At 61.4% G+C, this 57,443-nt stretch carries 53 protein-coding genes and 1 tRNA gene (2 of these 54 only partly in view); 27 read left to right on the top strand and 27 right to left on the bottom strand.

Going from position 1 to position 57,443, the window contains the following annotated elements:
• Positions 1-223 carry the 5' end (the start) of an HAD hydrolase-like protein gene (locus AADW23_RS09510; RefSeq protein ID WP_341860705.1) on the bottom strand. Its footprint begins 443 nt before the window's first position, so the window shows 223 of its 666 coding nt (coding positions 1-223); its start codon is at positions 221-223; its stop codon lies beyond the left edge, outside the window.
• Positions 224-355: 132 nt separating this feature from the next.
• On the opposite strand from AADW23_RS09510, the gene glmU reads away from it, so the two are divergent.
• The 5 genes from glmU (at position 356) to AADW23_RS09485 (ending at position 6,313) form a co-directional block, all read left to right on the top strand.
• A complete protein-coding gene (gene glmU / locus AADW23_RS09505; RefSeq protein ID WP_341860704.1) occupies positions 356-1,720 on the top strand; it encodes a bifunctional UDP-N-acetylglucosamine diphosphorylase/glucosamine-1-phosphate N-acetyltransferase GlmU in 1,365 nt (454 codons plus the stop codon).
• Positions 1,721-1,723: 3 nt separating this feature from the next.
• Entirely contained in the window at positions 1,724-3,532 is a 1,809-nt protein-coding gene (glmS, locus tag AADW23_RS09500; RefSeq protein WP_341860703.1) for a glutamine--fructose-6-phosphate transaminase (isomerizing), read from the top strand.
• On the top strand, positions 3,529-4,134 hold the full coding sequence (locus tag AADW23_RS09495) for a GNAT family protein (RefSeq protein ID WP_341860702.1): 606 nt from the start codon (positions 3,529-3,531) through the stop codon (positions 4,132-4,134). The genes glmS and AADW23_RS09495 overlap by 4 nt, the downstream gene beginning before the upstream one ends.
• Positions 4,131-4,814: a DNA alkylation repair protein gene (locus tag AADW23_RS09490; RefSeq protein ID WP_341860701.1), complete on the top strand. Its 684-nt coding sequence runs from the start codon at positions 4,131-4,133 to the stop codon at positions 4,812-4,814. Before AADW23_RS09495 ends, AADW23_RS09490 begins: the two co-directional genes overlap by 4 nt.
• Before the next feature lie 260 nt (positions 4,815-5,074).
• Entirely contained in the window at positions 5,075-6,313 is a 1,239-nt protein-coding gene (locus AADW23_RS09485; RefSeq protein ID WP_341860700.1) for an aspartate kinase, read from the top strand.
• On the opposite strand, the gene AADW23_RS09480 is transcribed toward AADW23_RS09485, so the two are convergent.
• The gene (locus AADW23_RS09480; protein ID WP_341860699.1) at positions 6,314-6,502 is read right to left on the bottom strand and encodes a hypothetical protein; all 189 of its coding nucleotides are present in this window, start codon (positions 6,500-6,502) and stop codon (positions 6,314-6,316) included.
• A gap of 163 nt (positions 6,503-6,665) precedes the next feature.
• On the opposite strand from AADW23_RS09480, the gene AADW23_RS09475 reads away from it, so the two are divergent.
• From AADW23_RS09475 to AADW23_RS09460, 4 genes are read left to right on the top strand one after another with little or no spacing between them, the layout of a single operon-like run.
• Positions 6,666-7,109: a hypothetical protein gene (locus tag AADW23_RS09475; RefSeq protein WP_341864257.1), complete on the top strand. Its 444-nt coding sequence runs from the start codon at positions 6,666-6,668 to the stop codon at positions 7,107-7,109.
• Between the two features lie 11 nt (positions 7,110-7,120).
• The gene (locus AADW23_RS09470) at positions 7,121-7,696 is read left to right on the top strand and encodes a hypothetical protein (protein WP_341864256.1); all 576 of its coding nucleotides are present in this window, start codon (positions 7,121-7,123) and stop codon (positions 7,694-7,696) included.
• Positions 7,693-8,247 carry an SCO family protein gene (locus tag AADW23_RS09465; protein WP_341864255.1) on the top strand — a complete coding sequence of 185 codons (555 nt, stop codon included), beginning with the start codon at positions 7,693-7,695 and terminating at the stop codon, positions 8,245-8,247. Before AADW23_RS09470 ends, AADW23_RS09465 begins: the two co-directional genes overlap by 4 nt.
• 1 nt (position 8,248) lies before the next feature.
• Positions 8,249-8,710 carry a rhodanese-like domain-containing protein gene (locus tag AADW23_RS09460; RefSeq protein ID WP_341864254.1) on the top strand — a complete coding sequence of 154 codons (462 nt, stop codon included), beginning with the start codon at positions 8,249-8,251 and terminating at the stop codon, positions 8,708-8,710.
• A gap of 88 nt (positions 8,711-8,798) precedes the next feature.
• On the opposite strand, the gene mdoH is transcribed toward AADW23_RS09460, so the two are convergent.
• From mdoH to AADW23_RS09430, 6 genes are all read right to left on the bottom strand, one after another.
• Positions 8,799-10,676: a glucans biosynthesis glucosyltransferase MdoH gene (gene mdoH / locus AADW23_RS09455; RefSeq protein WP_341864253.1), complete on the bottom strand. Its 1,878-nt coding sequence runs from the start codon at positions 10,674-10,676 to the stop codon at positions 8,799-8,801.
• The gene (locus AADW23_RS09450) at positions 10,673-12,211 is read right to left on the bottom strand and encodes a glucan biosynthesis protein G (protein WP_341864252.1); all 1,539 of its coding nucleotides are present in this window, start codon (positions 12,209-12,211) and stop codon (positions 10,673-10,675) included. The genes mdoH and AADW23_RS09450 overlap by 4 nt, the downstream gene beginning before the upstream one ends.
• Positions 12,208-13,509: an OpgC domain-containing protein gene (locus tag AADW23_RS09445; RefSeq protein WP_341864251.1), complete on the bottom strand. Its 1,302-nt coding sequence runs from the start codon at positions 13,507-13,509 to the stop codon at positions 12,208-12,210. Before AADW23_RS09445 ends, AADW23_RS09450 begins: the two co-directional genes overlap by 4 nt.
• A gap of 19 nt (positions 13,510-13,528) precedes the next feature.
• Positions 13,529-14,896: a tetratricopeptide repeat protein gene (locus tag AADW23_RS09440; protein WP_341864250.1), complete on the bottom strand. Its 1,368-nt coding sequence runs from the start codon at positions 14,894-14,896 to the stop codon at positions 13,529-13,531.
• Between the two features lie 217 nt (positions 14,897-15,113).
• Entirely contained in the window at positions 15,114-16,316 is a 1,203-nt protein-coding gene (locus tag AADW23_RS09435) for a CoA transferase (protein WP_341864249.1), read from the bottom strand.
• Entirely contained in the window at positions 16,303-17,916 is a 1,614-nt protein-coding gene (locus tag AADW23_RS09430) for a thiamine pyrophosphate-binding protein (protein ID WP_341864248.1), read from the bottom strand. Before AADW23_RS09430 ends, AADW23_RS09435 begins: the two co-directional genes overlap by 14 nt.
• Before the next feature lie 242 nt (positions 17,917-18,158).
• On the opposite strand from AADW23_RS09430, the gene ptsP reads away from it, so the two are divergent.
• Positions 18,159-20,402, top strand: coding sequence for a phosphoenolpyruvate--protein phosphotransferase (ptsP, locus tag AADW23_RS09425; RefSeq protein WP_341864247.1), 2,244 nt, complete (start codon positions 18,159-18,161; stop codon positions 20,400-20,402).
• On the opposite strand, the gene AADW23_RS09420 is transcribed toward ptsP, so the two are convergent.
• Complete coding sequence (locus AADW23_RS09420; protein WP_341864246.1) at positions 20,386-20,994, bottom strand: LysE/ArgO family amino acid transporter; 609 nt, start codon at positions 20,992-20,994, stop codon at positions 20,386-20,388. The genes ptsP and AADW23_RS09420 overlap by 17 nt on opposite strands.
• Before the next feature lie 91 nt (positions 20,995-21,085).
• Here AADW23_RS09420 and AADW23_RS09415 point away from each other — a divergent pair, with 91 nt between their 5' ends.
• The gene (locus AADW23_RS09415) at positions 21,086-21,955 is read left to right on the top strand and encodes a LysR family transcriptional regulator ArgP (RefSeq protein ID WP_341864245.1); all 870 of its coding nucleotides are present in this window, start codon (positions 21,086-21,088) and stop codon (positions 21,953-21,955) included.
• Here AADW23_RS09415 and AADW23_RS09410 read toward each other — a convergent pair.
• Positions 21,952-22,575 (bottom strand): LysE family translocator, encoded by a 624-nt coding sequence (locus AADW23_RS09410; protein ID WP_341864244.1) that lies wholly within the window; start codon positions 22,573-22,575, stop codon positions 21,952-21,954. The genes AADW23_RS09415 and AADW23_RS09410 overlap by 4 nt on opposite strands.
• A 56-nt stretch (positions 22,576-22,631) precedes the next feature.
• A complete protein-coding gene (locus AADW23_RS09405; RefSeq protein ID WP_341864243.1) occupies positions 22,632-23,510 on the bottom strand; it encodes an S-methyl-5'-thioadenosine phosphorylase in 879 nt (292 codons plus the stop codon).
• A gap of 207 nt (positions 23,511-23,717) precedes the next feature.
• On the opposite strand from AADW23_RS09405, the gene AADW23_RS09400 reads away from it, so the two are divergent.
• A complete protein-coding gene (locus AADW23_RS09400) occupies positions 23,718-25,340 on the top strand; it encodes a SulP family inorganic anion transporter (protein WP_341864242.1) in 1,623 nt (540 codons plus the stop codon).
• 135 nt (positions 25,341-25,475) lie between these two features.
• Here AADW23_RS09400 and AADW23_RS09395 read toward each other — a convergent pair whose 3' ends face one another.
• Positions 25,476-26,084, bottom strand: a complete 609-nt coding sequence (locus AADW23_RS09395; protein WP_341864241.1) for a flavin reductase family protein — start codon at positions 26,082-26,084, stop codon at positions 25,476-25,478.
• Between the two features lie 96 nt (positions 26,085-26,180).
• Between AADW23_RS09395 and AADW23_RS09390 the strand changes: the two genes are divergently transcribed.
• The 4 genes from AADW23_RS09390 (at position 26,181) to AADW23_RS09375 (ending at position 28,313) form a co-directional block, all read left to right on the top strand.
• On the top strand, positions 26,181-26,657 hold the full coding sequence (locus AADW23_RS09390) for an N-acetyltransferase (RefSeq protein WP_341864240.1): 477 nt from the start codon (positions 26,181-26,183) through the stop codon (positions 26,655-26,657).
• A gap of 115 nt (positions 26,658-26,772) precedes the next feature.
• Positions 26,773-27,456: a DUF2927 domain-containing protein gene (locus tag AADW23_RS09385; protein ID WP_341864239.1), complete on the top strand. Its 684-nt coding sequence runs from the start codon at positions 26,773-26,775 to the stop codon at positions 27,454-27,456.
• A gap of 16 nt (positions 27,457-27,472) precedes the next feature.
• Complete coding sequence (locus tag AADW23_RS09380; protein WP_341864238.1) at positions 27,473-28,012, top strand: adenine phosphoribosyltransferase; 540 nt, start codon at positions 27,473-27,475, stop codon at positions 28,010-28,012.
• Between the two features lie 213 nt (positions 28,013-28,225).
• Positions 28,226-28,313 (top strand) — tRNA-Leu (locus tag AADW23_RS09375).
• Positions 28,314-28,687: 374 nt separating this feature from the next.
• Here the strand turns inward: AADW23_RS09375 and AADW23_RS09370 are convergent.
• The 8 genes from AADW23_RS09370 to AADW23_RS09335 all read right to left on the bottom strand — a co-directional run bounded on the left by AADW23_RS09370 (position 28,688) and on the right by AADW23_RS09335 (position 38,474).
• The gene (locus AADW23_RS09370) at positions 28,688-29,197 is read right to left on the bottom strand and encodes a hypothetical protein (RefSeq protein WP_341864237.1); all 510 of its coding nucleotides are present in this window, start codon (positions 29,195-29,197) and stop codon (positions 28,688-28,690) included.
• Entirely contained in the window at positions 29,190-30,836 is a 1,647-nt protein-coding gene (locus AADW23_RS09365) for an alpha/beta-hydrolase family protein (RefSeq protein WP_341864236.1), read from the bottom strand. The genes AADW23_RS09370 and AADW23_RS09365 overlap by 8 nt, the downstream gene beginning before the upstream one ends.
• A 259-nt stretch (positions 30,837-31,095) precedes the next feature.
• The gene (locus tag AADW23_RS09360) at positions 31,096-32,049 is read right to left on the bottom strand and encodes a DMT family transporter (protein WP_341864235.1); all 954 of its coding nucleotides are present in this window, start codon (positions 32,047-32,049) and stop codon (positions 31,096-31,098) included.
• 515 nt (positions 32,050-32,564) lie between these two features.
• Positions 32,565-34,001, bottom strand: a complete 1,437-nt coding sequence (locus tag AADW23_RS09355) for an NAD-dependent succinate-semialdehyde dehydrogenase (protein WP_341864234.1) — start codon at positions 33,999-34,001, stop codon at positions 32,565-32,567.
• Between the two features lie 31 nt (positions 34,002-34,032).
• A complete protein-coding gene (locus AADW23_RS09350; RefSeq protein ID WP_341864233.1) occupies positions 34,033-35,652 on the bottom strand; it encodes an alkaline phosphatase family protein in 1,620 nt (539 codons plus the stop codon).
• 6 nt (positions 35,653-35,658) lie between these two features.
• Positions 35,659-36,855, bottom strand: coding sequence for a kynureninase (kynU, locus tag AADW23_RS09345; protein ID WP_341864232.1), 1,197 nt, complete (start codon positions 36,853-36,855; stop codon positions 35,659-35,661).
• Between the two features lie 28 nt (positions 36,856-36,883).
• Entirely contained in the window at positions 36,884-37,426 is a 543-nt protein-coding gene (locus tag AADW23_RS09340; RefSeq protein ID WP_341864231.1) for a 3-hydroxyanthranilate 3,4-dioxygenase, read from the bottom strand.
• 94 nt (positions 37,427-37,520) lie between these two features.
• Positions 37,521-38,474: a dihydrodipicolinate synthase family protein gene (locus tag AADW23_RS09335; RefSeq protein WP_341864230.1), complete on the bottom strand. Its 954-nt coding sequence runs from the start codon at positions 38,472-38,474 to the stop codon at positions 37,521-37,523.
• A 116-nt stretch (positions 38,475-38,590) separates the two neighbouring features.
• Between AADW23_RS09335 and AADW23_RS09330 the strand changes: the two genes are divergently transcribed.
• Complete coding sequence (locus tag AADW23_RS09330) at positions 38,591-39,589, top strand: LysR substrate-binding domain-containing protein (RefSeq protein ID WP_341864229.1); 999 nt, start codon at positions 38,591-38,593, stop codon at positions 39,587-39,589.
• A gap of 61 nt (positions 39,590-39,650) precedes the next feature.
• On the opposite strand, the gene AADW23_RS09325 is transcribed toward AADW23_RS09330, so the two are convergent.
• The 3 genes from AADW23_RS09325 to AADW23_RS09315 form a co-directional block, all read right to left on the bottom strand.
• Positions 39,651-40,349 carry a pirin family protein gene (locus tag AADW23_RS09325; RefSeq protein ID WP_341864310.1) on the bottom strand — a complete coding sequence of 233 codons (699 nt, stop codon included), beginning with the start codon at positions 40,347-40,349 and terminating at the stop codon, positions 39,651-39,653.
• A gap of 77 nt (positions 40,350-40,426) precedes the next feature.
• A complete protein-coding gene (locus AADW23_RS09320) occupies positions 40,427-41,008 on the bottom strand; it encodes an NAD(P)H-dependent oxidoreductase (protein WP_341864228.1) in 582 nt (193 codons plus the stop codon).
• Positions 41,009-41,046: 38 nt separating this feature from the next.
• On the bottom strand, positions 41,047-41,478 hold the full coding sequence (locus AADW23_RS09315) for a DoxX family protein (protein ID WP_341864227.1): 432 nt from the start codon (positions 41,476-41,478) through the stop codon (positions 41,047-41,049).
• A 110-nt stretch (positions 41,479-41,588) separates the two neighbouring features.
• Here AADW23_RS09315 and AADW23_RS09310 point away from each other — a divergent pair, with 110 nt between their 5' ends.
• From AADW23_RS09310 to AADW23_RS09290, 5 genes are all read left to right on the top strand, one after another.
• Positions 41,589-42,494, top strand: coding sequence for a LysR substrate-binding domain-containing protein (locus tag AADW23_RS09310; RefSeq protein WP_341864226.1), 906 nt, complete (start codon positions 41,589-41,591; stop codon positions 42,492-42,494).
• 172 nt (positions 42,495-42,666) lie between these two features.
• A complete protein-coding gene (gene hmgA, locus AADW23_RS09305) occupies positions 42,667-44,016 on the top strand; it encodes a homogentisate 1,2-dioxygenase (protein ID WP_341864225.1) in 1,350 nt (449 codons plus the stop codon).
• Entirely contained in the window at positions 44,013-44,642 is a 630-nt protein-coding gene (gene maiA / locus AADW23_RS09300) for a maleylacetoacetate isomerase (protein WP_341864224.1), read from the top strand. The genes hmgA and maiA overlap by 4 nt, the downstream gene beginning before the upstream one ends.
• 22 nt (positions 44,643-44,664) lie before the next feature.
• Entirely contained in the window at positions 44,665-45,903 is a 1,239-nt protein-coding gene (gene fahA, locus AADW23_RS09295; protein WP_341864223.1) for a fumarylacetoacetase, read from the top strand.
• A 12-nt stretch (positions 45,904-45,915) separates the two neighbouring features.
• Positions 45,916-46,047 carry a hypothetical protein gene (locus tag AADW23_RS09290; RefSeq protein ID WP_341864222.1) on the top strand — a complete coding sequence of 44 codons (132 nt, stop codon included), beginning with the start codon at positions 45,916-45,918 and terminating at the stop codon, positions 46,045-46,047.
• 12 nt (positions 46,048-46,059) lie between these two features.
• On the opposite strand, the gene AADW23_RS09285 is transcribed toward AADW23_RS09290, so the two are convergent.
• Positions 46,060-46,842, bottom strand: coding sequence for a helix-turn-helix domain-containing protein (locus AADW23_RS09285; RefSeq protein WP_341864221.1), 783 nt, complete (start codon positions 46,840-46,842; stop codon positions 46,060-46,062).
• 128 nt (positions 46,843-46,970) lie between these two features.
• Between AADW23_RS09285 and AADW23_RS09280 the strand changes: the two genes are divergently transcribed.
• The 5 genes from AADW23_RS09280 to AADW23_RS09260 all read left to right on the top strand — a co-directional run bounded on the left by AADW23_RS09280 (position 46,971) and on the right by AADW23_RS09260 (position 54,898).
• The gene (locus AADW23_RS09280) at positions 46,971-48,833 is read left to right on the top strand and encodes a TRAP transporter fused permease subunit (protein ID WP_341864220.1); all 1,863 of its coding nucleotides are present in this window, start codon (positions 46,971-46,973) and stop codon (positions 48,831-48,833) included.
• Positions 48,834-48,855: 22 nt separating this feature from the next.
• Positions 48,856-49,887, top strand: a complete 1,032-nt coding sequence (locus tag AADW23_RS09275; protein WP_341864219.1) for a TAXI family TRAP transporter solute-binding subunit — start codon at positions 48,856-48,858, stop codon at positions 49,885-49,887.
• A 59-nt stretch (positions 49,888-49,946) separates the two neighbouring features.
• Positions 49,947-51,584 (top strand): alkaline phosphatase family protein, encoded by a 1,638-nt coding sequence (locus tag AADW23_RS09270; protein WP_341864218.1) that lies wholly within the window; start codon positions 49,947-49,949, stop codon positions 51,582-51,584.
• A 4-nt stretch (positions 51,585-51,588) separates the two neighbouring features.
• The gene (locus AADW23_RS09265) at positions 51,589-53,340 is read left to right on the top strand and encodes a SulP family inorganic anion transporter (protein ID WP_341864217.1); all 1,752 of its coding nucleotides are present in this window, start codon (positions 51,589-51,591) and stop codon (positions 53,338-53,340) included.
• A gap of 538 nt (positions 53,341-53,878) precedes the next feature.
• Positions 53,879-54,898, top strand: coding sequence for a GlxA family transcriptional regulator (locus AADW23_RS09260; protein ID WP_341864216.1), 1,020 nt, complete (start codon positions 53,879-53,881; stop codon positions 54,896-54,898).
• Between the two features lie 32 nt (positions 54,899-54,930).
• On the opposite strand, the gene AADW23_RS09255 is transcribed toward AADW23_RS09260, so the two are convergent.
• The 3 genes from AADW23_RS09255 to AADW23_RS09245 form a co-directional block, all read right to left on the bottom strand.
• Positions 54,931-56,133: an aminopeptidase P family protein gene (locus AADW23_RS09255; protein ID WP_341864215.1), complete on the bottom strand. Its 1,203-nt coding sequence runs from the start codon at positions 56,131-56,133 to the stop codon at positions 54,931-54,933.
• A 245-nt stretch (positions 56,134-56,378) separates the two neighbouring features.
• Complete coding sequence (locus AADW23_RS09250; protein WP_341864214.1) at positions 56,379-57,338, bottom strand: helix-turn-helix domain-containing protein; 960 nt, start codon at positions 57,336-57,338, stop codon at positions 56,379-56,381.
• Between the two features lie 75 nt (positions 57,339-57,413).
• Positions 57,414-57,443: the end of a TRAP transporter large permease gene (locus tag AADW23_RS09245; RefSeq protein ID WP_341864213.1), read on the bottom strand. 1,281 nt of this gene lie beyond the right edge of the window; the window shows 30 of its 1,311 coding nt (coding positions 1,282-1,311); its start codon lies off the right edge, out of view; the stop codon is at positions 57,414-57,416.

The raw sequence follows: 57,443 nt of genomic DNA, 5'->3' as shown, positions 1-57,443 counted from the left end.
GTTGGTACCCGGCATCGGCCAAGGCTTCGGCTTCCGCAATCCCCATGCGCTGTGCGGCCAACCGCAACATCGCACGTCCGCCCGCAAAGGCAGTGGCATCGTCTTGGCCCATGACCAATTGCGGCGGATGGCCCAGTTCAGCAAGCGCCGCATTCGCCGAGGCAATCAGGTCGCCCGCCGTGTCGGCCAACGTTCCATCCAGATCAAAAACCACTGTTCGCATCAAAACCCCAAGCCCTATCGGCATTATTCCGCCCACAGCTATTACAGCTTGTCGGTCAAATTGAACGTATCGGGGCTATGCCCGAGGTCAATGCACGGTTAATAGGCAGCAAACGCAAAGGAAAGACGTTTCATGCAGGCCACATCTCGCCCCCTTGCCCTGATCGTGCTCGCCGCTGGCGCAGGCACGCGGATGAACTCTGATCTGCCCAAGCCGTTGCATCCGCTGGGGGCAGCGCCCTTGGTGGCCCATACGATCGCGGCGGGCACGGCGCTGGAGCCGGCGCGTTTGATTGTCATCACCGGGCATGGGGCAGAACAGGTGGAGGCCACTTTGCAAGACATCGCGCCAGAGGCCGTGACCGTACGCCAGTCGCCGCAACTGGGCACCGGCCACGCCGTCCTGCAAGCCGCCGAGGCGTTGGACGGTTTCGACGGTGACGCAATGGTCCTTTACGGAGACAGTCCGTTCTTCACGCCCGAAACATTGCAAGCCATGCGGATCGCGCGGAACGCTCATGACGTTGTGATGCTCGGCTTCCGCCCCGATGATCCGGGCCGTTATGGCCGCTTGGTCATGGACGGCGACGCCTTGCAAAAAATCGTGGAATATAAGGACGCCGACGCCGACGAGCGGGCGATCACCTTTTGCAATTCCGGCGTTCTCTGCGCCGATGCAGGCACGTTGATGGGCCTGCTAAAGCAGATCACCAACGACAATGCCTCGGGCGAATACTACCTGACGGATGTGCCGGAACTGGCCAACAAGGCCGGGTTGACCGCCACCGCCATTGCCTGTGACCCGTCCGAGACAATCGGCATCAACTCACGCGCTGAACTGGTTCGTGCCGAGGCGCAGTTTCAGGCCCAACGCCGGGCCGAGTTGGTCGACGCGGGCGTAACGATGCAGGCCCCCGATACGGTTCATTTCGCGCTCGACACCCATATCGGACGCGATGCGGTGATCGAGCCCTATGTGGTCTTCGGCCCCGATGTGTCGGTAGAGTCCGGCGCGCAGATCCGCGCGTTTTCTCATCTGGAAGGCTGCCACGTCAGCGCGGGTGCCGTCGTCGGCCCCTATGCCCGCCTGCGCCCCGGCGCAGAAATTGGAAACAACGCCAAAATCGGCAATTTCGTGGAAGTCAAAGCCGCCGAGATTTCCGAGGGCGCGAAGGTTAATCACCTGTCCTATATCGGGGATGCTTTCGTGGGAGAGCGAGCAAATATCGGCGCGGGCACGGTGACCTGTAACTACGACGGTTTCATGAAACATCGCACCACGATCGGCGCCGATGCCTTCATCGGATCGGACACAATGCTGGTGGCCCCCGTAACCGTCGGGATCGAGGCGATGACTGCCAGCGGCTCCACCATCACCGACCACATTCCAAACGGCGCTTTGGCCATTAGTCGCGCCAAACAAGTGAATAAAACCGGTCTAGCGGTCAAGCTGCGCAACCGGCTCAAAGCCATTAAAGCCGCAAAGTCAAAGGATTAACCCATGTGTGGAATCGTTGGTGTTCTGGGCAACCACGAGGTTGCACCGATCCTTGTTGAAGCGCTGAAGCGTCTGGAATATCGCGGTTATGACAGCGCCGGGATTGCTACGGTACAAGCCGGCGTTCTGGATCGCCGCCGCGCCGTGGGGAAATTGGTGAACCTGTCCGACACTCTTGTGCATGAGCCTTTGGCGGGAAAATCAGGCATCGGCCACACAAGGTGGGCCACCCATGGCGGGCCGACTGTGGCCAACGCACACCCCCACCAAGCGGGCCGCGTGGCCGTTGTTCATAACGGTATCATTGAAAACTTTAAGGAGCTCCGTGACGGTCTAGGGCACCGCACTTTCGTATCCCAAACCGATACGGAGACCGTGGCGCAGCTGTGCGAAGACTTCCTCGATAAGGGCCTGTCGCCCCGTGAAGCCGCCGTCGAAACCCTTAAACATCTTGAAGGCGCCTATGCGCTGGCCTTCCTGTTCCACGGCGAAGAGGATCTTCTTGTCGCCGCGCGCATGGGCTCTCCACTGGCGATTGGCCATGGTAAAGGGGAGATGTTCGTTGGCTCTGACGCCATCGCCCTTGGGCCAATGACGAACCAGATCACCTACCTGGAGGAAGGCGATTATGCCTTCGTCACGCGCGCTGGCGCAGAGATTTACGACGCCGACGGGAAACTGGCCAACCGCGAGATGATAAACGTGCCCGCGCAGTCCATGCAGTTGGACAAGGGCGGCCATAAGCACTTTATGGCGAAAGAAATTTTTGAGCAGCCCGTCGTGTTGGCCGATTGCCTGGGTCACTACTTGGTGGACGGCGAAGTCGCCTTGCCCGAGACGCTGGATTTCACCCAGACCGACCGGATGATCTTTGTGGCCTGTGGCACCGCCTACTACGCCTGCGCCGTGGCGAAATACTGGTTCGAACAGATCGCGGGCATCCCTTGCGATGTCGATATCGCCTCGGAATTCCGCTACCGGGAACCGCCGGTCTCTGACAAGGCGACCGCCCTTTTTGTCAGCCAATCGGGCGAAACTGCCGACACGCTCGCCGCGCTGCGCTATGTATCAGAAAAGGTGGATCGGGTCGTGTCTGTGGTGAACGTGCCCGGCTCCTCCATCGCGCGCGAATCAGATTTGGCCCTGCCGATCTTGGCGGGCGTAGAGGTGGGCGTTGCCTCCACCAAGGCCTTCATGAATCAATTGGGCGTACTGGCAAACCTTGCCATTTTTGCCGCGCGCCAGCGGGGCAAGATCGACGCCAAACGCGCGGCAGAACTGCTGGCAACCCTGCGCGGCATGCCCGGCCTGATCAATCAGGCGTTGGCACTGGAAAGCAAGATTGCCACCCACACCGCGAGGCTGGCCGAGGCTTCGTCAGTTCTGTTTCTAGGGCGCGGCGCGATGTTCCCGCTCGCCATGGAAGGGGCGTTGAAACTGAAGGAAATCAGCTACATCCACGCCGAAGGCTACGCGAGTGGAGAGTTGAAGCACGGCCCCATCGCCTTGATCGACAAATCAGTTCCTGTGATCGTGTTCGCCCCCAAAGACGCGCTGTTCGACAAGACAATCTCTAACATGCAAGAGGTCATGGCCCGCGATGGTCAGGTCTGGCTGGTGACCGATGTCGAAGGCGCGGAACAGGCCGGTGACGGCACATGGGCCACTCTCGTCATGCCGAAAGTGAACCCGGTTCTGGCCCCCATGCTTTACGCCGTGGCCGCCCAGTTGATCGCTTATCATACGGCGCTTCACAAAGGCACGGACGTGGACCAACCGCGCAATCTGGCGAAGTCTGTGACGGTGGAATGATCGCCTCCGCCCGCCTTGGCCCCACCGACCTGACGCTCAAGGGTCAGCACGTCAGCCTCGTGCCGCTAAGCCACGACCACCACGATGCCCTGGCCGCGGCCAGCAGCAGCGCCAGTCTGCATCACCTGTGGTACACCAACATTCCGTCGGCTGAAGGGATGACCGCCGAGATCGACCGCCGCTTGGGCGCACGTGACGCGGGCACCATGATCCCCTTCACCCAAGTGGATGCCAGCGGAACCCCCATCGGCATGACCACCTTTCTGAACATCGACCATGGCACCCCGCGTGTCGAAATAGGCGCCACCTGGATCGCCCCTACGGCCCAACGCGGCCCCCTGAATACCGAGGCCAAACGCTTGCTCCTCACCCATGCGTTCGAGGTTTGGAATTGCCTCGCCGTGGAATTCCGCACCCACCGGTTGAACCAGCAATCGCGCCGGGCCATTGAACGGTTGGGCGCGCAGTTCGACGGCCTTCTTCGCGCCCATATGCGCAGCCCCAATGGCACGATCCGTGACACTGCCGTCTATTCCATCACCGCCCCGGAATGGCCCGTCGTGCGCACCCACCTTGATTGGCAGATCGCGAAACCCCGATGAACATTGATGACGCCCTCCAAACCCTCCGAGCCCATGCGGACCCGGAAAAGGCCGCCGGAATGGCCGCCTATCACAAGGCTGACCGGGAATACCTGGGCCTTTCCAACGCCGTGACGGGCGACCTTGCCACCCAATGGCGCAAAACAGCAGCGGATCACGATGACCTCGTCGCGCTGGCTCAATCCCTTTGGGACACCGATATTTTTGAGGCCCGCATCGCCGCCGGAAAACTGTTCCTGCAAGCCCGGATGCGTCCCGACGATCAAGCGGCTTGGGAATGGATCGCCTCTTGCGTGCCCCAGTTCGATTCCTGGGCCATCGCTGACGCCGTCGCCCAAGGCGGCCAGAAACGTCTGATCCAAGATCCCAGCCGCCTCGATCAGCTCGAGGTATGGACACACTCCGATCACATGTGGACCCGCCGCGCCGCCTTCGTCTTCACCCAGCCATTTCTTAAATCCCGCCACCCGTCCGCCACCGAACAAGCCGCCCGCACCCGCGTGCTGGGATGGGCTGAAACTCTCGCAGAAGACCCCGAATGGTTCATCCAGAAGGCCATCGCCTGGTGGCTGCGTGACCTCTCCAAACGCGATCAAGACGCCGCGCGCGGATGGCTGGAAACCCACGGCGCCCGCCTCAAACCTTTCGCCGCCAAAGAGGCCGCCCGCTACCTGCCCTGAATCCCGCGTGCCCGCTCTTTCATCTTGGCAAATACACCTCCGGGGGTATGCGCATCCCTCGGATGCGCAAAGGGGGCTGGCCCCCTTCCCGCACCCTCCGCTCAGACAGTCCTTCTCGTCCCCTCTTGGCCCCGTCAGACCCCGCCTCCTCTCGTCAAACCCTGTCTCCCCTCGTCCACCCATGCTTCCGTCCCAACCCATGCTTGCCCTTGGGGCGCCACAGGGGTAAGTCCGTGCGCGACTGAACAATGGGACCAATCATGCCCCTTCTGGTGATGAAATTCGGCGGCACCTCTGTCGCAACCCTCGACCGCATCCGCCGCGCAGCCAAGCGCGTCGGCCGCGAAGTTGCAAACGGCTATGACGTGATCGTCATCGTCTCGGCCATGTCCGGAGAGACCAACAAGCTCGTGGGCTATGTCGAAGAAACCGGCCAGTTCTACGATGCCCGTGAATATGACGCCGTGGTATCCTCGGGCGAGAACGTGACCGCGGGCCTCATGGCGCTGACATTGCAGGACATGGACGTGCCGGCGCGCAGCTGGCAAGGCTGGCAAGTGCCGCTGCTGACCACCGACACCCACGCCAGCGCCCGGATCGAGGAAATCCCGACCGACAACCTGAACGCCAAATTCGGCGAAGGCATGCGCGTGGCCGTGGTGGCAGGCTTCCAGGGCATCTCGCCCGAGGGCCGCATCACAACCCTCGGGCGCGGCGGCTCTGACACCACCGCTGTGGCCTTCGCCGCGGCCTTCGGGGCCGAGCGTTGCGATATCTACACCGATGTGGACGGCGTCTATACAACCGATCCGCGCATCACCACCAAGGCCCGCAAGCTCGACCGCATCGCTTTCGAGGAAATGTTGGAGCTGGCCTCGCTCGGGGCCAAGGTCCTGCAAACGCGCTCGGTCGAACTGGCCATGCGCTTCAACGTGCGCCTGCGCGTTCTGTCATCGTTTGAGGAGCCGTCCGATGATGCCGGCACCCTCGTCTGCCCGGAGGAAGAGATCATGGAATCCAACGTAGTAGCCGGCGTCGCCTATTCCCGCGATGAAGCGAAGATGACGCTGCAATCGGTCGAGGACCGACCCGGCATCGCCGCCGCCATTTTTGGTCCCCTGTCCGAGGCAGGCGTGAACGTCGATATGATCGTCCAGAACATCTCCGACGGCGGCATCACCGATATGACCTTCTCCTGCCCGGTGGGCGAAGTCGCCCGGGCCGAAAAAGCCATGGATGACGCGAAAGCGGCGGGTGATATCAACTTCGCCTCCCTCATCGCCGATACGGATGTGGCTAAAGTCTCCATCGTGGGGATTGGCATGCGTAGCCACGCGGGCGTTGCCGCGAAGATGTTCCAGACCCTGCGTGACGAAGGGGTGAACATCAAAGTCATTACCACGTCCGAGATCAAGGTCTCGGTCCTGATCGACCGCAAGTATATGGAACTGGCCGTGCAAGCCCTGCACGATGCGTTCGGGCTGGAAACAGCCGCCTGATCAGCAGCGCCGCCTGCGCTGCCCATCTTCGCAACGCTCGCGGGTCGTGCCAGTAACCACACGGCCCGCAGCCCCTGCACCGCGCACAACCGTGGTGCCCGCAAACACCGTGGCATCAACCGCCGTGTCAGCGACGCGCACGGCGGCGCAGCCCTGAAGCAGTACCGCCGCCAGGGCCAATAACCCCACACTTATCGCCTGTCTTGCCACTGGGGCCTCTCCTTGTGTGTCCACGCCTGCTTGAAGCGATAATTAGCACGGTCACGGCAAAGGCGCAAAAACGTGACCGCACTTGTCGTCGCTTCCCTGCTACGCTCCGCTTAAGGAGCACGACAAAGGGGGCGCTTTTCCAATGAAACACCTATTTCCCGCAGCACTGCTTTTGGCTGCCGCGCCAAGCCTTGCGGAAGCCGAGGCTGTCACGATCCGAGGCGAAGTCATCGACACTTGGTGCTATTTTTCAGGTGTCATGGGCGGCCCCGATGCGGTCCAAGGCACTGCGCATCATACCTGTGCAATCTGGTGTTCCGCTGGCGGCATTCCCGTGGGTCTGCTTGGCGAAGACGGCACCGTTTACATGATCTTGGCGATCGGCGGCGACGATCAAAGCGCCTCGGGCCAGACGCAGCTGGAACTGGCCTCTCACGAGGTCACGGTCGAGGGTGATCTGTTTGCCCGCGATGGGCTGAATTACCTCGTGATCAACACGCTGGTCGAAGATCACGGCATCACCAACATTAACCATACCGATTTCGGCGCCATCCCCGGCTTCGCAATCCCCAACCCAGAGGGTTGAAGATGCGCCAGATGATGAAACCCGCCCTCCTCGCCACGTCTATTGCAGCCGCCGCGGCCCCGGCGACCGCCCAAGAAGGCCCCTTTTCCGCCGGGTCCGAGGCACGGTCTTGGAACCTCGCTTGGGAAGAACCCGCCCGCTTTGAAGCCACGGTCGTGGATATGCTCTGCGAAGTGGCCGGCGATTGCACCAATGCATGCGCCACGGGTCGGCAGTTGGGCTTGCTGCGGACCGCTGACGGCGTGCTGACCTACCCCAACAAGAACGGCCAAGGCATTTTTACCGGAGCGGCCGTAGATCTGGCCCCTTTCTGCGGGGAACTGGTCGAGGTCGATGGCCTGATGATCGAAGACGACTACGTCGGCGCCACCAACGTCTACCTCGTTCAAATGGTCCGCCTTGCGGGCACGCAAGATTGGACAACGGCCAACGGTTGGACAGACGCATGGGCCGAAGCCAACCCCGAGGCCGCAAGCCAGGAAGGCCGCTGGTATCGCAATGACCCGCGCGTGTTGGTCTTGATCGAGGCCGATGGATACCTCGGCACCGGCGAGACCTGGCAAGAAGCGTGGGAGGCAGTCCAGTGAACAAGCTGGCTCTGCTCGCCCTGTTGCTATGTGCAGGCACAGCCCAGGCACAGTCGTTGACCGTTGATCTCGGCGGGGCGTTCACGTTGATCGACCAGACCGGGTCTGAGCGGACGCAAGCGGACCCCGACGGGCACCACCAATTGGTGTTCTTCGGCTACGCCAATTGTCAGGAAATCTGCTCTGCCGCGCTGCCGCTTATGGCCACCACGGTCGAGATCGTGGAAGCGGCGGGCGGCACTCTGCGCCCGGTCATGATCACCGTGGACCCCACGCGTGACACCCCCGACGCCATGGCCGAGGCCCTGTCCGTGTTCCATCCCGACTTTGTCGGGCTGACCGGGACAGAGGCCGCTTTGCAAGAGGCATATACCGGCTACTCCGTTGAATTTGAGGAGCTTTTCGTCGATCCCTTCTACGGCGCTGTGTTTTCTCATGGCTCTTTCGTCTACCTGCTCGATGGCGATGGAACCGTGCTAACTCTGCTTCCCCCCGTCTTGGGCCCCGAGACGATGGCCAGCATCGTCACCGGATATCTGGAGGCAAGCTGACGTGAACCGCCGTAGATTTCTGCTCGGTGCCGGGGCTCTGGCCCTTGTCGGCGGCGCGTTTGCCGCGACCGAGGGGCGCAACCTGTTCTACACCGCCCTGTCGGAAAGCGTCGATGCGCAGATCGACGTGGCAACGGCCCACGATTTGGCCAGCAGCGGAGAGGTCTTGCTGATCGACATTCGCCGCCCCGATGAATGGGCCGCCACCGGCAGCCCCGCCTCGGGCCATCGGCTCGACATGCGGCGAGAGGATTTCACTGATGCTTTGATGGACCTGACGGGCGGTTCCGCTGACGCAAGGATCGCGCTGATCTGCATGCGCGGGGTACGCTCGTCCCGGCTGACCAATCGGTTGATCGACGCCGGGTTCACGAACGTCATAGATGTCCCCGAAGGCATGCTCGGCTCCGCGGCGGGGCCGGGTTGGATTAACGCGGGCCTTCCCCTTGACCGCAATCCATGAACCACCCCTTGTCCTCTGCCACGGCTTGGGCTGCCGTGCCCCGAGATTGGACTCATCTGGCCCTGGTTTGGTCTGAGGCGCGCTCGGTCTATTCCGCCGCACTGGGCAGTTTGGACAGGCTCTCTCGCAGTTCCGCCCGGTGGGCTTTGGCCGCGCGAATGATTGCGGGCGCGGCGTAAACCTCGGGCGTGCCCAAGGCGCGGGCCGTGGCGCGGAACCGCGTCAAGCGCAGACCCGAGAAGGCCGAGAGTGGCACCGCGAAAGCCAGCGAGATCGCAATCGGCAGCAGCCAGAGCGATACGATCCCCGCAAACATCCCCGCGAGCATTGCGGCCCCTGACAGGGTTTCCAACCAGTGAAATTTCAGCATCGCCCGTATGGAATATTGCCCCCCCGCGCGGGTCTGTGGCCGCCAATCCACCTTGACGCCTGCCATAGTTTTCAGGACCGCCACGGTCTGCTGTACCATCAAGATTGGCGCGTAGAGGATGGACAGGGTCAGTTCCGTTACAAACGATGTGACAAAGCCCGTCACCCCGCCAAGCTCGGACAAGCGCAAGCCAATGCCGCCCAATGCGGCAGCCCCTAAAGCTTTGGGAGCCAACAACATTCCGTACATGAAGACCAGCAGTGCCGTGGCGTGAATGGCTGTCATCTCGGGCCATTGCACCTGTGGGTTCACACCCGAGAAGTAACGGATCACGTTCTGCTCTGCGCCGGCCCCGATCAGCGCCCAAACCATCAGCAGGGCGAACCATGCGGGGCTAAGAAGGTAGCTGATCGCGCCGTGGAACAGGTGGAAGCGGCTGATACCGTGAAAGCCTTTGGTCGCCAGAAGTTTCAGGTGTTGCAGGTTGCCTTGGCACCAACGGTGGTCGCGAATGACATAGTCGATCAGCGTTGCGGGTACTTCCTCATAGCTGCCTTGGATGCGCGGAGAGAACCGCACGCCCCACCCGGCGCGGCGCAACAGGCCCGCCTCCACGAAGTCGTGGGAAAGGATTAACGCGCCTTTGCCCGACAGGGTTTTGATCTTCGGCAATCCCGCGCAAGAGGCAAAGGCCGCCGTCCTGATAATCGCGTTATGTCCCCAATAATTGCCCTCCCGGTCGCTCCATGTGGCAAGCCCCTCGGCCAACACCGGGCCATAGATGGTCGAGGCGAATTGCTGCACACGGGCAAAGACCGTTTCGGCCCCGTAGAGCTTTGGGAAGCTCTGGATCAGGCCCGCGGTGGGGTCGGTCGCAAGCTCATCCGTCAGGGCAACAATCGCCTCGCCCGACATCAGGCTATCGGCATCCAGCACGACCATCGCCCCATAACCGCCGCCCCAACGCTCCACCCAATCCGCAAGATTACCGACTTTCCGGTCCGTATTTTCAGCGCGTCGGCGGTAGTGGATGCGGATGCTTTCAGGCAGGCGCGCGCGCAGGGTGGCGAAGGCACGAAGCTCTTGCTCTGCCGTGGTGGTATCGCGGGTGTCCGACAGGATGAACAGCGTGTAGCGGTGATCCGTGGGGTGCGCATCAAGCGCTTCAAGCATGGCGCAGGCATTGCCGAAGACATCCCAGGGCACCTCGTTATAGCAGGGCACCAGAAGCGCCACATCCATCGCCGGACCCAAGGCAGGGGTGGCGCGTTTGCGGGTCAGACACAGGCGGAGAAGACCAACCGTCACGGTAGAGACAGACAGGGATATCCAGAAAAAGGTAATTGCAATCAGGGTGATAAGGGCCGCTTCAAACCCCGTCAGCCCGCCCATGGCGAACCAGTTGGTGAAGGCTGCCACAAGGGCAAAGGTCGTCGCGAAGGCGGGCAGGAAGGTCGCCAGCCGCCATAGCCGCGCCTGCCCCCGGCCAAGGCCCGGGGCGCTGGTATCGTGGTAGCGGCTGCCGAGATCCTGGATCGGACGCGACAAGGGCGCGTCCGGCGGCATATAGGGCTCGGCGCGAAGCGGGGTCGTCATGGGGACCACCGATATAGCCAAACTTCCGTGACAGGCTCTTCCCCCAGCAACACCTGCGCGCGCAACTCCATCGACGGATGCTCGCCGGGTTCCAACGCAAACGTCAGGCGCAGACCACCGGTGCGCGGGTTGCGTTCCAACACCCCGTCCGTCACCTCGCCCCGGTTGCTGCGGATGACCTGCGTATACGCGTCAGGGCTATCGGACAGCGCGGGGTGATCGGCAAAGTCGATGGAAACCAAGGTGCGGGAGCGGTCCCAATTGCCGCCAATCGCCGTATTCAACACCGGAGCAACGTCGCGGGGGCGCGGCGGCTCTGCGCTCCATTCCATGTCATAGCTAAAGCGATATTCCGCCCCTGCCTGCAATCCGTCGCGCGGGCGCCAGAAGGCAACGATATTGTCGTAAACCTCTAGATCAGAGGGGATTTCCACCAATTGCACGGAACCTTCTCCCCAGCTTTCTCCCGGAGTTATCCACAGGGAGGGGCGGTTTTGGTAGTGGGCTTCAAAATCCTCAAAATCCGCCAAATCACGGGCCCTCTGCATCAGGCCAAAGCCGCGTGGGCTGTCATCAACGAAAGAGGACACCTCAAGCTGCGCCGGGTTCTTCAGGGAACGGAAAAGCAGCTCACCTGCGCCATTGTGAATCATCAGCCCGTCGCTGTCGTGGACCGCAGGACGGAAATCATCGTGGCCCGCCCGGTTGGTCTGATCGAACAGGAACATGGAGGTCAACGGTGCCAAACCGACGTTCGGAAGGTCCACACGCGGGTAAAGCGTGACCTCAACCGACATCAGCGTCGCGTCGCCGGGATCAATGCGGAAGGTGTACGCGCCGGTGCAGCTGTCGCCATCCAGCAGCGCATGAAGCACCTGCCGCGCATCGCCCGGTTGTGGGGCCTCCAGCCAGAAACGGGTGAATTCGGGAAACTCCTCACCCTCGGGCCCGGCCGTGTTGATCGCCAGCCCCCTTGCCGAGAGACCATAGTTCATGCCCGCCCCAATGGCCCGAAAGTAGCTCGCCCCCTGAAATACCGCGAATTCGGTAAAGAGATCAGGGTGTTCCATCGCCGCGCGCAGGCGAAGGCCGGAATAGCCCATGGAGTCATCCACGGGCAGGTCGGGGAATTGATCGGTCATGTCGAACAGGGACATGTCGAAGGCCAGAGTTTGGGCCTGGCCGTTCTCCACCACGTTCACTTCGACCGGGCGCGGAAAATAAAGGCCGGGGTGGAAGAAATCCACCTTGAAAGGGCGGTCTTCGTCGGTCCAAAGGCCCCGCTGGGGGTTAAACCACATCATCCGGTATTCATCGTAGCTCAGGTCGCGCCAGCCCTCGGGCACTTGGGGCATCGGCACGTGGGGCGCTTGCGCCAAGCGCTGCGCTTCGGCCTCCAGCCACGCGCGGTCAAATGCATGGGTCGACCCGGCCCGCACCATCGGCATCCCCCAGGAGGGTTGCGCCATTGCCGCGGCGAGGAGCGCAAGCGAGGAGCGGCGCGTCATCTGCGCGAAGGGCGCTGAACTCGTCATCGTGTCACCCGCCATGGTTGCGATTTGATCCAACCGACACCGTAAGCGACAGCCACCAATAGCGCTACGCCGACAAGGTTAACAAACACTGTGTGCCAAGCCGCCTCGCGGCCCCATTGATCCAGCCAAAACCCGTTGAGCCGCGCCAAAAGCATCGAGAACACGAAGACCGCCAAGCTTTGCTGGCCGATCTTCTTCAGCGTTGTCACCACCCGCGTCCACGCCCTTGCCGCCCAACCGCCACCTTCCGCGATCAGGCGCTTTCCGCCCTCCCCCACCAGCACCCAGCCCAAATACGCCAGCGACAGGAACTGAGCATAGCGATAGAGGCCAAAGTCGGTTTTGGTGATCCACATCTGGTTCGCGACCCGCCAATCGACGACCGGGTTATTCTCGAACGCCAGTCCCAACCATTCCCGGTTCACCGCCCGCACCCCGATGTTGGAGAGGGGGATATTGGCAAGGACGATCAACGCCGCGATCAAAATCAACCATTTGTTGACGGGCGGCTTTGGCAGCCAGCCGATCATGAAAGCAAAGCCCGTGAAGAATACCAATTGCCAGGCGAAAGGGTTGAAAAACCACTGACGGTCGCTCCACGGTTCCGCGGGCAACGACAACGCCAAATGCCCCGCGCCAAGGGCTTCGAGGATGCGCGATTGTGCAAACAACCATACCGTCAGCACCACCGCTGCCGTCAGGGGCAGGCTGATCCGGCTGAGCCCCATAACGACGGGCATCATCGCCAAGATGACCAGATACATCGGCAGAATGTCGAAGTAGTTCGGCACGTAGGTTAGCGTCACAAGGCCCAACATCTGGTCCGTGGTGGAGGAAACCAGTTCTCCCCCCCGCGTGATCCCATCGAAGAACGGGAACAGGTTAAGCTGCCCCACATAGTTCCTCTCAAACGGACCCGAAGCGTTCAGCGCGACCATCAGGGCCGAGATGGCGAAGAACATGCCGATATGGGCCCAATAGACCTGCCAACAGCGGTAGGCGACGCGCATGGTGCCCAGTCCCCAGCCCGCCCTTTCAAACGTGCGACCGAAGGCAATGGCCGATGCCATGCCCGAGCAGAAGACAAACATCTCGGTTGCGTCCGAGAACCCCCAACGCGCCGGGATCCAGGAGGTAAAGAAATTCCCCGGCGTATGGGCGAAAAGGATGATGATCATCGCGATGCCGCGGAAGAAATCCAAACGCGGATCGCGGACGGTCGCGGGCGCCGCCGCAGAAACGGCGGGGGCTGCTGCTTGCGGCGAAGGTGACAAGACGTCTGAAGAGATACTGACCATGGCCAAACGCGCGTGTCCCCTAGTTCATCGACGCATGCAAAGAGGACGCGGTGGCGGTGGCTATCATCGCGCGCCGGGCTTTTGCAAAGCTGTCATCTCGCCCCGCGCGGCGCGTGGTGCGTTCGTCCAAGATCCCCAAAGCTTCCTGCATAGCGCCCGCCCGGATGCCTGCGTCAATCGTCAAACGCTCAAACACGTCGCGTTGCGCGTGGGAGCCGCCCGCCAATTGGATATGCCGCCGCGCTGTGCTGAGCCCGCGAAATGCCGCGCCGTAATTGCCTTCGCCAAAGGCTTCCAACCCTTGGGCCGCTGCAACGCCGGGGCTGCTCATCCGCATCTCCATCTCATTGGCCGAGCGGGCGCCATCGGCCGCGATCCGTGCCACCAACGTGGCCGCAGCGTCTTCGCGGCGTCCCCCAACCAGCGCCAAAAGGTAGTGTAGGTCGGCGAAAATCAACTGGCCGTCGTCTGTACGGGTGGCGGAGGTTTCGGCCAACTCGCCCCACCGATTGCCCACGTCGATGCCTTCCAGCTCCAGACGCATCAACAGCGAGGTCGCGTTGGAGATATCGCGGTAATCGTCGGTTTTGTCGGCCCGGATCAGCGTATCGTAAAGGTGCAGAACCGTTTCTGTCTGCCCTAGGTCCAAATGCATCAACGCCTTGTGCCACCACACGTGGTAGCGGAAATTGTTGCAATGGGCCCAAGCGGCCTCTCGCCCTGCCAACCAGTTCAGGCCCTTCTCCGGTGAGCATGTCATGTCGTAGACATGGGCCACGGCGTGCAGGCCCCAGGCGTCATCGGGGCACAGCTCCAATGCGGCCCCGCCGGTGGCCGCCGCACGCCCATATTCACCGGTTTCTTCCAGGGTGAAGGCATGGCAGCCCATCAGGTATCCACGGGCCAAATGATCGTCGCCATAGGCCGGCATCACGGCCTCGATGGAACGGCGCATACCCTGTGCGTCGCCCAGGACGAACCGCAACGCGTGGGCAAGCTTCATCGCCAACGCATCTTCAGGCGCGGCTTCCAAGACACTGTCCAACAGCGCGACTGCCTTGAGCGGATGGCCTTCAAGCCACACCTCAAGAGCGGCCACAAAGGTTTGTTCACGGGGCGACACGGGAAGGTTGCGGGCGGATGTTTGCGCCGCAGCGCAGGCATCGCGGGCCGTCTGGATCAGCTCTCCGCGCCCCAAAAGTAGCATGAACATGCCCTTCACAGCATGGGCCAGGGCAAATTCCGGGTCCGCCGTTAGGGTGGCGCCCAGATGCTCGGGCGTTGCCGCCCCATGGGCCAGGAACGCCATCTGCGTCGCGTTCCACGCCTCTAGCCCCGCAGCTGTCGCGATCGTAGTGGGTTGGCCAAAACAATCAATCTGCGCCATGCCTATTCCGATTCTGATAATGTCCCCTGGATTTTGAGTAGCCCAAGGGTCGGCCCCCGCGAAGGGTCGTTGCAGTGTTATGACGGACATGTGAGCCGTAGAGAGGCCCGCGTGAAGAGGTAATTTTCACCCCTCCACGAAGACCTGAGTTTTGGGCGAGATACCGCTGCAAACAGGCGCTAAAGGTGTAAGATTCGCGCTTTCTCAGCCCTGTTGCCTATACTTCAGGCGTTTCCCGCTTCCCGGCCAGCCAATCAAGGACGGCTTGCGTGTCTTCGCCCAAATGCGGCGGCGGTCGGCGATATGTGACGGGTGTGGCCGAGAATTTCAGAGGGTTCCCTATAAGCTCCACCCCACCCCGGTCGATCCCATCTTTGGGCATATCAATGCGCATGTCGCGCGCCTTCGCCTGATCCGAGGCGAAGGCTTGCTCGACCGTATTCACTGGGCCCACGGGCACTTTGCGTGCCTCTAGCCCTTCCACCACATCGGCTTGAGTATGGGTGGCCACCAAAGCCTCCAGCTGCGGGATCAGGGTTTCGCGGTTCACCACGCGGGCCGAGTTGGTGGCGAATTCCGGATTGTCCGCCAGATCAGGCCGCCCCAGAAAGTCACAGAACCGCGTGTATTGCAGGTCATTGCCCACCGCGATTAGTACGAAACCGTCCGAGCAGGCGAAAGTCTGATAAGGCACGATTGTCGCGTGCTGGTGCCCCCGCCGAGGCCGCGGCTGCCCCGTCGTCAGATGGGCCACACCTTCGTTAATCATCCACGCAAGGGAGGCATCGACCAGCGACAGGTCGATGTGCTGCCCCTCGCCCGTCTGATCCCGGTGACGCAGCGCCGCCAGAATGCCGACGCTGGCGTACATTCCCGTCATGACGTCAGCGATGCCCACGGCCACCTTTACCGGTGCGCCATCGGCCTCTCCGGTGAGGGACATGATACCGGAATACCCTTGTGCCATAAGGTCGTAGCCGGGTTTTTCCCGGTTCGGTCCGGTATGGCCGAACCCCGAGACCGAGCAGTGGATAAGTTGTGGATAAGCTGTGAGCATACTGCCGTGATCCAGACCATATTTCTCAAGCCCGCCGGGTTTGAAATTCTCGATCAGGATATCCGCCCGCGCCGCAATCTGGCGGATCATGTCCTGCCCTTCAGGCGTGGCGATATCCACCGCAACCGACAACTTGTTGCGGTTGGCGCACATGAAATAGCTGGAGAGGTCGGTGGCTTGACCATCGGCATCGGTTGCAAAGGGCGGACCCCATGTGCGGGTGTCATCACCACGCTCAGGATGCTCGATCTTGATGATCGTGGCCCCCAAGTCGCCCAAAGCCTGTGTGCAGGTCGGCCCCGCCAAAATACGCGACAAGTCGAGGACAATTATTCCGTCCAGCGGTCCCTTAGATGCGACCATCATAGCCTCCTCGGTCAATCTCTGCGGCGATCACGGTGAATGTATCCGCTGTCAACGCGTCCTCAATAGCCGTGCGCAGTTCGGTCCGGTTGCAGACGCGCACGCCCGCGCCGCCCATGGCCCGTCCCATCGCGGCGATGTCGTGCTTTGCCGGATAATCCACGGCCAGGTTCTTCAATTGGCGCTGGCGTTGCTTCAACTCGATCAACGCAAGCGAGGCATCAACGAATACGATGATAATCGGCTTCAGCCCCATGTCCGCCGCTGTCGTCAATTCTCCGGCAACCATCAGAAATCCGCCGTCCCCCACAAAGGCGACCGATGGGCTTTCAGGATCCGCCAGGGCAAGTCCCATCGCCATCGGCACCGCGCAACCCATGGTGCACAACGCTGTGGACTGGATCAGGCTACGCGGTGTCGAACATTCCCACATCTGGCTTAACAAAATGCGGTGTGCCCCACTGTCCACCGCCGCCCTTGTGCTGGCGGGCAAGGCGGCGCGCGCCTCTGCGATTACGGCGGCGGGGCCCCAAGCGTCGTCCACCGGGAAAGCGCCCGCAAGCGCTGCCTTTGTGGCAGAAGGCTCTCCCCCCGGCCACGTCTTTTGCGGTTCGGCCACCGACAAGGCCGCAAGACCAGCCCCAATGTCACAAGTAAAACTCAACGTCGCCTGATGCATGTAATGCCGGTTCGGCACCGCTTGCAGATCAATGACCCGTTGCGTTTCTGGGTTCCAGACCTCTCGCCAGCCCGGTCGCATCTCGATCGGGTCATAGCCCACACATAGGATCAGGTCCGCCGACTGCACCAAGGGTAACAGGTGCGTATCGGCCAGCGGCGACAGCCCCGCCCCCCCAAGGGACAGTGGATGGTCTTCAGGCAACACGCCCTTCGCCTTGTAGGTCGTAACAACCGGCACCGAGTACGTCTCGGCAAAGGCCCGCAGATCACCGGCTGCCCCATCGGCCAATACGTCAAGGCCCGCAATGATCACCGGTTTCTTGGCCTCACTCAACCACGCCTCTGCCTTCTCCAAATCCGTGCCATGAGGCGCCACCGACCCCGCGGGCGCGCGCCTGCGCCCACTCACGCCGCTAGGCGCATCGGCCACAGAAATTGGCACGTCGATCAGGACGGGCCCCATGCGCCGCTCCGTGGCAATTGCCACCGCCTTGTCGGCAATCGTGTCAGCCTCTCCCGCCGTCAAGGTGAACGTCGCCTTGGTGATCGGCGCAAGAACCGCCCGGTGATCCAACACCTGATGCGTATACGTCAGCGCCTCATCGGCATCGAGGCACCCCGTCAACACCACCATCGGCACCCGGTCTTGTTCGGCATTGGCCACCACGTTGACCGCGTTCATCAGTCCGGGCCCGACCGTTGCGACCAGAATAACCGGCGCGCCATCGACGTGATGCACGCCCTCACCCATATAGCCGCCCGCGTTCTCGTGCTTGACCAAGTGAACCGTGATCCCGGCCAACTCGAGCGCGTCGATGATGGTCAGCACTTCGCCGCCGGGCATCCCGAAAGCATGGCGACATCCCGCCTCATACAGCCTCTTCGCAACCACGTCGGCTGCGCGCATCTGATTTGTCATGTCCCGCCCCACTACCTGCTCGCGCCGAGCCATACACCGAAACACCCACCGCCTCCAAGGCAGGGCACTCACTCTTCCGCGAGTGCCCTATTTCACCTTTTTACAAATATCGACTCCTGCCCCCTCTGCCCGCCCTGACCTCCCGGTTACCGCAAACAGGCGACACAACGGGATTGCCGAACAAACACCCCACGCGCTACATCTTGTGTCAGGGTGGCAGTACGCCGCCGGTGCGGGGACGAATGACGCAGAATTCTGAAACGGAAAGTCGCAAGCTCTTGTCGCGCCTTCAAGCCATCATGGCCGAGGCTGGCGAGGGCCAGGAGCGTTTGGACAAGATCACCGATCTGATCGCCGATTCCATGGGCACAGAGGTTTGCTCCATCTACCTGTTGCGCGACGCGGAAACGCTGGAACTCTGTGCGACCCAAGGCCTCGCGGCCGAGGCGGTCCACGTCACCCGAATGCGTATCGGTGAAGGCCTCGTGGGCCGTGTCGCCCGCCAAGCCCGTCCGATCAACACCGCCAACGCCCCGGCAGAGCGGGGCTTTCGCTACATGGCCGAAACCGGCGAGGAAGCCTATTCCTCCTTCCTGGGCGTTCCCATCCAACGTCTTGGGGAACGCCTCGGCGTTCTGGTAGTACAGTCCAAGGACGAACGTGAATATTCCGAGGATGAAATCTACGCCATCGAAGTTGTCGCCATGGTTCTGGCGGAAATGACCGAGTTGGGGGCCTTCGTGGGCGAGGGCGCCGCCCTGTCGGCTCGTCACACCAGCCAATTCATGTTCAAGGGCACCACCGCCCAGGAAGGCGCCGCGATGGGGCACGTCTGGCTCCATGAGCCGCGCGTCGTGGTCACCAACCCCGTCGCCGACGACCCCGCCGTGGAACGGGTGCGGCTGAACGAGGCCGTGGATCAACTGCGCACCGACATTGACCAGATGCTGACCCATGTCTCGAAGGGTGACAAAGATCAGGCCGAGGTTCTGGAGGCCTATCGCATGTTCGCCCGCTCTCGCGGCTGGATGCGCCGGATGGAAGAAGACATTGAGCGGGGCCTTTCCGCCGAAGCCGCTGTGGAAAAAGAGCAATCCTCCGCCCGAGCACGTATGGAAACGGTACCCGATGCTTATCTGCGTGAGCGGCTCCATGATCTCGATGACCTGTCGAACCGCCTCCTGCGGCTGTTGACCGGTCAGGGCACCGACACCGGCGCGGATATGCCGTTAGACCCCGTTCTGGTGGCCCGAAACATCGGTCCTGGAGAGCTGTTGGACTATGGCCGCAGCTTGCGCGGTGTGGTGCTCGAGGAAGGCTCTGTCGGGTCCCACGCGGCGATCGTGGCGCGGGCTTTGGCGATCCCCTTGGTGATCCATGCCAAACGCATCAGCACCGAGGCTTTGAACGGCGACCCCATCCTCGTGGACGGCGATCAGGGTATCGTGCACCTGCGCCCCGAAGATGCCGTCTCCTCTGCTTTCCGTGACAAGCTGGCGATGCAGGCCGAGGCGCAGGAACGCTACGCCTCGATCCGCGACAAACCGGCGACCTCGAAATGCGGCACGACGATCTCGTTGCAGATGAACGCGGGTCTGATGGCAGATCTGCCCTCGCTGCCGTCTTCCGGGGCCGAAGGGGTGGGCCTGTTTCGGACCGAGCTGCAATTTCTCACCCGTGCCCGCGTGCCGCGTCGGGGCGAATTGGCACAACTCTACGCCAAGGTGATGGACGCTGCGGGCGACAAGCGCGTGATCTTCCGCACCCTGGATATCGGCTCGGACAAAGTGCTGCCCTATATGAAGCCGCAGGATGAACCGAACCCTGCCTTGGGCTGGCGTGCGATCCGCGTGGGCCTCGACAAGCCCGGCGTGATGCGGATGCAATTACAGGCGCTGATCCGGGCCGCAAACGGACGGCCCCTGTCGGTGATGTTCCCCTTCATTGCCCAGTTCGACGAATTCACCGCCGCCCGCGATCATCTGATGCGCGAGATGGACCGCGAAGCCTCCCTCGGGCACGTCCTGCCCTCGGACCTCAAGGTTGGCGCGATGCTGGAAACGCCTTCACTGGCCTTTGCCCCGCATCAATTCTTCGAGATGGCGGATTTCATCTCCATCGGCGGCAACGACCTGAAGCAATTCTTCTTTGCCGCTGACCGCGAAAACGAACGGGTCCGCCGTCGCTATGACACGCTTAACGTGTCGTTCCTGACGTTCATGGAGCAGATCGTTCACCGCTGCGACGAGGCCGACACGCCGCTCAGCTTCTGTGGCGAGGACGCGGGCCGCCCTGTGGAAGCGGTCTGTTTTGCCGCCATGGGGCTGCGCAATCTGTCGATGCGCCCTGCCTCTATCGGACCGGTGAAATCGCTCCTGCGCCGGGTCGATCTGCGCGAAGCTCGCAGCGTCATTACCGAGGCACGCGGCTCCGGCGCGCAATCGGTGCGCGGCGCGGTAATGGATTGGCTCAAGCGACAGAGCTAAGCAGCAGTTTTGCCGCAATCACCCACATCACGCAGCCCACAGCGACATCCAGGATCACCCACGCCCGGCGGCTGGAAAACACCGGGGCCAGATACCGGGCCCCGAAGCCCAAGGTGACGAAAAAAGTGAATGAGGCCGCCGCCGCGCCCAGCCAGAATGTCAGTTTCGCATCGGGGTATTGGGCCGAGACAGAGCCGACCAAAACCACCGTATCCAGATACATATGCGGGTTCAGCCACGTCACCGCGATGCAGGTCAGCGCCGCCGACTGCCAGCTTTGCACCACTTCGCCCGCCGCCAGAAGCGCCCCTGATCCTGTCCACGCGGAATAAAACGACTTCGCCCCGTAGAAGATCAGGAACGCAGCTCCGCCAAAAAGGAGCACATTGGTCATCCACGCGGCCTCAGCCGTCATCCAGCCGATGCTGGTGACACCTACGCCGATCAACAGCGCGTCAGTCACAGCGCAGATCGCCACCACAAGCGCCACATGCTGCCGCTGCAAACCTTGTTTCAGGACAAAAGCGTTCTGCGCCCCAATCGCCATGATCAAAGAGATACTGACCCCGAACCCCACAAAAAACGCATTCATCGCCGCGACCTTCTCCATTGTGCTTGCGGGAAGTACGGCGGCGGGCCACATTAGGCAAATCGCAATAACTTATGCTGCATAAGTATGATTGATGTTTGAACATCCCCAACTCGAAGCTCTCTACGCCGTTGTCCGTCTTGGCAGCTTTGACAGTGCCGCGGCGCATCTTGCCGTGACCCCTTCGGCCATCTCCCAACGCATCAAGCAATTGGAGGACCGCCTGGGAATGATCTTGGTCGAACGCGGCCAGCCTTGCCTTCCGACATCGGCGGCCGAAAAGCTTTTACGGCACCGGGACCAGATGCACCTGCTTGAAAAGACGCTGGCCAAGGATTTGGGCCAATCCGGGGCCGCCCTTGCCACGGTGCGGATCACCACCAATGCCGACAGCTTGGCGGCATGGCTTCTTCCCATGCTCGCCCCCCTGAAGGGGTTCCTCTTTGATCTCATCATCGACGACCAAGATCATTCCGAGGCTTGGCTGAAACGCGGCCAGGTCGCAGCCGCCATCTCCTCTCGCTCGCAGGCTTTGCAGGGGTGTGACTGCTACCCCCTTGGGGATCTGCGCTATATCGCCTGTGCCAGCCCCGCCTTCGTGGCCGAGCATTTCCCCGATGGTATCACCGCCGCCGCCCTCTCGCGGGCCCCTGCCCTGACATTCAACGCCAAGGATCGGCTGCAACGGGATTGGGTCACCGAAAAACTGGGGACAAGTGTGCCAATGCCGACCCATTACATTGCCAATTCACAGGCTTTTGTAGAGGCCGCCCGCCTTGGCATCGGCTGGGGCCTGAACCCGCTCTCCTTGGTCCGCGACGCTTTGGCCAACGGCGATCTGGTGGACCTAGCCCCCGACATGCCCTTCGCCACACCGCTGTTCTGGCACGTCAACCGCCTGACCGCCCCGGCCCTTGCGCCCCTGACCCAAGCCATGAAGCGCGTGCGCCTTGATGACCTTTAGCTCCTGCGCAACGTCGCTGTCAGAACCCCCATCCCGATCAGCGTCGCGCCACCCGCTCGGGTCAGCCAAGCAATCACGCCGGGCCGGGCCAGCCGATCGCGCAAGCTGCCCGCCAACAAGGCATAGGCCAGTGCGTTTAGCGCCGCCATGGTCACGAATGTGCCGACCAGGATGGCGAATTGCGGCATCAACGGCGCGCCCGGTTGGATGAACTGCGGCACGAAAGCGATGAAGAACGCGATGGATTTCGGGTTCAACGCCGTAACCGCCGCCGCATGAGTGAAGGTGCGCCGGGTCGATATCGCGTCGGTCTGCGGCAAGGCAAAATTTACCCGCCGTGCCGAGACAATCATCTTCACGCCCAGATAAACAAGGTACACCGCCCCCGCCCACTTCAACGCCGCAAACAACGTGGCCGAGGCCAAAACAACCGCCCCCAACCCCGCGAGCGAGGCGGTCATCGCCACCAAATCCCCCACAGCAACCCCCGCCGCCGTGGACACCGCGACCCTGCGGCCCTGGCTGATCGCATAGCTCAGCACCAACAAGATCGTCGGGCCGGGGATCAGCAGCAAAACCGTTGTTGCGGCCACGAAGGTTATACATGTGTCTAGGGGCATTGGGGCGCTCTCCATTCAATATAGCTCGCCGAGCAATCCCCAGTTGGAACCTCCTGTCAACGTGCTTGCTCCAGAACGCGCCCGGCCACGGCGTCCAACCTTGCCACAACCTCTCTATCTCGGGCCTCTGGGGCAGTCATGATTGCGTGCTCCAACGCCCGGTCGCATTGGGCCTCGCATAGGGGCTTTTGCGGCGAAAGGGCCTCGGCAATGCCCTTGACCATTGCGCGGGCGGCGGCGGCATTGCCGTGCAACGTCTCGATTATCTGCGTGATATCGACTGCCCCGTGATCCGGGTGCCAGCTGTCATAATCGGTGATCATGGCAACCGAGGCGTAACAAAGCTCTGCCTCCCGGGCGAGCTTCGCTTCCGGCATGTTGGTCATGCCGATCACATCACACCCCCAGGCGCGGTACATTTTGCTTTCCGCTACGGTGGAAAACTGCGGGCCTTCCATCGCCAGATACGTGCCCCCGTCATGCACCGTGACGCCCGCAGCCATTGCGGCATCGCGTGCGGTGGCGGACAGCGCCGGGCAGACCGGATGCGCGGCCGAGACATGGGCGACACATCCTGACCCGAAGAAGGATTTCTCCCGCGCAAAGGTCCGGTCAATGAACTGATCTACAATCACGAAATCGCCCGGCGCCATCTCCTCTCTGAAAGATCCGCAAGCCGACACGGCCACCACGTCTGTCACCCCGATCCGCTTGAGCGCATCAATATTGGCCCGGTACGGCACATCGGTGGGGGAATGGACATGGCCGCGCCCATGACGGGGCAGAAACGAGAGGGGCAACGCGCCAATGCGCCCCGTCAAGATTTGGTCCGATGGTGCGCCAAAGGGCGTCTCGACCCTGCGCCACTGCGCGTCCTCCAGCCCCGCGATCTGATAGAGACCCGATCCGCCGATGATCCCGAGATGTCTGTCCATTTACCGCTCCTTAACCCCGTTTCGGATAGCGTCGCATCCTGCCCTGCCCGTTGCAACGGGCGCGATAGCCGTGGGGTTTTCGCAACGCCCCCTTGGACCACTTCGCAACTAACCCGTGACTTACCCCCCTTGCAGGCGTAGGTGAGCCGCAACAGCGCGGAGCTTCTTCCGCCGCCACCCGAAATTCCGTTCCGCAAGAGGTACCCTATGCCCCGCATCCTCCTGGCTGCCGCCAAAAGCCGTCTATCCCCCGAGCTGTCCAACATGGGACACGGCTGGGGCCCGGCCCGGATGCGGATCGAAATCCTCGCAGGCCTGACCGTCGCCCTCGCGCTGGTGCCCGAGGCCGTGGCCTTTGCCTTCGTGGCCGATGTCCACCCTCTGGTCGGCCTTTACGCGGCCTTTATCGTGGGCCTCATCACTGCCGTTATTGGTGGTCGCCCCGGCATGATCTCGGGCGCAACGGGCGCCTTGGCTGTGGTTATGGTCAGCCTCGTGGCCTCCCACGGGTTGGAGTATCTGCTGGCAACCGTGGTGCTCATGGGCCTGATCCAGATCGCCGTGGGCGTGCTGCGCTGGGGTAAATTCATCCGCCTCGTGCCTCATCCAGTGATGCTCGGCTTCGTGAACGGGCTGGCAATCGTTATTTTCCTGGCGCAATTGGGCCAATTCCAAGTCCCCGGCTCGGCCGAGGCCTCGGGCCACGGCATGGCGTCGGGCGAATGGCTACAAGGCGTTGAATTGGCGACGATGCTGGTTCTTGTCGTGCTGACCATGGGCATCATCTGGGTGCTGCCAAAAATCACCAACGCCATCCCCGCGCCTTTGGCCGGGATCGGCATCACCGCTGCCATCGTGCTGATCTTTGGCATCGACGTGCCGCGCGTGGGTGACCTCGCCTCGATCGAAGGCGGCCTGCCCCGGTTCCATATCCCCAGCGTCCCTCTCACTTGGGAGACATTCCAGGTCATCCTTCCCTACGCACTGATCCTTTCGGCCATTGGCCTGATCGAAAGCCTGCTGACCCTGAACCTCGTCGGCGAAATCACCGGCGAAAAAGGCGGCGCCAGCCAGGAATGCGTGGCCCAAGGCGTGGCCAACACAGTAACCGGCTTCTTCGGCGGCATGGGCGGCTGCGCCATGATCGGGCAATCCATGATCAACGTGAAATCCGGGGCGCGCACCCGGGTGGCAGGCATCGCTGCGGCATTATTCCTTCTGTCGTTCATCCTCTTCGGCTCCAGCCTGATCGAACAAATCCCCTTGGCGGCGCTGGTGGGTGTGATGTTCATGGTGGTGATCGGCACCTTCGCTTGGAACTCCCTGAAGATCCTGTTCAAAGTGCCCCTGACCGATGCCTTCGTCATCATCCTCGTTACGGTCGTCACGGTCGCCACAGACCTTGCAACCGCCGTTGTGGTAGGGGTCATCGTCTCGGCCCTCGCCTATGCATGGCAAAACGCCACCCGCATCCGCGCCACTACGTATGAGACACCGGAAGGCGCCCGCGTCTACCAAGTCAAAGGCCCGCTCTTCTTCGGCTCCGCTGCGGGCTTCGGTGAACTTTTCCACCCTGAAACCGATCCCTCCCGCGTGGTCGTCGACTTCGCCGATAGCCGAGTGGCCGACCAATCCGCCCTGCAAGCGATCGAGAAGCTGGCCGGCCAATACGAGAGCGCCGGTAAAAAAATCGAACTGCGCCATCTGACGCGCGATTGCCACGCCCTGCTCACCAAAGCGGGCCACCTCGTGGTCGATAGCGACGATGATCCCGACTACGAAATCGCCACCGATTACTCCGTTCGCACCGGCATCCTCGGCGATCACTAACGCCTCAAACGGCTCCTCGGCCAAAGCCTCCTCGCCGCGCCCATGATCGGCGCCGGCGAGGGGCTCCCTCCTTCATCTTGGCAAATACACCTCCCCCCGGAGGGTCGGTCAGCCCCAAGCGCCCCCTTGCCCGGCTCAGGCCTCACCAGGCCGTTTCAGGGCAAACACGTCTCGGACCACCGCGTAATCTCGGTATCCCATGCGGGCCAAGGGGTTGAACCGGGTCACGTCGAATATCCCGTCCACCAAACAATCCTCTCGGATGTGCACCCCCACGACCTCCCCGAAAACGGCGAAGTTATTGGCGCCTTCCAGCTTTACGATTTGCCTCACCCGGCACTCCAGGTTCGCGGGGGCCGACGCGACGCGGGAACAGGCGATCTCTGTGCAATCCGCTCGTTCCACCCCCGCCTTCGAGAACTCATCCTCCTCCTTCGCCCACGGCCCGGACGTCTCGTTCATCGCGTCACGAGCGCCAAATTCCACAATGTTCACGCAGAAGACCCCCGTCTCCCGAATGTTCGCCACGCTATCCTTCGTGTCGCCTCGGTCCTCCTTCGCCGAAGTCGATGCAAACATGACCTGCGGCGGCTCATAGGCCACCGCATTGAAGAACGAATAGGGCGCCAGGTTCTCTGCCCCGCCTGCCCCTCGCGTTGAAATCCACCCAATCGGACGCGGAGAGACGATGGCGTTGAACGGGTTGTGTGGCAGGCCGTGGCCGTTTTCTGGACGATAGAACATCTCGGGCGCATCCCATGAATTGCGTTGGTTTGGCAAAGGCCTACCCCCGTGTTAGGCGAGACGCCAGAGTTCAAAGGGAGGAGAACCGGGCCGAGCATGTATACGCTTTCCCAAGAAACGGCAGACGACCGCGCCGAGGTCGAGGCGCTCTACGATACCTGCTTTGCGCCGGGTCGAGAGGCGCTCTCGAGCTACCGTCTGCGCGAAGGCGTGTCACCGGTGGCCGAGCTCTGCCTTGTGGCCCGGGATGACCTCCGCATTGTGGCCGGGGCCATCCGCTTCTGGCCCGTGCATGTGGGGGCCTCGGACGCTCTGCTCCTCGGCCCCATCGCCGTCCACCCGACACGTCAGGGCGAAGGGCTCGGTGGTTTATTGATGAACGCCAGCTTGAATGCCGCCCACACCATTGGCTGTGATCGTATCCTGCTGGTTGGCGACGCGCCCTATTATAAAAAGTTCGGCTTCACGCCGCTTCATGGCGTCACCATGCCCCCCCCCACCAACCCCGCGCGGGTTTTGGGCCTTGGCCAGTGGGAAAACGTTACCGGCAATGTCACCCGCTGGGGCCTATAGGGTCGTCTAGCCCCTGCGCAAAACCATGCGCCCGCGCAACAGGTCTGTGCCAAAGCGCAGCCCTGCGCTTGATCCCTGCCCCGCCCCTTGCCATCACTTCGCCATGTGGCGTGCCTTGCTTTTTCTTCTGCTCATCAGCCTTTCGGTTCCCCGTGCAGCCTTTGCGCAGGAGTTCATTGCCGTGCCCGACCGGATCTCGGACGAGGCCTTCTATCGCCTTGTGGCCTGTGCCGCCCGTCCCGGCGGTGAATGCAACAAGCCCCTGATTTATTGGCCCGAAGAGCGCCGCCTTGCCCTGCGAGTGGGCATCGCCAGCACCGCTGAAAGCTTCCAGGATTACCGTTTCGATATCGTTGACGCCGCCATTGACGCCGCCATTGCCGAGATCAACGGCGCAGGCGCCCACCTTTTTCTAGAGCGCGTCTATGAGGGTGAAATGGACGTTCCCTTCTACCTTGTCGACACGCCCCAAGGCGGCACGATCACCGGCACCGGGGTCGAGGAACTCGATGGGTCTTCCATCGCTATCGGCAGGGTCGCGATCCGGTCGCGGGGCGGTGATATCGTGGCCTCCACCATCGCCATCAGCCAAGACATCCGCCGCCGGGAAATTGCATCGGTCATTCTGGAGGAGCTGGTGCAATCTCTGGGGTTGGTCACCGATATCGCCTCCCCCGCCTATGAATTGTCCATTTTTGCCGAGAACGGCAATTCCATGACCCGTCTGCGCGGCCAGGACGCAAGCGCCCTGCGCCGTCATTACCCCCGCCCCGGCGTCCCCGAGCCGACCACCAATTAACGCCGGAGCCCCCTTTATGAACGCCCAGAAAACCGTGCGCGACTACATCCGCACAATCCCCGACTTCCCCCACGAGGGGATTCTGTTTCGGGACGTCACAACCCTGTTCCAAGACCCTCGCGGGTTCCGTTTGGCCGTGGATCAGCTGTTATCGCCCTACGTGGGCGAGACCATTGACGCCGTGGCAGGGCTGGAGGCGCGGGGATTTATCCTTGGCGGCGCCGTTGCACATCAGCTGTCCAAAGGCTTCATTCCGGTGCGCAAGGAAGGCAAACTGCCCGCCGCCACGATCGAGCAGGCTTATAAGTTGGAATATGGCGAAGCGATTGTGGAGATCCATGATGACGCCGTGCAAGCGGGCGATAAGGTCTTGATTGTGGATGATCTTTTGGCCACCGGCGGCACGGCTGAGGCGGGTATAAAGCTGATCGAGCGACTCGGGGCCGAGGTCATTGGCTGCGCTTTCGTGATCGACCTGCCCGACCTGGGCGGACGCGCCAAACTGGAGGCGATGGGTGTCCCGGTCCACGCGATCTGCGCCTATGAGGGACTGTAAAAAAAATATTCTGACAGGACGATTATCAATTCCGTTTTAACCTTAGGTTAAGCATCTCGTACCATAAAGGTGTTCCGCTGAGTACGTGGCGGATCAGTAATCGAGTAAATTGCAAAGTCTACGCGCCCTATCCCCAATCTAGGGCGCGTAGCACCTTTTGCTGACGCTCCTGCATTGTCATCCTCTCAACACATCGGTAGGGCTATGGCTGCTGCGGGCGTGATGGAATTGGTAGACATACCAGACTTAAAATCTGTTGGGCCTTGTGCCCGTGCGGGTTCGAGTCCCGCCGCCCGCACCATCATTCTAACATTGGCATTGCGATCAATTGCTTGGACAACGCCTTCACAGGTGACCCCGCCTTCGCAAGAGTGCTTGTGGATATCTGGTCCATGAAAGCCTCGATCCCGGTAAGCCGCCAATATTTTGCGACCCGTAGTCATGCCATTCAGAAGCTCGAAAATGCTCTCGCAGACCACGCGCAGGCGACAGGTGGTGGTCCGTTAGTTTGAACTTCGCCGGTGGCTCTGCGCCGACCCGTCGGGAGTATTCCGCCCCCATAGCTCGGTGTCTGATGCCCGCACCTGAGGCGATGGCCCCCACTTCAGCGATTTGGCCGATACGCTGACGGGTGCAGGGCGCTGAGGGTTACGGTCCGTTGCCATGGTCGGTCGTTCAATGAAGGAGATATTTCACCGCAGCCAATGCCGACCCGATCCCGCCAGTGAATGCCGCGTGCAACAGGCCGGGAACCACGCGTTGGTAGATCACCAAGCCGATGGAATAGCCGTAGACGAACAGCATTGCGATGGCTGCAACCTCTGCCAGACCCACGCCGACATCAAACCCGTAGATCCCTGTCGCAGCACCCGCGACCAACAGCGTCGGCACGTTGGCCGCGATCAGCGTGGGGCGGCTGTGCTGCCAGCCGAGGCGCACCTCGGCCCAACCGAAAACCCGACGGGACGCGACCGCGTCCGAGGAAATCTTGGCAAATGTCTCAGCCAGAACAATCGCAAAGATGGAGCCAAACAGGATTCCCGCCGTCTGGATCGGGCCATCGTGGGAATGCCCCATCGCCAACAGCAACGCCAACACGGTGATAGAGCCATAAATGACGCCGTGGGCATTATGCTCAATCCGGGCGATGCGCGCGCCGATTTTTGTGGCGGTCGGGTCAGTCATGATCGCATCCTTCCTGAAATCCCGCATCACAATGGGCCATAAGCCGCGCGGTATCTGCATCCGTCCAATTCGCGGGGTCTGTCACCGCAACCCATGGTCCAACATAGTCGCGGCCATAGTAGGCATGGCCATGACCGGCGGGGGCTGTGTTGGCCAAGGCCAGATCGACGGCCAGTTGGAACTGCGTCACGATCGGCATGAACCGAAGATCAGGTGATACATCTGGCCCCGGCGGCTCGTTCATCCAGGCGGGTGCCCTCCACAGCGATGCCGGCTCGTAGAACACGATCGGATCGCTGAAGTATTGCAGAAATACGATCCGCATATCACCCCAGCCATCGGCTCCGCCTGCATCCTGATAATGGGATGCGAACCGAACCAGACGACCGTCGCCCAGATTGGGGGCGATGTAGGGGCTTCCCTGTTCCCGGGAAGCAACAATCCCCTGCCACATCAGCGACGGAAACGGCGGGCCGGCCCACATCGCTCCGTCAATAGGATCATCGAGCAGCGCAAACAAATCGGTACCGTGCATCGACGACCACGCCCCAAGGCTGAGCCCATGGATGTAGAGCCGTGGTCGAGCATCCTGGGGTAAGTCACGCCAGTACGTATGGATCGTGCTGATAAGCGCCTCTGCCTGATCAAGGCCAGACCGGGTCTCCAGAATGAGAGCAAGCGGCGATTGCATGTAGGAATACTGGGCGGAGACTGTCGCGATGTCACCATTGTGCATGTAATCCACCGGGTCCATCGCGCCGGGATCCAACCATCCGGTCCCGGGTGGCAGGGCAATCACCATGACCTCTCGATCAAACCCACCTTGGCGTTGCAACTCTGCCAAGGCGATGTCTGCCCGTTCCTGCGGCGTGTCGGCCTGCGCGCGGCCGACGTAAACGCGGATCGGATCCATTGCGTCGCGTCCGGTGAGGGCTGCGATATCCTCTGCATCTGGTCCGTTCAGCACGAAGTCGCGCCCCGGTTGCCCCAAAGCCCCCCAATCCACCAGGGATGCTTCGCCCCCGGTGACAGTGCCTTCCGGGATCGGGGGTGCTGTATCGAAAAGGTTCTGGGCAAGGGTGACCGAGTTATCGAGCGCATTAATCACACGGTCCAGCAGGCCATCGCGGGTCACGATCACGACGAGAAGCACCGTCAGCATAAGTCCGGCGACGTTTGCCGTACGGGCGGGCATGTAGCGATAGAGCCTGAACCGAACCCGGTCGAAGAGCCATTTCAAGCCGTAGCTGATCAAGACGAGCAGCGCGAACACGGCCACAGCCAGCGACATCATCTGCACGGTATGGGTGCTGTCCACGAGGTCCATATCCATACGGGCGCGGATGCCATTCTGCCAGTCGCGGGCCTGTAGCAGGCACAAAACGAAGATAATCGTGACAGGTACGCCGACCACGATACGCGCGATCAAAACCGGCTTCCCCGTAGACTCGGGCAGATCAAGCAACCGCCAAAGCGTTATCATGGACCGCCCCATCAGGTAGCCGATGCCCATGACAATGCCACCCAAGGCACCCTGCACCAGCCAGCTTCGAGGGATGAGCGTCGGCGTCAATGAGGCTGCGAAGAACAACAGTCCCAGAAACAGAGGCAGCACATATAGGCCCGTTCGGTCAAACATTCGCTTTCGGCGTCCTTCTCCTAGGTCCTACAGAATGTGCCCTAGTGCGAAGCCAAAAAGGAACCCCATACAAGCGATTGCGGCTGTCCAATTGTTTCTCGCCGAAGGCTTGGGGGATCACGGTCCGGTCAGCATCACGACGTTGGCTCCGGCCGCCGCACCGGTGGATTGCTTTCGCGGCCTTGCACCGCGATAAGCAGCGCCGCACTGGCCGGGATACAACCTCCCCCATAGGGCCGCTGGAACCGGCGGGGATAAATCACCGACTGGCACGCTTCCGACGCGGAGCGGCGGTGTCTGACCGCCCTTCCCGGTGGAAGACGTAGATGCCAGACCCAAGGATAATCGCGATACCCACCCATGTCAGCATATCCGGGAAATCACCGAAGATGAGGAAGCCCAGGGCCGTCGCCATAATGATCTCAAGATACTGGAACGGGGCCAGTGCCGTGGCATCCGCCGAGCGGTAGGCTTCCGCAATCATCACGAAACTGATCGCCGCCGCCCCACCTGCACCGATGATGTAGAACATGGTCGTGGTGTCGCCCCATTGTGGAACAAGATCCATGCCACCCATTTTGCCCCATACCACCGCCAAAACGACCAGTCCCAAAGATGCATAGACCGTCGAGCCGCATTGAACCGTCAGGCCCGAACGTGTGACGGTTGCAACCTTCAGGACGACCATGTTCAGGGCGTAGGCAAAAGCAGAGATCAGAGGCAAGGCCGTCGCCCACCCGTAGTCCGAGAACCCCGGGCGGATCACGATCATCGCACCGATCAGGCCGACCCCGACGGCTATCAATCTGCGCGGACCTGCTGTTTCACCCAACAATACGCCGGCCAGAACCGTCAGGATCAACGGCTCCACGAAGAAGATCGCGATGGCCGTGGCGATGGGCATGGCGGCGAAGGCGGAGATCAGGCTGGTCAGCGAGATGATGAGCAAAAGACCCGACACCGCAATAATGGGCGAAAACATCGCGCCCTTCAGGCGGTGGCGAAGCAGATAGGCCACTGGCACAAGAAACGCAGCCTGTGCCAGAACCCGGCACATGGTCACGCCGACGGGCGACAGTGTTTCGCTTAGGAGTTTGGCGAATGTGTCACCAACCGGAAGCAGAAGCATCGCACCGATCATGAAGAGCATTCCGGCATTGGCCTGAAGACCTGCGAACGGTGCACCGGAACGTGGGTTTGCATCATACATCATCGTAGAACCTCCAAGCATCAAAACAGCCACTGAGAATGGCTGTTCAAATCCGGGCGTTCAGGATGTGTGAGTAAAGGCAAATGCCCACGACGCCATCGTGGGAACTACCGTCTGTGTTGGATATAGGCCGGGACGCAGGCAAGCAAATGCCCCGCTGGAATGGCCGATATGCGGCCCAAGCATACCGACGACGCAAGGATCATCGTTTCTGTTTTGCACCTCAAGGATGGATGGCCTTCGAGGCAAGTACCGTGCCCAACGCAACCGTCCAGAGCCCGATCAGCAAAATGTTGAAAATGGGCGCTGCGACGGGCCATGCAGTAGTTGCAGTAACGTAGGCGATGGCGGCCCGGCTACTCAGCCTTGGACCTCACTCGTCATTAACCTTCTTTCAAGGCTGGAGAACTCCGCATTCAATCGAGCCGTCTGGTCAAATTCTGACGGCTTACCGGGGCGTCAATCGGCGGCACTTCGACCTTGCCACGCCCCGGGTGTCGCCCAGCACGTCCAATGCCTCATAGGATCTTCATGCTATGGGAGATGTTCTTGACGTAGGTGTAATTGTGCAGTCCTTCTGTACCGCCTTCACGCCCGTAACCACTTGATTTGACGCCCCCAAATGGCGTTTCCGGCAGGGAGGCTTCGAGCGTGTTGAACGAGACGTTGCCCGCCTCGATCCCTTCCGCCATTCGATCAATATAATCGGCACGGTTGCTGAACCCATAAGCGGCAAGGCCAAAGGGCACAGAGTTCGCCTTCTCGATCGCTTCATCCAGGGACGCCACCGAATTGATCACGGCCAGCGGACCGAATGGTTCCTCCTGCATGACGCGCGCATCGTCGGGCACGTTTACCAGAACGGTGGGCTCCATGAAGTACCCGGCGCGATCCATCGCAGAGCCACCAGTGGCGACAGTTGCACCTTTGGCGCGGGCGTCCTCCACCAGGCCCATCAGCATGGGCACCCTGCGTTCATTGGCCAGCGGCCCCATTTCCACGCCGTCCTCGGTACCGTCACCCACCCTTGTTTCCGAGGCCCGCTTGACGAAAGCCTCGACGTATTCGTCAAAGATGCTCTCATGGACAAAGAACCGCGTCGGCGAAGTGCAGACCTGCCCCGCATTTCGCATCTTGCGTACAGCCCCGCTGATCGCGGCCTTTTGCACGTCGGTGTCTTCGCAGACAATCACCGGCGCGTGGCCGCCCAATTCCATCAGCACCGGCGTCATATGCTCGGACGCCAACGTCGTCAGCTGACGGCCAATGGCGGTGGACCCAGTGAACGCCACAAGACGCACAGCATCCTGTCGGATCAGGTAATCCGAGATCATCGCGGGCTCGCCGAATACAAGGTTCAGGACCCCCGCGGGCAGTCCTGCGTCGTGGAAGGCCCGCGCAATGTGCAGTGCACCAGCGGGGGTTTCTTCTGCAGCCTTCAGGATGATGGAGCAGCCCGAAGCGATGGCACCGGCCACCTTTCGCGCGGGCTGGCTCATCGGGAAATTCCACGGCGACAGACCCGCCACGACACCCAGCGGGCGATGGTGGACGGTGTATTTGGTGTCAGGGGCCGAAGGGATGACCCGGCCATAAAGTCGTGTCGCCTCGCCCGCGTCCCACTCGAAGAATTCGCAGCCTCGGATGACTTCAAGGCGCGCTTGATCCAGTGGTTTGCCGTGCTCTGCGGTGATCGACTGGGCAATTTCCTCCTGCCGTTCGCGCAGCAGCGCTGACGCGCGCATCATAACATCGGCCCGCTCTTTGGGCGCGGTATCGCGCCAGATGCGGAAACCCTTTTCCGCGGCTGCCATGGCATCTTCCAGATCGGACTTTCCAGCGCTTGGCAGACGGCCAATCTCCTGCCCTGTCGCGGGGTTCACGACGGGCATATCCTCCGCCGTCTTGCGCCATTTGCCGTCAATATAGAGTTGGAGATCTGGATAGGCGTACATGGTATCCTCACGGGTGAGAGTTTGCGTTGCGTTAGTAATTGGAATGGCCCGCGGCGTGGATTTCGGCCTCATCAGCCTCGTCCCAGACGCCTATAAAAATGCCCACCCGCGCCTCGGAGCCGAAATCGGCCTCGATGGCGGCGTCCGACATGGTGACGCGGGAATGGTGGCGGAGCGCCCAGTCGAACAGATGCCCTTGCAGGCGGGTAATCGTCTGTGCGTAATCCGGGTGCGTGCCGAGATCGGTGAACTCGTCCGGGTCTTCATGCAGATCGTACAGCATCGGGCGGAAGCCGGTGATGTTGATCAGCTTGTAGCGCCCGTCAAAGACCATCTGCGTGCGGCAATCGGCGATGGGCATGTTAAGCGTCTTGCGGGCGATGCGGGTTGAATAGTCGAACTCCGAGATCACGAACTCGCGGAGCGGCGTGGTGTCGCCCGCCAGCAGCGGCTTGAGGGATTTACCTTCGATGATGTGGTCGGGAACCTCGCCGCCGCAGGCCTCGATGAAGGTGGGCAGCAGGTCGATGGATTCGACCAGCGCATCGCTGACGGTGCCGCGCGAGGCATCGCTGTCGCGAGACGGGTCCATGACGATCAGCGGGATCTTGACCGAGCATTCGTGGAACAGGTCTTTCTCCCCCAGCCAATGATCGCCCAGATAATCACCGTGGTCCGAAGTGAAGACGATCAGCGTATTGTCGGCCTGCTCCGTCGCCTCCAGATGCGCCCGGAGGCGACCGATATGATCGTCAATCTGTGTGATCAGCCCCATGTAGACCGGGATCACCCGCTCGCGCACGCCGGGCTGGTTGAACACCTTCGCCACGCGGGTGTCGTGGAACGCGGCGAGAAACGGATGGGCATTCTCGCGTTCCGCCTCGGATCTATGGGCGGGAATGACATCGGCCTCGGAATACATGTCGTGGTACGGGGCGGAGGCAACATAAGGCCAGTGCGGCTTGATGTAGCTGAGGTGCAGGCACCACGGTTGATCGCCCGCGTCGTCGATGAACGCCATGGCGCGGTCTGTGGTATAGGCGGTTTCGCTATCTTCCTCGGGGCATTTGGCGGGGCGGTTGGCATGCTCCATATGCCAGGCGGAAAGCGCCTCACCCTTGTCACCCTCAGGCGCGTTGGCCCAGCTTTCCCAAGGGCTTTCGCCCTCCATCCCCTTGGCGCGCAGGTGGTCGTTGTAGTGCGACGGCGCGCGGCCTTTCGCGGGGTGGACGCCGTCCATGCGGTCCCACAACTCGAACCCCGCCTGCTCCATTAACTTGGCCTCGGCGGTGGTGCGGTCCACGCCCAGGCGCTCCATCCCCTCCCCATCGGGAACCACGTGGCTCTTGCCGCAGAGCGCCGTGCGCACACCGAGGGGCCGCAAATAATCGCCAATGCCCATCTCACCCACACGCAGGGGAAACGAGTTCCAGGTGGAGCCATGGCTGCGCGGATAGCGCCCGGTGTAGGTGCTCATCCGGCTAGGGCCGCAGACGGGCGATTGCACGTAGGCGTTGGTGAAGCGCACGCCCTGCGCCGCCAATGCGTCGATGTTGGGCGTGCGTTGGGTCGGATGCCCATAGCAGCCCAGGTAATCAAACCGCAGCTGATCACACATGATGAACAGGATATTTGGCGGACGCTTTGCCATGGTGCTTCAGGTCACGCGGGAGCGGTGCTGGAACTCGGGCTGTTTCCAGACCTCATCGGTCAGGATGCGCTCCATCGTGTCGACGGCCTTGTGGATGTCGTCCACGTTGATGAACAGCGGCGTGATGCCGAAGCGCATGATGTCGGGCTCGCGGTAGTCGCCGATCACACCGTTGGCGATGAGCGCCTGCATCAGCGGGTAGCTGTGCTCGAACCGGAAGGCGACGTGACTGCCGCGGGTGTGCGGATCACGGGGGCCGGCAAAGCTGACGCCCTCGCAGCGCTTCTCGACCTCGGCGATCATCAGTTCCGACAATTCAATCGACTTGGCGCGCAGGTCGTCCATGTCGACCTCGTCCCAGACATCCAGCGCCGCCTTGAGCAAGGAGAAAGCCGCAATCGACGGCGTGCCGATGCGCATCCGGTCGATCTTGCCGGGCATGGGGCGGAACGATGTGTCGAAGGCAAAGGGCGCCTCGTGGCCGTACCAGCCCGACAGCGCCGGTTCGACCACGTCGAGCAAGCGTTTGGCCACATAGATGAACGCCGGCGCACCGGGGCCTGCGTTCACATATTTATACGTGCAGCCGACGGCGAAATCGACGTCTGTGCCCGCCACGTCCACCGGCACCGCACCGATGGAGTGCGCCAAATCCCAGACAACGACGGCGCCCTTGGCGTGGGCCTTCTCCACGATGGCCTTCATGTCGTGCTTGCGGCTGGTGCGATAGTCAACCTCGGTGATCATCACCACCGCGACCTCTTCAGTTATCGCGTCCAGCACGTCCTCCGGGTCGGGGATCTGCAGGGAATAGCCCGCGTCCTTCAGCTTCATCAGCCCTTCGACCATGTAAAGATCGGTGGGGAAGTTGCCGTTGTCCGACAGGATCACCTTGCGGTCCGGCACCAGTGCGATACCTGCCGCGACGGCCTGAAATACCTTGATCGACAGCGTGTCGCTGACCACCGTGGTGCCTGCGGGCGCGCCGATCAGCTTGCCCACCCGGTCGCCGAGCGTATTGGTCTGCATGAACCAATCCTTGGTGTTCCAGCCTCGGATCAGCTCCGTGCGCCATTCGTCCATCAGGAACTCGTTCATCGCATCGGGCGCGGCCTTGGGCATCGGCCCCAGCGAGTTGCCGTTGAGGTAGATCACCCCTTCGGGCAGGTCGAACATGGCGCGGGTCTTGGCAAAATCAGTCATCGGGTGCTTTCAGGGAATTGGGGAATTTTCAGAGCGTAACCCAGCCCTCAGGCGGCTCTTTGCCGGGGTGGACGGCGTTGCAGTTGGGGCAGGTCCGCGCCTCTTGCGACTCATAGAAGGCTTCATAGACGGGCGGCAGGTCGCGGACGATGGATTCCAGCTGCAACTCGGCGCGATGCACCAGCGTGCCGCACTCGAAGCAATACCACTCGATGGCATCGAATTCTCCGGTCTGGCGCTTGGGTTCGACGACCAGGCCGATGGAGCCCTCTTGCGGGCGCTGCGGCGAGTGGCGGACGTGGGGCGGCAGCAGGAAGATCTCTCCCTCGCGGATCGGCACGTCATAGAACTCCTTGCCGTCATAGAGCTTCAGGACCATGTCGCCTTCAATCTGATAGAAGAATTCTTCCACCGGATCGTCATGGTAATCGGTGCGCTTGTTGGGGCCGCCCACGACGGTCACCATCAAGTCCGCGTCTTCCCAGATCTGCTGGTTGCCCACTGGCGGCTTGAGCAAGTGGCGGTGCTCATCAATCCACTGCTTGAAATTGAATGCGGCTAGTCGTGACATGAGATCCTCCCTTCTGCCGAAGATACGGTGACCCCCAGCTACACTTTCGATCAGTGATCGAGCTATTCACCTTCGCGATAACAAATGCGTGGCATCACAGCTTCAGACCACAGGATGCAAACGCCGCGCGGGTCGCAGACTTCTCGGCCTCTGTCAGCTCCAGCATCGGATGGCGTACGCGGCCGCCGGTCTGGCCCAACAGCTCCTGCCAGTATTTGCCGTGCGCCGTCGGCTTGCCGCCCGGCTTGGTGCGGTGGATCGCGTCGCGCACGGGATCGAGGCTGTCGCGCACCTTGCGCGCCTGATCGAACTTACCCGCAAAGGCCAATTCCGTATACTCGTGCATCCGCAAATCGTTGGCCGTCTGAATCTGGTACGGCGGGGAGGAGCAGAGGTACAATTGCCAGCCCAACTCCTCGATATTGTCCAGCCAATCGGGCTCGGCCGAGGTGGAAACAAGGATCTTGTCGCCAACCATTTCCGTCAGCTTCGCGTACATCGCACGCGGGACCGAGTATTTCACCGCCATGATGTTGGGCAATTCCGCAATGCGGGCGCAGGTCTCGGGCTGCATCAGGTAGCCGCTGTCAGGGTGGCTCCACATCGCGATGCCGATATCCAGGCGGTCGCAGAGGTACTTGTAATAGTTATACAGCAGCTCGTCGCGGTCGCTGGCAAAACTCAGCATCGGCGCGTGCACAACCACGTAATCCGCGCCACACTCCTGCGCGTGATAGCCCAGTTCCAGCACGTTGTTCACATTCTGGTCCGAGATCGACATGATCGTCCCGGCTTTGTCGCCGCATTCATCAGCCGCAATCGTCATGTTGTCTTTGCGTTCCTGCATCGACATCGACCAGAACTCGCCCTGCTTGCCCGCGACGAACAGGCCCTGAATGCCCAGATCGTCGATCCAGTGGCGGATGTTTCGACGCAGCCCGGCCTCATCAAGGTTCAGGTCGTCGTCAAACGGGTTCAACGCCGCCGCCCAGATGCCGCGCATGGTTTCCCGCGAATAGGCTTTGGCCTGGTGCTTTTCGTATTTCATGACGTTGGCTCCTGCTGTCGCGCAATCCGCTGTGACTTTGAAGAAGATAGCACCAAGGGCGGGCCTGAACGCCACATGAATCAGCCCTATGTTGCTATTCGTTAATTGTATATCAGATGGAATTCATCTTACCCTTTCAGAGAGACCAGGCGCATCCCCGAGGACCCCCAATGGCACCACACCATTCCCGCATCGTTGAACGCGCACTCACAAGGCTGAAGTTGCGCCAATTGCAATTGCTGATCGCCGTCGGTCAGCATGGAAACATACAGAACGCGGCGACCGAGGTCGGCATATCCCAACCGGCAGCAACAAAGATGATTCAGGATCTTGAGCTGGATTTTGAGGTAAAGCTGTTCCGCCGCACCAACCGCGGCGCCCTCCCTACGGTGTTTGGAGAGACCCTTATCCGCCACGGCAAATTGATCTTCTCGCAAGTGTCCAATGCCGCGCAGGAATTGGACGACCTCAACGTGGGCAACAGCGGGAGGGTCGTCATCGGGACGCTTCTGGCGGCGTCGTCGCAGCTGTTGCCAACGGCGATCGAGTCGGTGCTGCGGACCCGACCAAAAGTGATGATCAAGGTTGTCGAGGGGACAAACGACGCGTTGATGCCGGCGCTTCTGGCTGGCGAAATCGACATCGTGCTTGGCAGGTTGCCCAACTTGCGGCACCGCTCGAAGCTGGTGCAGGAACGGCTGTTTGGCGAAAAGGTGCTTGCGGTGACGGGACCGAAACATCCGTTGGCCGGCAAAACGGGCGTGACGTTTGAAGACTTGAAACGGTTCACATGGATTCTGCCGCCGTTGGAAACCACGCTGCGTCGCCAGGTCGATCAGTACTTTGTCAAACGGGAGCAATACGCACCCGCAATCGCTGTGGAGTCAGTTTCGTTTTTGGCGAACCGGGCGCTCTTGCGAACCCGTGACTTCATCGGACTGATGCCTGAGCACGTCCCTTCGTTGGATATCGAGAACGGCCTTTTAACGCGGATTGATTGGGACGTTCCGTTCGGTGCGGGCTCGGTCGGCGTGTCGCATCGGGGCGAGGCAAGCCTATCCCCGGCGAGCATCGCGTTTCTGGAGGCGCTAAGGGCGGCCGTGTCCGAGAATTAAGCCGAACGCGCGAAAGCCCGCCTCGGGTCCGAGGCGGGCCTACCCTTGCATGTCACCGTCATCAGGCAGCAAGATCAAAGAACAGGATTTCGGCGTCAGCCCCATTTGCAAACGTCAGCGTCCCATCGCCTTCAATCGCAAGCCCGTCGCCTTTTGACAGGGCGACGTTGTTCACAGTCAACGCCCCGTCTGCCACCTGCACCCAGGCCTTGCGGCCCGCAGGCACATCGGCGGTGAACGACTGATCGCCGCGCAAAGTGGCCGCATAGACGCTGGCGTCAGCCTGTGTCGCCATGGAACCGTCCCGCCCGTCGTGGGACAAGAACAGTTTCAGTTTGCCGTCCTTGTCCGCAGGTGAGAGATCAATGGTGTCGTAGGCAGGCGCTGTGTTCTGCACGTCCGGCAGCAGCCAGACCTGCAAGAACCGCATTTCGTCAGTCTCGGACGGGTTGAACTCGGAATGGGTCACACCCGACCCTGCGCTCATGTATTGCACGCCACCGGCGTCCACGACCGAGCCGTTGCCCATGCTATCCTTGTGCGCAAGCGCGCCCCCCATGACGTAGGAGAAAATTTCAGCGTTCTTGTGCGGGTGCTGCCCGAAGCCTTTGCCCCCGGCGACAAGGTCATCGTTGATGACGCGCAGGTTGCCGAAGCCCATGTGGGCCGGGTCGTAGTATTCACCGAAGCTGAAACTATGGGCGGACTTGAGCCAGCCGAAGTCCGCTTTGCCACGCGCGTCGGCAGGGCGGCGGGTCAGCTTCAGGGTATCTTGGTGAGTGATGTCTTAGTGAAGTGTCATTTTGTCATTCCTTTCGAAAGAGTGGACGTTGAGCGCTACGATTTGCGCGCCAACGCCGTTGAAGTCTCGACCAGCTGCGTCACGGTCGTTTCAAGGAATTTCGCCTGCATCTCCGTGACCAAGGCGCCATCTCCGTCAAACGCAGTTGCCCCACTTGAAACAGCGACTTGGGCGGGCACGACAGTGACCCCGATATTGCCCAGGATCATCCGAAGGTGAACGAGGCCGCGCAAACCACCCAGAGCACCGGGCGCGACGGATCCGAGGGCCGCAACCTTGCCGGAAAAGGCCCACAAGACAGGCTCACTTTCCGTGTGCGGGCGCGAGATCCAGTCCAAGGCGTTCTTCAGCAAAGGCGCGACAGAGCTGTTGTATTCCGGCGACGCGATGAAGAACCCGTCATGGTCCACAAACAACTGTTTAAGGCGCTTTGCGGCCTCTGGCAGGCCCGTGGCCGCTTCGATATCGCCGTTGTAAATCGGCATGACGAAATCCGCGAGATCGATCAAAGTGACCTCTGCCCCCGCCGCTTTGGCGGTGCTCGCAGCCAAGGCTGCGAGCTTCTTGTTGGTCGAGGCTTTGCGCGCACTTCCGGCGAACATAAGTAGCTTGGTCATGGCATTTGCTTTCCGTACAACGGGTTTGTCGCCGACAATCAGGCCTTCAGGCTTTGTGGGATGAAACCGTCCACAATCGGCAACTTGCGAAGCGCAAACGCACCGCCGCCCTGAACCGCGACAGCAACGCTAAGTGCTACCAACAGCAAGGGGAATTCCCAACCGCCGTTGGGCGCGCTGAACAGCCAACCGTTTGCGGCGTGGACCCAGACCGAACCGATCAGGAGCGGGAGCGACAACAGGGCAACAATCCGGGAATAGAGGCCCAGGATCAGAGCGGTCCCGCCCGCGAGTTCGGCGAAGATCGTCAGATATGCCGCAATCGCGGGCAGGCCGAGGCTTTCAAAATAGCCGACTGTGCCGGGGATCGTGAAGGTGAGGAGTTTCAGGAGGCCGTGGGCCAACAGGACAACGCCAAGGGAAACGCGGGTGATGAAGGCGCCGTAGTTCAGTTCAGTTTCGTTCGTCATTTTCTTGCTCCAGATGTGTGCTTTGTTCTGGGAGTGATATTGCACGTGACCACCTGATTGATAATACTGCCCCTCGGAAGATAACTCGTTCCATTTGGTTGATAATAGACATGGATCATATTTCACGCGTCGGCGTCTTCTTGGCCGTGGTCAAAGCTGCCAGCTTCAACGGCGCTGCGAACGCCTTGGGCATCACCAGTTCCGCTGTGTCCAAGCAGATACAGAACCTGGAGCACGACCTGCAAATCAAACTGCTGAACCGTACAACGCGCAATGTCTCCCCCACCGAAGAGGGCGCTATATATTATGAACGTGCCACCCGTGCACTGGAGGATTTGCAAGAAGCCGAGGACCAGATCAACGAGTTGAAATCCCGCCCGCGCGGCCCCTTGAAGGTGAGTCTGCCTCAGAGCCTCGGGATCAAGTATTACGGTGACGCCATCGCGTCGTTTGCCGCCCAATACCCGGAGGTAGAGCTGGACGTGAGCCTCGACGACCGCCTTGTCGATATCGCCACTGAGGGGTTTGATCTTGCGGTGCGCATCGGCTCGCTCAAGGATACGAGCCTGATCGCGCGCCGGATGGCTGATTGTCCTCTCGTGCTATGCGCCAGTCCCGCTTATCTCCAGACGCACGGGGTCCCGCAACAGCCCGACGATCTGGCGCATCACAATGTTCTGGCCTTCACCGGGAACAGAGGGCCCCATGAATGGCGGTATACCGATAGCGCCGGGGAAACCGGCCAAGTGTCCTTGCAAGGCAATTTCAAATCGGACTCGGGCGAGATCCTGTGTCAGGCCGCGCTGAAACATATCGGCATCGTGATTTTGCCAATCTTCTATGTGGCCCGGCACCTCAAGTCCGAAGATCTGCAAATCGTTCTGCCCCACCTTTCGACCTTCCCCAAACGCGAGATCTTTGCGGTGTTTCCGCCCAGCCGATTTCAACCCACAAGGCTTCGCCTGATCGTCGATCATTTGGTTGCAGCATCTAAACAGCTTCCCTGGATGCCGTGACCCAGGATCGGCTGACGTCGGCCCCGGAACTTGATCCCGACACGACCGCCAAGCTTGCTCAAGAGTTCCACTTGGTGAAACGCCATGTCGACGGTACCGGTAGCGTCCAACTATCCTGCATCCAGGTTGCGGCCCCAAATTCAGGCCGTGCAAGGCAAACTGGAGGGATAAAATGAACGCTCAGGACGCATCGACGCTGACGCAGGCCGACGGCTCAACCGTAACCCCCGGCTACATGCCCGGTTTTGGCAATGACTTTGAAACCGAGGCGCTGCCCGGCGCCCTGCCCCAAGGCATGAACTCTCCGCAGAAGGTGAACTACGGTCTTTACGGAGAGCAGCTTTCCGGCACCGCCTTCACCGACGTGCGGCCCGAGCGGACGTGGTGCTACCGCATCCGCCCTTCGGTCAAGCACTCCCACCGCTACACCAAGATTGATCTGCCGCATTTCCGTTCCGCCCCCGACATCCATCCCGATGTCACATCTTTGGGCCAGTACCGTTGGGATCCGGTGCCCCATTCGGGCGAGAAGCTTACGTGGCTGACAGGCATGCGCACGATGACCACGGCGGGCGACGTGAATACCCAAGTCGGCATGGCCTCTCACATCTATCTCGTGACGGAATCCATGAAGGACGCATATTTCTTCTCGGCCGACAGCGAGATGCTGATCGTCCCGCAAGAGGGTCGTCTGCGATTTGCCACCGAATTGGGCATCATCGACGTTGAACCCAAGGAAATTGCAATCATCCCGCGCGGCCTCGTCTACCGGGTCGAGGTGCTCGAAGGGCCTGCCCGTGGCTTCGTCTGCGAGAACTACGGCCAGAAATTCGAACTTCCGGGCCGCGGCCCCATCGGCGCCAACTGCATGGCCAACCCGCGGGATTTCAAAGCCCCCGTTGCGGCGTTCGAGGACCGCGAGGTTCCGTCCACGGTGACGGTGAAGTGGTGCGGCCAGTTTCACGAAACAACGATCGGTCAAAGTCCGCTCGACGTCGTTGCGTGGCACGGCAACTATGCGCCCTACAAATATGATCTACGCACCTATTGCCCGGTCGGCGCGATCCTGTTCGATCACCCCGATCCGTCAATCTTCACAGTCCTGACCGCGCCGTCAGGACAGGAAGGCACAGCAAATATCGACTTCGTGTTGTTCCGGGAGCGTTGGATGGTCATGGAAGATACCTTCCGCCCGCCCTGGTATCACAAGAACATCATGTCCGAGATGATGGGCAATATATATGGCCAGTACGACGCAAAGCCGCACGGCTTTGTCCCCGGTGGGGTCAGCCTGCACAATATGATGTTGCCCCATGGGCCGGACCGTGACGCGTTCGAGAAAGCCTCCAATGCCGACCTGGGCCCCGACAAGCTGGACAACACCATGTCCTTCATGTTCGAGACCCGCTTTCCCCAGCAACTGACCCAGTTCGCAGGCAAGGAAGCACCGCTGCAAGACGACTACATTGATTGCTGGAAGGACATCGAAAAGAAATTCGATGGCACGCCGGGCAAGAAATGAAACTATATACGTATTGGCGATCTACCACGTCCTACCGCGTGCGGGTCGCGCTGAACCTCAAGGGGATCGCCTATGAGGCGGTCCCGGTGGATCTGGTCGCGGGCGAGCAGCGCGCACCGGATTACGCGGTGCTGAACCCCGGCCAAGGCGTGCCGACACTTGTGTTGAACGACGGCACCGTGCTGACGCAATCCATGGCCATTCTCGACTGGTTGGAAGAAACCCACCCCGATCCGGCACTGTTGCCCGGGGACGCCGTGGCGCGTGCGCAGGTGCGTGCGGCGGCGCTGACCATGGCTACGGATGTGCACCCGGTGAACAATCTCAGGGTGGTGGGCAAGTTGAAATCCATGGGCCATTCCCAGGATGAAGCGGTAGATTGGATGAACGATTGGATGACGCGCGGCTTTACCGCGCTCAGCCGCCTGATCCGGGACGACACCGCATTCTGCTTCGGTGACGCGCCGGGGCTGGCCGACCTCTGCCTTGTCCCGCAGCTTTACAACGCGCATCGCTGGGGCTGCGATCTGACGCCTTTCGCGCGATTGACCGAGATCGAGGCGCGCTGCCTTGCCCTGCCCGCATTCGACCGCGCGCGGCCCGAAACACAACCTGACGCCTCCTGAAGCCTTCAAGAAGGATACTCCGATGACTGATCTGATCCGCTCTTGGGTTGAGACCGCGAATGACGCGGACAGCCCCTTCCCCCTCAACAACCTGCCGTTTGGTGTATTCTCAGCGGGCGACACACCGCGCTGCGCCACCGCGATTGGCGACAAGGTTCTAGACCTTTCTGCCCTGCAATCGGCTGGTCTGCTGCCGGACCACGGATTTGACACGCCCGCGCTCAACTCCTTCATGGGCAAAGGGAAAGAGGCTTGGGCCGACGTGCGCCAGACCCTGACCGACCTGCTGCGCGAAGGCGCTGAACAGGACGTCGTGAAAGACGCGCTCCACGCTATGGACAGCGTCACTATGCACCTGCCCTTCACCGTCGCTGAATACACGGACTTCTACGCTGGCCGTCAGCACGCGTTCAACGTCGGCTCTCTGTTCCGCGACCCGGCCAACGCCCTGCCGCCCAACTGGTTGCATATTCCGATCGGCTACAACGGCCGCGCCTCTACGGTTGTCGTTTCCGGCACCGATTTCCACCGGCCCATGGGGCAGATGAAGGGCCCGCAGGACGACATGCCAAGCTTTGGCCCCTGCAAGCGCCTCGATATCGAGCTGGAGATGGGCGCGGTCGTGGGCGTGCCCTCGGAAATGGGCGCGCCGATCAGCGTGGATGAGGCCAACGAGATGATCTTTGGCTATGTCCTGCTAAACGACTGGTCCGCACGCGACCTTCAGGCGTGGGAATACCAGCCCCTCGGACCGTTCCAAGCAAAGGCCTTCGCCACCACGATCAGTCCCTGGGTTGTGACAAAAGCGGCGCTTCACGCGTTCCGCTGCGACACCCCCGAGCGCGAAAAGGAACTCCTTCCCCACATCAAGGACACCGGGCCGATGCTTTATGACATCGACCTGTCAGTCACGATGACCGCCCCCGGCGGCGCGCCCACGGTGATCTGCGAGACGAATTACAACACTTTGTATTACTCCGCCGCGCAGCAGCTGGCGCACCACGCCTCCTCGGGCTGTGCCATGCGCACGGGCGATTTGCTTGGGTCGGGCACCATTTCGGGTCCCGAGAAGGGCATGTTCGGCTCGCTTCTGGAAATGACATGGGGCGGCAAGGAGACCCTGACGCTTGAGGGCGGTGAAACCCGCACGTTCATCGAAGATGGAGACACGCTGGCCCTGCACGGCCATGCACAAGGCAACGGCTACCGCATTGGCTTTGGCCCCTGCACAGGCACCGTGCTTCCGGCCAAAGGCACCTGAAAAGGAGGGCTCGTGATCGACGCCCCTATGCAGACCCCGTCGCCGCAGTTTATTGCGGCGACGGAACTTACGGCGAACCGCGCCAAGGTCAGCCATCGCGCGGGCCGATCGGTCAGCAACATCGGCGGCCTTTTAGCTGGTTAACTGGCACCGCGATCAGGCCTGATCCGCGAAACTCCGCCCAATTGCCCTTGCAGTGGTTTGGAGCTGTTCAAGATGCTTTTCCACCACTGCTTCTACCGAGTGATCGTTGGCATTCCAGACAAGGTTGATGGCGCCGACCGGCTCTGAATCCGCCAGAATCGGAACCGCGACGGCAGAGGGTAGCTCTCCATAATCAACCGCCCGGCCCCAATGCCCGGGGGCGCGTGTCGCATAGCCCCGTTCCGCGACTTCGTGCAGAATTTTCGGCAGTTGCGGCAAAGCGGCTGCGTCCTTGCGCGCCAGCTTCGGCAGCAGATCGTTCAGCGCCTGAAGCCTCGCCGTTTGCGAAAGTCCCGACAGGTAGGCGGGTCCAAGAGCCGAGAATACCGGTGACGGGCGGAAACCCACCGCGTCGGGATACACCCCGTGTTTCTTGAACACCCGCGTCGTATCCACAATCTCGACCCGGCCCTCACCGATGGCCGCGGCCAGATCCACCCCAAGCCCGGTTTCAGAGGTGAGCGTCACGACATCTTCCTTCGCAACACCCACCAAGCGGTCAACCAGGTCAGGCATGCCGCCGGCATTGGGAAAGCCTGTGCCTAACTGATAACAACCATCGCTGCTGCGCCGGGTCAGCCAGCGCTGATTTTCCAAAGTGGCGCAGATTCGAAGCAGCGTCGGCTTTGACAGGCCCGTTTGCGCAGCAAGGGCCGCAAGCGAAGTGGCCCCGGCCCCATGGATGGTTTCAAGAACTGACAGCCCGCGTTCGATAGATCTATTTAATTTTGTCATAAATGCGTTCCACCTAGTGTAACACTAAATCGACTTGGGCGACGGCAATCAATAGATGTTTCTCAAGTGTTTGGTGGCCCCAATGAGGAGATTGGGGCAGCTAAATCAGTCACGCGAGGGAGGACACCGTGTCAGACGTCAAAAAGAATCCGTTTCTAGAATACGTCATCGCTGCGTTGTCACTTCTTGTGATCGGCGTCGTTTTTTACGTGTCCGTCTTCGGCGTGTTTTCGGATTCCTACCTGCGGGTGGGAATGTTGCTGGTGGGCGGCCTGCTGATTATCCTGTCGGGTTTTGGGCGATCCCGAAACCTGTTCGACCGCGCCCTGCTCAGCGCGGTAGCAATCGCGCTTTTCCTTAGTGTTTACCAATACTTCCAAGCTGCGACACAAATCGAAACAGGGCTTTATTTCCTGTCCAATGCAGACATCTGGATGGGCCTTCTGGGCCTGATCGCCGTCATCGAGCTGACGCGCCGCTCCGTCGGCCTAGTCATGGCCACCGTGGCAGGCACGTTGCTGGCATATGGGGCATTCGGGCATATCGCACCGGGCTTCCTGCGCCACGCGGGCATCTCCACGGAAGAGTTGATGACCGTCCTGTGGTTCTCGTTCGACGGCGTATTTGGCCGCCCGATGGCGACGGTTGTATCCACGATCTTGATCTTCATCGTCTTCGGCGCGCTACTTGAACTGCTCGCCATCGACGTGGTTCTGGTGCGTCTTGCGATGGCAGCTACGGGCCGGATGCGCTCTGGCCCGGCAGCGGCGGCAACGGTTGCCAGCGGCTTGTTCGGCACCATTTCCGGCAGTGCCGTGGCCAACGTGGTCGGCACCGGTGTCATCACGATCCCGCTGATCAAGAAACGCGGCTTCACGGCGCGCTTTGCGGCAGCTGTTGAATCTGCGGCCTCCAGTGGCGGGCAGATCACGCCGCCGATCATGGGGGCCGTGGCGTTCATCATGGCCGATGTCACGGGCATGCCCTACCTTACAATCTGTGCCGCCGCCGCCGTGCCCGCACTGCTGTATTACGGAGGCCTGTTCGTGGCGATTTCCAGTGCCGCGCGCAACATGGACCTGCCGGAAGAGCCGCGCCCGAGCATCACCTTCAACTGGCGCGAGCTGACGCAGATGGGCATTTTCGTCCTGTCGCTCGCGGGGATTGTCATCACCATGGTCGGGGGCTCCTCTCCTGCCTATGCAGGGTTCATCGGTGTCGCGCTTGCCGCCGTTCTAGGTTTCGCGATCCGGCCCGACCTGCTGAGCAATGGGCAGGCGTGGTTGAAGTTCGTTCGCTCCGCCGGGCTGATCTCGGCGCAACTTGTCGTTATCGTCGGCGCCGTCGGGATCGTCATCGGCGTGCTGAATATGACCGGCGTGGGACTGCGGTTTGCGTCCCTCCTGTCCGGCCTGGCCGATGACCAACTGATCCTGTCTCTGGTGCTGATGGCCATCGCGTGCCTGCTTCTGGGCATGGGGATGCCGACGGTGCCAGCCTACCTGATCATCGTCCTGGTCATGGGACCGTCCTTGCAGAACCTCGGTGTGCCGATCGTCCACACGCATATGTTCGTGCTCTACTTTGGCGTCCTGTCTGCCATTACGCCGCCCGTGGCGCTTGCGGCCTTCGCGGCCGCCCCCATCGCGGGCTCCAGCCCCATGGCCACAGCGTTCGAGGCTTCGCGGCTGGCGCTACCGGGCTTCGTGATCCCGTTCGCGTTCATCTACCAACCCGCGCTTCTATTGGGGACAGGTTTCCCTCTGGCAGAGTCGGTTCAGGCGATCCTCTTCGTCCTGCTCGCCACCGTGCTGATCTCTCGTGCCTGCTATCCGCGCCGGGGCAAGTCCTACATGGTTCCTGTGGGCCTCGGGCTTGCTGTTGCCCTGATTTTCTTCGGACCAATGGTGTCCTGGATCGCCGCCATCGCCGCCCTTGGGCTGATGTACGTCGACCGGCTGGACATCAACGTTAAAAACCAAACCACGTGATCAAAACTGGGAGACCCGATCAATGACCACAACAAACCTCACCCGCCGGTCCATCATGGCAGGCACCACGGCCCTTGCCGCTGCCAGCATGTTGCCCGGCTCGGCCTTCGCCCAAACCCTGCTGCGCATGTCGACGCTTGGGCCCGGCACCAGCCCCAACCTGGTGATGACAACCTTCGCCAACATCATCAACGCCGATCTGGACGACTACGAAATCCAGATCAACGCCACCGGGGCCGCCACGCGCCACGTGTTGGAAGTGGCCATGGGCCGCACCGCGTTCTGCATGTCCTCGCCAGCGCTGCACGCGCTCATGTCCAACCAGCGCGCCATGTTCGAGACCATCGAGCAGGCCCCTGAACTGGCGACACGTCTGCGCACGGTTCTGAACTTCCCCATGGGTGTCTATCACATCGCGGCCTATGCCTCTTCCGGCATCACGTCGATGGCCGACGCCGCTGGCAAGCGCGTCTTCCTGGGCCCTCCCGGCGGCGCCGCTTATTCCACCATGTCGCGTCTGTTTGAAGCCGTTACCGGCCTTGTTGCGGGTGAGGACTATGAGGCCGTTCAACTGGGTTGGGACGCCGCCGCGGCCTCCTTCCAGGATGGCAACCTCGACATCTACTGCAACCCAACGAACGCGCCGAGCCCGGTTCTGACGCAGATCGCCGTCACCAACGAGATCCGCTTCTTGGGCATCCCCGCCGATCAGCTGGAATCCGAGGGCATCCAGGCACTCGCCGGCCGCCCCGGTTTTGGCCTCGGCACCTTGCCCGCTGGCATCTATGGCGACAATCAGGTGAACGAGGAAGACACCACGACGCTCCGCGTGACCGTGGGCATCGTCACCAATGACGAGGCCGATGAAGAGATGGTCTACGAGATGACGCGCAGCTTCTTCAACGGCGTAGCCGAGATGCGCGAAGGCGCGCCGTGGCTTGCAGCCGTGACGCCGGAAGGTGCCGTGCGCGATCTCAACATGCCGCTTCATCCCGGTGCGCTTCGTGCGCTTGAGGAACTGGGTGTGACGATCCCTGACGTCGGCCGCGGCTAATTCAAATTCAGGCCGGGGCGGTCTCGCCCCGGCCACATAGACAAAAAGGATGCCCGGATATGACCAAGAACGTTCTCTTCATCATGTGCGATCAGCTGCGGTGGGACTACTTGTCTTGCACCGGGCACCCCCACCTCCATACGCCCAATATCGACGCGCTGGCCGCACGCGGTGTCCTGTTTGACCGCGCCTACGTGCAGTCGCCCATCTGCGGCCCGTCCCGGATGTCGTTTTACACCGGACGCTATGTCAGCTCTCACGGGTCAACGTGGAATGGCATTCCCCTGAAGGTCGGCGAAATGACCCTGGGCGATCACCTCCGCCCCCTTGGCGTGCGCACCGCGCTGTGTGGCAAGACCCATATGACCGCCGACGTGGACGGGATGAAGCGCCTTGGCCTGTCTCCCGACAGCACCATCGGCGCGCTGGTCTCGGAATGCGGGTTTGAACCCTATGAGCGTGACGACGGCCTGCACCCCGACGGCCCCCGCTATGCCCGCAACAAGGCTTATGACGCCCACATGAAAGCCAAGGGCTACCCCGACGAGAACCCATGGGATACCGTCGCCAATGCCGCCGAAGACGAGGATGGCAACATCCTCAGCGGCTGGTTCATGGACAACGCCGACAAACCCGCCCGCGCCGCCGATGAGGACAGCGAGACCCCCTACATCACCGACCGCGCGATGGATTTCATCCAGGAGGCGGGCGACACACCCTGGTGCCTGCACCTGAGCTACATCAAGCCCCACTGGCCCTATATCGTGCCCGCGCCCTATCATGACATGTACGGCCCCGAGACGCATCTGGACCCGGTACGCAGCGAGGCCGAGCGCACCGATCCCCACCCCGTCTATGGCGCCTTCATGGAAGAACGCGTCAGCCGCGCCTTCTGCGATGACGGCACCCGCACCCGCGTCCTGACAGCCTACATGGGTCTGATCAAACAGATCGACGACCAGATGGGACGCCTGATGGCGTTCCTCGATGCCCAAGGTCTCACAGACGAGACGATGATCGTCTTCACCTCCGACCATGGCGATTATCTGGGCGACCATTGGATGGGCGAAAAGGAGCTCTTCCACGATGCCTCCTCCCGCATCCCGTTGATCGTGGTGGACCCCGCCCCCGAGGCCGACGCCACGCGTGGCATGACCTCCGCCGCACTGGTGGAAGCGATTGATCTGGTGCCCACCTTCCTTGACTATTTCGGCGGCGAAGAAGTGCCCCATATCCTTGAAGGTGCCTCCCTACGTCCCATCCTGCACGGCCAAGTGGAGGATGTGCGCGATGTCGCCGTGTCCGAGTACGACTATTCCATGCGCGATGTGCGCCGCAGGCTGGGGGTCGAGGTCAAGGATGCCAAGCTGACGATGCTTTTCGACGGGCGCTGGAAATACGTCTTCGCGGAAGGCTTCCGCCCGATGCTGTTTGATTTAGACACCGATCCGCAAGAGCTGACGGACTTGGGCGCAGACCCCGCCCACGCCGATGAGACGGCCCGATTGGAGCGGCATTTCTTCGACTGGACCCGACGCACGGCGCAGCGCACAACCCGCTCGGACGCTTGGATCGCCGCGCGCGACACGGTCCTAGGCGAGGCCAAGGCCGGTATCCTGATTGGCTACCGCAATGAGGCTGAATTGCACGACGTCCTGCCAGAGACCGCGGCCAAACCCGCCCAGAAGGCGTCCTGACCCAATGGCCTCGGCGCGCGAGACCTTGCAGCGACTGTCACCGGTGCGTCCGTGGTTCCGTGGCAGGTCTGCGGCAGATTGGAAGGCCGACGCCTTTGCGGGCCTGACCAACGCCACCATCGTGCTGCCCCAAGGGGTGGCATTTGCAATCATCGCGGGCCTGCCGCCAGAATACGGGCTGTTCACTGCGATCATCGTGACAATCGTGGCAGCCCTTTGGGGGTCCTCTCGGGTCATGGTCTCGGGGCCAACGACCGCGATCTCCGCAGTGATGTTTGCATCGCTCAGCACCCTCGCCGTGCCGGGAAGCGAGGCCTATATTGCGCTGGCATTGGTTCTGACGTTTCTAGTCGGCATCCTGCAACTGACCGCCGGTCTGGCGGGGCTTGGCGGGTTGATCGCCTTCATTTCTCACTCCGTGATCGTGGGGTTCACCGCTGCCGCCGCCGTGTTGATCGGCGTGTCGCAACTGGGCCCTGCCCTGGGGCTGGCGGGTGGCGAAGGGGGCGTGATCCACCGCATTACGCAGATCACATCGGACCTTGGCAACATCAACATCAACGCGGTGATCATAGCCGGATTGACCCTGTGCACGTTGATTATCTCTACCCGCATCAGTCGCAAGCTGCCCGGCTACATTATTGCCCTTGTGGTCGGCTCCCTTGCCGCCCTGGCGCTCGGTTCAGAGGCGACCGGCGTGGCAATGTTCTCGCCCCTGGCCGCTGTCATGCCCTCTTTCGCCGCTCCAGAGGTGCAGTTCAGCACCATCGGCACGCTCCTGCCCGCAGCTGCTGCGGTCGCCTTCGTGGGTCTGCTGGAGGCAATATCCATTGGCAAATCCTTCGCCATCCGGCGCGGTGAAACCTACGATTCCAATCAGGAAATGGTCGGCCAAGGCTTGTCGAACCTGACCGGCAGCTTCTTTCAGTGTTACGCCGGTTCGGGGTCTTTCACCCGTTCCGGCTTGAACGCAGAAAGTGGCGCGACCTCTCCGTTCTCGGCGATTTTCGCGGCGGCCATCCTTGCCGTTCTCCTGATCGTGCTGGCCCCCTTCGTGCGCTTCGTTCCGGTGCCGGCCATGGCGGCAATCATTCTGTTCGTGGCTTGGAAACTGATCAACTTCAGCGAGATCCGCCACCTCGTGGCAACCAGCCGGTCTGAAACCTTCATCCTTGCCGCAACTTTCCTGGTCGGCATCTTCTCGGGTCTTGAGTTCGCCATCCTCGTCGGTGTCGTGGCCTCGCTCTCGGTGTTTCTGAACAAAAGTGCGCACCCTTTGGTGGCGGTCGGTGCATTGACCGAAGTCAACGGGCGCCGTGTCTTCATGAATGCCTTGACCTATGACCTGCCCCAATGCCCGCAGATCCGCTTTGTTCGGATCGAAGGCCCGTTGTTCTTCGCCTCGATCGAGCATGTCGAGCGCGAATTCCGCCAGATGGAGGAGCGTGACGGCTTCAAGACCTGCATTCTCAACCTCAAAGGTGTCGGCAAGATTGATCTGGCCGGGGCAGATTTCATCCTCTCGGAAGCGCGACGAGCCCGAGCGCATGGGAAAGATTTGCACTTGATCGCCGCCAACCCAAGCGTTCTCACAACTCTTGGTCAGCTGCACTGCCTGGACGTATTGGGCCCTGCAAACGTGCATTCAAACAAGTCAGATGCGATCCGGCCAGCCGTCGCGCGGGCCTCAGACGCTGTCTGTCGATCTTGTACGATCCGGTGCTTCCAAGAATGCGCCACCAAGCCCAAGGCCTGAGCACAGACCGCTCGGACGACTGAGAACCGGGCGAAGCCCGCGTCAGGCGGGCGGATCACGGCACCCTTGGTCCTAACCGCCCCATGACCTCGCGGTCGTTTGTCAGCGCACGCAACCATACCCCCACGCGTGCGCCCCTTGCCTCTGCAGCGGTCGCGCGCGGCCTTCTGTTTGATCCGTGAGTTGAGACTGGCGGGACCGCGGTCACCGCGATACGTTTGGTGGAGCGTCAAGGCGGTAAAGTTGCCAGAATGGTCGCCGTCGCCATGGAGAAAAAGAGGCCACAAATGCGCAGCGTGCAAACTACAAAGTCGTCACGGCCGTGCAACAGAACACGCCGTGGCGGGCCAAATGCACTGCACTGCGACGCTCGAGTTTTGGCAGCCACCGCCCAGAGCGCGCCTTTCCGACGGCTGGCTTCACCAAAGGCCCGGCACCTGTCGGTCGCTAACTTGGCCTCATTGCAACGGGCCCGCGCCGGTGCGGCGCAACCTGGTCAACGTTCGTGCCTCAAGTTCCTATGACGGACCGTGACCCCATGTGGGCGGATCGGGCTGTCATCCCCGACGGGGCCTTCACCAGCACGATCAAGGAGCCACGTCCGACAAAGTGGTTCGGCTTCCTGCTGTTGCCGGAGTTTACACTGCTGGCGTTCAGTTCTGCACTTGATCCGCTGCGCATTGCCAATCAGTTGGCACAGCATCCTCTCTATGGCTGGCATGTCGTCTCAGAGGACGGCATGCCGGCTTCATCGTCGTCGGGCCTTCCCGTCGGCGTCCACGGCAAACTTGAAGAGATTTCCGACGACCTCCCCCTGTTCATCTGCTCCGGCAACAATTGGAGCGATGCGGCCAGTACCAAGACACTGGGCACCGTGCGCCGCCGGGCGCGGTTCGGCGCAGTTCATGGTGGCATTTGCACAGGTGCGGCGACGCTGGCGCGGGCCGGTCTGCTGAAGGGCAAACAGTTTACCCTCCACTGGGAGAACCAGCCTGGCTTCATCGAGCAATTCCCCGATCTCGCTCCCACGGGGAGCCGCTTTGAGGAAGACGGCGATTTGTTAACCTGCGGCGGGGGGGCCGCCGCCGCCGAGATGATGTTGGTGCAGATCGCCCGCGATTACGGCCGTGACTTTGCGGTGGTCGTGGCGGACATGTGCTTGAACGACCCTGATCTGAGTGGCAGCCGTCCGCAAAGGTCTTCCATCGCGACGGCGGTGGCCACGCGCAACCCCAAGCTGGTGGGCGTGGTGCAGCAGATGTACCACAGTATTGAAGAGCCGTTGCTGATGGAAGAATTGGCCGAACAAGCGGGCCTGTCGCGTCGCCAGCTTGAGCGTCATTTCCGCAAATACCTTGGGGAAACACCCGCAAAAACCTACATGAACATCCGGCTGGAACGGGCGAGGTCCCTGTTGGTGGAGACCGACCACAGCATCAACGAAGTGGCGGCCGCGACGGGGTTCAGCTCTGCCCAGATCTTCTCGCGGCAATTTCGCGACCGATACGGTCAGACGCCTTACGGCACCCGGAAAGGCCGCAAGACGCGGGAAGGCTGACCACCCTTTCACGCGGTGGTCAGCCTTGTTGCTTAGCCGATCACGTTGTGCTCGGGGCCGTAGGGGAAGCCGGTGATGTTCTCGTTGCCGTCTTCGCCGATGACCAGAATGTCGTGCTCACGGTAGCCGCCTGCACCGGGCTGGCCTTCGGGGATGGTCAGCATCGGCTCCATCGAGATGACCATGCCAGGCTCCAGCACTGTGTCGATGTCCTCGCGCAGTTCCAGGCCCGCCTCACGCCCGTAGTAATGGGACAGCACGCCGAAGGAATGGCCATAGCCAAACGTACGGTACTGAAGCAGATCCCGCTCGGCAAAGAGGTCATTGATCTTGTGGGTGACTTCCGCGCACGTCGCGCCGGGCTTCAACAGGCTGATCCCCAGCTCGTGCGCCGCGACATTGGCCTCCCAGATCTTCAGGCTCGCGTCATCGACCTCTTCCACGAACAATGTCCGCTCCAGCGCCGTGTAGTAGCCCGAGATCATCGGGAATGTATTGAGGCTCAGAATATCGCCGCGCTGCAACTGGCGGGTGGTGACAGGGTTATGCGCGCCATCGGTGTTGATGCCGGACTGGAACCAGACCCAGCTGTCACGGATTTCGGAGTCGGGGAAACGGCGGGCGATCTCCAGCTCCATCGCGTCGCGGCCCGCCATGGCGATATCGACTTCGCGCGCGCCGGCCTTGATCGCGTCGCGGATGGCATAGCCGCCGATATCGGCAGTGTTCGCCCCGGCGCGGATCAGCGCGATCTCGGCCTCGGACTTATGCATCCGCAGGCGCATTGTGGCGGGGGCGATGTCTTTCGTCGCAGACGGCGCGAGGAACTCATTGAGCAGACCCATTTGGGTGATCGACAGGTGATCGCCCTCAAAGCCGATGACCTTGCCAGAGCCGGTGACCGACAGGATCGCGCGCCAGTAGTTGTTCCGCTGCCAGTCGGTGTAGGTGATATTGTCGCCATAACCGCGCCGCCAAGGCTGTGCCGCGTCAATGCCCGCGCTCATCGTGACAGTTTCAGTTGCGGTGATGACCTGCGCGTAGGGGCGCCCGAAAGAGCAATAGAGGAAGCCTGAATAATAGGCGACGTTGTGCATGGACGTCATGACACAGGCGTCGACACCCTCTGCGGCCATGACGGCCCGCAGGTTGCTCAGGCGGGCCTCATATTCGGCATCTGCAAACGGAAGGGTCTTCTCACCCTGGTGAAAACGGTAAAACTGCGGACGTTCCATCGAACCGACTCCTAACAAGCGCGTGGCGCAAACAGGGGTCGTGATCCCCCCCATCGCCCGTGCGACAAAGCAAGATCCCGGCGTTCAGGACGGTGAAGAAGGGCATGCACAAAGTGCTGGCGACGCCATCGCTCGCCCATGGGCGCAGAATGCCACCACGAAACGGGCCGGACAATTAAATTTGCGGCACATCAGGTCGCATTCAGGCGTTCGCGCGCGACTTTTTGCGTCGAACCAAGGGCGCCTTAGCGATAGGCGCCCAAAAGTCGAATTTCCGACCGTGTCACCCGACCGCCGCAGGCAGAGCATCGGTAGTTTGGCGTGTAGCGGTGCCCGCAGGTCCGGTGCTGAAAGACAAGCGGCACGCCAGAAGGATCATCGCACCACTGATCACCCCACTTCGCGAGCATCGCAATATAAGGGAAAAGGTCCCTGCCCTTCTTGGTCAAGTGGAAGGCTTCATAGCGTTCACTGTCTTCCACGGATTTGCGCTGCAAGACACCAAGCGCCAGCAGTTCCTTGAGGCGCATCGACAGAACCAGTGGGGGAATTCGCAGATACGACACGAGGTCATTGAACCTGCGCGCGCCGCGGAACGCGCTGGCAATGATCGCGGGCGACCACATGTCGCCAAACATTGCCATGACCTCAGCCGAGCCAAGATATTGCTGCCCGTGGCGCGCAGCGGAGTTGGCGCGGCGGCGGGAATGTGCTTCGACGCGCTCCTCCAAGCCGGCACCGGGCCCGGCTTCGGCGAAGGTGTCATAGGGGGTCAGGGGCTGCGCACAGGTGTCGCAGCTGATGATCAGATCGCAATCATTTCCGCAGGACACATGGTGAAACCAAGGCCCTTCCTTACCGTCGTCCCCCGACCACGTGTTGGCCCACCGCAGAATTGAGCAAAGCGGCTCCCACAGGGCCAGTCCCGCCTCGTCCAAATGGTATTCCATCCGCCGTCCGCCCGTCTGCGTAGGCTTCTTCTTCAGAACGCCCGCCTCTACCAACCGCTCCAGCCGATTGGACAAGACGGCTTTGGGCAGGCCCAGTTCTTCCTGCCAATCCGTAAACCTGCGCGTTCCGTGGAAGGCCTGACGCAGGATCAGAAGCGTCCAACCATCACCCATGACGGCAAGCGCCCGGACGACAGAAAACTTGGCGACCATCGCCTCTTCGATCCGATCATTTGCTTTCGTGTCTGCGGTCACAGCGCTGCTTTCATTGATACGCAAGGCACAATCGGGCACCTTTGCGCGCCACCTAACCCCGTTCCCGCCCGTCTATCAACGCGGTAGATCAAGAATTGTCGGCAA

The sequence above is a fragment of the Gymnodinialimonas sp. 57CJ19 genome, assembly GCF_038396845.1.
Lineage (GTDB): Bacteria > Pseudomonadota > Alphaproteobacteria > Rhodobacterales > Rhodobacteraceae > Gymnodinialimonas.
The sequence above is the reverse complement of the archived record's forward strand: the minus strand, read 5'-3'. Positions and strand labels throughout refer to the sequence as shown.

Excerpts from the sequence above, each read along its gene's own strand:
- glmU (WP_341860704.1), top strand. The coding sequence starts at position 356 with ATGCAGGCCACATCTCGCCCCCTTGCCCTGATCGTGCTCGCCGCTGGC.
- glmS (WP_341860703.1), top strand. The coding sequence starts at position 1,724 with ATGTGTGGAATCGTTGGTGTTCTGGGCAACCACGAGGTTGCACCGATC.
- AADW23_RS09495 (WP_341860702.1), top strand. The coding sequence starts at position 3,529 with ATGATCGCCTCCGCCCGCCTTGGCCCCACCGACCTGACGCTCAAGGGT.
- AADW23_RS09490 (WP_341860701.1), top strand. The coding sequence starts at position 4,131 with ATGAACATTGATGACGCCCTCCAAACCCTCCGAGCCCATGCGGACCCG.
- AADW23_RS09485 (WP_341860700.1), top strand. The coding sequence starts at position 5,075 with ATGCCCCTTCTGGTGATGAAATTCGGCGGCACCTCTGTCGCAACCCTC.
- AADW23_RS09475 (WP_341864257.1), top strand. The coding sequence starts at position 6,666 with ATGAAACACCTATTTCCCGCAGCACTGCTTTTGGCTGCCGCGCCAAGC.
- AADW23_RS09470 (WP_341864256.1), top strand. The coding sequence starts at position 7,121 with ATGATGAAACCCGCCCTCCTCGCCACGTCTATTGCAGCCGCCGCGGCC.
- mdoH (WP_341864253.1), bottom strand. The coding sequence starts at position 10,676 with ATGACGACCCCGCTTCGCGCCGAGCCCTATATGCCGCCGGACGCGCCC.
- AADW23_RS09450 (WP_341864252.1), bottom strand. The coding sequence starts at position 12,211 with ATGACGAGTTCAGCGCCCTTCGCGCAGATGACGCGCCGCTCCTCGCTT.
- AADW23_RS09445 (WP_341864251.1), bottom strand. The coding sequence starts at position 13,509 with ATGGTCAGTATCTCTTCAGACGTCTTGTCACCTTCGCCGCAAGCAGCA.
- AADW23_RS09440 (WP_341864250.1), bottom strand. The coding sequence starts at position 14,896 with ATGGCGCAGATTGATTGTTTTGGCCAACCCACTACGATCGCGACAGCT.
- AADW23_RS09435 (WP_341864249.1), bottom strand. The coding sequence starts at position 16,316 with ATGGTCGCATCTAAGGGACCGCTGGACGGAATAATTGTCCTCGACTTG.
- AADW23_RS09430 (WP_341864248.1), bottom strand. The coding sequence starts at position 17,916 with ATGACAAATCAGATGCGCGCAGCCGACGTGGTTGCGAAGAGGCTGTAT.
- ptsP (WP_341864247.1), top strand. The coding sequence starts at position 18,159 with ATGACGCAGAATTCTGAAACGGAAAGTCGCAAGCTCTTGTCGCGCCTT.
- AADW23_RS09420 (WP_341864246.1), bottom strand. The coding sequence starts at position 20,994 with ATGAATGCGTTTTTTGTGGGGTTCGGGGTCAGTATCTCTTTGATCATG.
- AADW23_RS09415 (WP_341864245.1), top strand. The coding sequence starts at position 21,086 with ATGTTTGAACATCCCCAACTCGAAGCTCTCTACGCCGTTGTCCGTCTT.
- AADW23_RS09410 (WP_341864244.1), bottom strand. The coding sequence starts at position 22,575 with ATGCCCCTAGACACATGTATAACCTTCGTGGCCGCAACAACGGTTTTG.
- AADW23_RS09405 (WP_341864243.1), bottom strand. The coding sequence starts at position 23,510 with ATGGACAGACATCTCGGGATCATCGGCGGATCGGGTCTCTATCAGATC.
- AADW23_RS09400 (WP_341864242.1), top strand. The coding sequence starts at position 23,718 with ATGCCCCGCATCCTCCTGGCTGCCGCCAAAAGCCGTCTATCCCCCGAG.
- AADW23_RS09395 (WP_341864241.1), bottom strand. The coding sequence starts at position 26,084 with ATGTTCTATCGTCCAGAAAACGGCCACGGCCTGCCACACAACCCGTTC.
- AADW23_RS09390 (WP_341864240.1), top strand. The coding sequence starts at position 26,181 with ATGTATACGCTTTCCCAAGAAACGGCAGACGACCGCGCCGAGGTCGAG.
- AADW23_RS09380 (WP_341864238.1), top strand. The coding sequence starts at position 27,473 with ATGAACGCCCAGAAAACCGTGCGCGACTACATCCGCACAATCCCCGAC.
- AADW23_RS09370 (WP_341864237.1), bottom strand. The coding sequence starts at position 29,197 with ATGACTGACCCGACCGCCACAAAAATCGGCGCGCGCATCGCCCGGATT.
- AADW23_RS09365 (WP_341864236.1), bottom strand. The coding sequence starts at position 30,836 with ATGTTTGACCGAACGGGCCTATATGTGCTGCCTCTGTTTCTGGGACTG.
- AADW23_RS09360 (WP_341864235.1), bottom strand. The coding sequence starts at position 32,049 with ATGATGTATGATGCAAACCCACGTTCCGGTGCACCGTTCGCAGGTCTT.
- AADW23_RS09355 (WP_341864234.1), bottom strand. The coding sequence starts at position 34,001 with ATGTACGCCTATCCAGATCTCCAACTCTATATTGACGGCAAATGGCGC.
- AADW23_RS09350 (WP_341864233.1), bottom strand. The coding sequence starts at position 35,652 with ATGGCAAAGCGTCCGCCAAATATCCTGTTCATCATGTGTGATCAGCTG.
- kynU (WP_341864232.1), bottom strand. The coding sequence starts at position 36,855 with ATGACTGATTTTGCCAAGACCCGCGCCATGTTCGACCTGCCCGAAGGG.
- AADW23_RS09340 (WP_341864231.1), bottom strand. The coding sequence starts at position 37,426 with ATGTCACGACTAGCCGCATTCAATTTCAAGCAGTGGATTGATGAGCAC.
- AADW23_RS09335 (WP_341864230.1), bottom strand. The coding sequence starts at position 38,474 with ATGAAATACGAAAAGCACCAGGCCAAAGCCTATTCGCGGGAAACCATG.
- AADW23_RS09330 (WP_341864229.1), top strand. The coding sequence starts at position 38,591 with ATGGAATTCATCTTACCCTTTCAGAGAGACCAGGCGCATCCCCGAGGA.
- AADW23_RS09320 (WP_341864228.1), bottom strand. The coding sequence starts at position 41,008 with ATGACCAAGCTACTTATGTTCGCCGGAAGTGCGCGCAAAGCCTCGACC.
- AADW23_RS09315 (WP_341864227.1), bottom strand. The coding sequence starts at position 41,478 with ATGACGAACGAAACTGAACTGAACTACGGCGCCTTCATCACCCGCGTT.
- AADW23_RS09310 (WP_341864226.1), top strand. The coding sequence starts at position 41,589 with ATGGATCATATTTCACGCGTCGGCGTCTTCTTGGCCGTGGTCAAAGCT.
- hmgA (WP_341864225.1), top strand. The coding sequence starts at position 42,667 with ATGAACGCTCAGGACGCATCGACGCTGACGCAGGCCGACGGCTCAACC.
- maiA (WP_341864224.1), top strand. The coding sequence starts at position 44,013 with ATGAAACTATATACGTATTGGCGATCTACCACGTCCTACCGCGTGCGG.
- fahA (WP_341864223.1), top strand. The coding sequence starts at position 44,665 with ATGACTGATCTGATCCGCTCTTGGGTTGAGACCGCGAATGACGCGGAC.
- AADW23_RS09285 (WP_341864221.1), bottom strand. The coding sequence starts at position 46,842 with ATGACAAAATTAAATAGATCTATCGAACGCGGGCTGTCAGTTCTTGAA.
- AADW23_RS09275 (WP_341864219.1), top strand. The coding sequence starts at position 48,856 with ATGACCACAACAAACCTCACCCGCCGGTCCATCATGGCAGGCACCACG.
- AADW23_RS09270 (WP_341864218.1), top strand. The coding sequence starts at position 49,947 with ATGACCAAGAACGTTCTCTTCATCATGTGCGATCAGCTGCGGTGGGAC.
- AADW23_RS09265 (WP_341864217.1), top strand. The coding sequence starts at position 51,589 with ATGGCCTCGGCGCGCGAGACCTTGCAGCGACTGTCACCGGTGCGTCCG.
- AADW23_RS09260 (WP_341864216.1), top strand. The coding sequence starts at position 53,879 with ATGTGGGCGGATCGGGCTGTCATCCCCGACGGGGCCTTCACCAGCACG.
- AADW23_RS09255 (WP_341864215.1), bottom strand. The coding sequence starts at position 56,133 with ATGGAACGTCCGCAGTTTTACCGTTTTCACCAGGGTGAGAAGACCCTT.